Source organism: Levilactobacillus spicheri DSM 15429 (assembly GCF_001435095.1).
In the GTDB taxonomy this organism is placed as follows: Bacteria; Bacillota; Bacilli; order Lactobacillales; family Lactobacillaceae; genus Levilactobacillus; species Levilactobacillus spicheri.
The window spans coordinates 1-54,181 of the sequence record NZ_AZFC01000037.1; the positions used below are offsets into that span (position 1 = coordinate 1).

Consider the following 54,181-nt stretch of genomic DNA (forward strand, 5'->3'; position numbering starts at 1 on the left):
CGCCCTACACATATTTGGTTTGTCGAAACAATGTTCAGTTTTCAAAGGTCTACCAAATCGTCAGAAGTAATTGCTTCGTGACAACTTTTAAAGTATAGCATGTCGTCAATATCGTGTCAACAACTTTTTAAACATTATTTTGAATAAATATCGAATGTTTAACCAGAAGTTGAATAAATATCCGTGACAACGTTTATTACTATATCAATTATCGAAACAGCCGTCAAGCCTTTTTTCAAATTGTTAAATCGTGATAATCCACTGTTCGTTGATTGCGCTGTTCCGCAATTGACAACAAAAAATAGTTTACCAATATCTCAGCTATTGGTCAAGCGGAAAATGAATATTTACTGAAATAAATCACCCACGGCCTTCCTACACCCAGATCAAAGCCCCCCTCCTTCTCTAGTTTCCGCCCGCTGACGACCAGAACACGCATCACGTGATCATCCCTAGGAGCTAACGAACCTTACTCACCACTCGAATACAACTGTGCCTGACACAAACACCCTGGGTGTCTGCTGGCACTTCAAATAGCCACTGCCGAAACGTACATCTCCAGTGACCGATTCCGGCCCCCATCAATCGCCGACTTGCTTTGGGCACACACTCACCCGAATATCAAAAGCGGACCGTCATCTGCTGATAACGGCCCGCTACGATGAGACTATTTCAATTCTGGTGCATCGGTCTTGTATTCGGAAACGGTGCTCTTGCCATCGTTCTTAGCCAAGACACTGGTCTTTTCTTTCTTTTCCGCATCCGCCAGACGTTCCATCGCTGGCTTCAACTTATAGGTAAAGCTACTCTTATTGACCTTCTTGAAGCCCTTCGGCGTGTAGAACCGCAGCAAGTCCCCGTAAATGACCCGGTCGGACAACGACAGTTCCGTCGTCACGTGGTTCTGGAGCTGGTCTACGGTCTTCTTCTGCGCACTCGTCAATTTCAGGACCTTCCCCGTCTTCGTATCGTAGACGGTCCCCCCAATCTTGGTATAGGTCGGCGAGACAAAGTTCCCGTTCCGGAAAGCAACGGTCTGGTTCCGGTTCTTCGCCAACAAGTCCTGACCAAACTGAACCGTATTGGTGTTCTTGACCCCTAGCAGGTCCAGCAACGTCGGCAAGACATCGATTTCACCCCCGTAGGTGTGGTTGATGCCCCCCTTGAGACCGGTCGCGTGAATCATCAGCGGCACCTTCTGGAACTGAGCCAGATCAAAGCTGGTGACCGTCTTCTTCCCCAATAATTGGGCAATGGCGGGCCGGTGGTTGTTCGAGATCCCATAGTGGTCCCCGTAAGCCAAGATGACACTGTTCTTGTACAGGCCCACCTTCTTCAGGTACGTGATGAACTCCGCGAACGCCTGGTCCAGGTAATGGGCCGTCTGAACGTACGGATCCACCGTCTTATCGCCGGTCTTCGTGGCTGGGAAATCGACGTTCTTCTTATCCAGCTCATACGGGTAATGGTTGGTCAGCGTGATCAGCTTGGCGTAGAACGGCTGGGGCAGCTGCTCCAGGTACTTCGCCGAGTCGCGCAGGAAGATCTTATCCTTGAGTCCATACCCCACGCTATAGTTAGCCTTCTGCGTGTAGTAGCTGGAACTAAAGAAGTATTGGTACCCCCACGACTTGTAGGTGTTGTCCCGGTTCCAGAAACTTGGGACATCCCCGTGGAACGCGGCCGTCGTATAGCCACCCTCCTGGCTCAAGATGGCCGGGGCCGCCTGGAACGTGTTCTGGGTCCCATACGTGGTCATCGCTGACCCCTGAGGCAGCCCGAACAGCGAGTTTTCCAACATCATTTCCGCGTCCGAGGTCTTCCCTTGGGCGACCTGGTTATAGAAATTGTCGAAGGACAGGGTGTTCTTATTATGATAGAACTTGTTCAGCGTCGGGGTAACTTCCTTCCCATCCACCTTGTAGTCCAACAGGAATTGCTGGAAACTCTCCAGGTGAATGATGAAGACGTTCTTCCCCTTCTCCTTACCATAGTATGAAACGTTGGGTCCGACTCGGTTATTCTTCAGGTACTTCAGGACACTCTTCATGTCACTGGCGTTCGCACTGGCCCGCGTCGCACTTTCCTTCTGCGTCTGGTACGCGTTGAAGGCGGCGTATTCGTTCAGCCCCAGGTACTTCACGATGTAGTTATTGTCAAACGTCCGCGTCAACAGCCCCGACCGGTCGGCGTTGGCCATGCCGAATTCGGCAAACATCAAGCCGAACGACAAGACCGAGATGGTCAACGCATAACGCCGCTTGAAGGGCCGCGGATCGATGCGAATCACGTGGGTCAGGAGCAAGACGATCAGGATTACCAGATCAACGTAGACAAAAAAGTCGTACAGGTGAGTGATCTGCGCCAGACTCTTCCCCAGGTTGTTCTGAACGTCACTGGACCCCTTCATGATGCCAAACGACAGAAAATCCGAGAATTCCCGGTAATAGACGACGTTGGCAAAGATCCAAGTCGACTCTAAGAAGTCGATAATCAACATGAGCCAGTATGCTAACCGGCCCCGGAAATACAGCGCAATACCAAAGACCAGCAGAGCGGCCGGAAGCGGGTTGATCAGCAACAGAAATTGCTGCACGTTCCCCTTGGCCCCTAACGTAAATTCGGTCTGGTAGGCAATGTACGTTTTAATCCAAAATAAACCAACGATCAACAGGAAGAACCCCATACGGGTATTCACCCAGTTCATCCTTCGTTTAATAAAGTTTGCCATGAGACTGCCTCCACAAAATAGTTAACATTACTCCAGTATAGCCGATAGCCCTGGGTAATCAATTCTAATGGCCAACCTTTGGAAAAAGTTCAACTTTTCGCCTATAAAAAAACAAAACTATGGTAGCCATAGTTTTGTTAGTTGTCCGTCAATAAATCGAATAATTCGATAGCCACTAAATCAATGTTATCAAACTCGAATGTTGTTTCCGGATTATGCTCAGTTAACGTGTAAGTTTGGTTAGCCGCGTTGTATACGACCATTGCTTGCTCCACGCCGGCTTTTTCGAATCGACGGGGTTGTGGCTCGTCGACGGCATCCTCTTGCATCGCCTTCAAGCGATTGATGATGCCAATCAGTTGAGATTCTTCCATGATTGGTCCCCTTTCTAGCTTCACTATGATTTTACCAAACTTGAGGCCGCTTGGCACGCCCTAATGCAAAAAACTCACTCATTTATCGAATCAGGTTCCTCAACCACCTTGTCCGGCCGAATCACCATGGCGACTAACCCGGCCAACATGCCGAAGTAGTAGGTCAATAACCGCCAGAGGATCATGGCAAGCACGAGTTTACTGTTCGAGGCGATGTAACTCTTAAAAATCATTTCAAAGCTGTACTCGGCCCCGCCCGACCCACCAGGAATCGGGAACAGGGAGATCACCATGACGATCAGCACGTGGAGGCTGGTCACCATCACGATGTTGGCCGTGGTGTAGCCCAGGGCCAGCATGATGAAGTAGGGAATCAGGTAATAGAACAGCAGTTGGACAAAGGTAATGCCGAAGACCTTCAGCATCAGTTTGCCCTTGCCGCTGATTCGCACGCTTTCGGCGTAGAACGAATCGATCTTACTGTCGATATTGTGGGCCATGCGGTCAAAGCGTTCGCGCTTCATGAACCAGCGCATCGGGTACAGGACCACGGCGACCGCCCGCTTGGTGAAGGCGTGCCAGAACATGACCATCAGTAAGCCCACGATGACGGCCAAATGAATGGTGAACCCGAAGACCACCAGCCAGGCCAACGCGTGGAGTTTATCTTGAATATAGTTAAAACCAATGACCAGGGCCACCAGGAAGTTGATGACGATCATCGACTGAAAGACCACGAACTTCATGAGGAGGACCGAGCTGGCCTTCCCCGCGTCCACCCCCGTCTGCATCAGGGCAATCAACTGGGCGGGCTGGCCCCCCGACGAGAACGGCGTGATGCCGTTGAACAGTTGTTCCACCAGCGGAATCCGAATGGCGTCCTTAAAGGTGAATCCCTGGATCCGGTCCGAGATGAAGACCTTCACGATGACGGCCTCTAACCCCAAGTAGATGACCATACACAGCACGGCGACCCCGAACCACCAGAAATTGATGTGGACGAAGTCGTTGATCAGAACCGAAAACTTAATGTCGCGCAGTGAAAAGGCAAAGATCGCCACCCCTAGTAGGAGCATCAGTGCGAGAACCCATTTATTTCTTCGTGACATGCCTGCCTTACCCCTCTTTTGCTTGTTGCCGATAGAACTGCCGCCAGATCTGCGCCAAGTGTTCCTCCGAATAGCGGTCCGCAGCGGCGAGACTCTGCTGATGCCAGTGCGCCAGCGCCGCGGAATCGTGGGGCAGCGTCTGGAGCAACTGGTTCATCTCCGCGTAGTCCTTGGCCGGCGCGTAGTCCCCCGCAATGATCGCGTGGTAAAGGTCCAGGTCCCGTAACATGACGGGCGTCCCGGTGCTAAACGCCTCCAAAACGGACATCGGAAACAGTTCATTAAAAGATGGTAATAAGAATAGGTCGGCGAGGTTATAGTAGTCAACTAATTTGTCCCGGTCGACGATCCCCGGAAAGCTCAGGTTGGCCGGCGGATCATCGACGACCTTCTTCAGCTCGGCGTACCCATCGGTGATCCGGCCAAAGGAAAAGCCCCCCGCCCAGATAAACTGCAGGTCGGGATTGTTGCGGGCCAGCTTGATAAAGTCAAAGAGCCCCTTGCGCTCCTGAATCTGCCCGATCCCCAGAATCGTAAAGCGCTGCTCGGCGTAGTGGTACTGCCGCCGCAACGCCTGCTTTTTAGCGGCGTCGACCGGATAAAACTCCTGGCGACTCACGAAGTTCGGGATATAGGTCACCCGCTCCTCCGGGATGCCGTACGCGACCAGCTTCGGGATAAAGGTGGGGTTGACCACCACGATGTGATCCATGCGTTTGTAGAAGGCAATCACGTATTTATAAAAAATTCCCCGGAATGGCTGGGGAATCTTCAAACTACCCTCCAACGTTTCCGGCAAAAAGTGGACGTAGCCGATCTTGCGGCCCCGCCCGGGAAGAAACGTCGACAGATAATAAGGAAAGTTAATCGTGTGGTAATGGGAAATATCCGCCTTACCGTAGCGATTGACCGTCACCGTGAAGTCCTGGTTCAAGCGGGTCTTCATCAGGTTCATCAGTTCGTTATACGCACTGCCGACCCCCTGACCCTTGACCGAATCCGCGGCGGAAAACATGTTAATTTTTAGCATCCAATAACTCCTCTAATCACTAAAGTCCGGGGTATCTTCGTGCGCCTGCTCGTAGCTGACCTGGGCGTCGCGGTAAAAGGCGACGATCCGTTGGCCAAAGGTGTCGGCGGAAATCTCCGATAGCTTTGACGCCAAGAGCTCGGGATCCTGCTCGTCATCCCCGTGACGCAGGTAATCGATCACGTTGGCGACCATCTCATCGGTGGTCTTGAAGGTGACCCCCAGGGCCCGACTCGACAACAGCTCGTCGGTGTACGGACTGGTCATCACGACGATCTTGGTGCCCGCCGCCATGGCCTCGATGTAGGTCAGTCCCTGGGACTCCGAATCGGACGACGACAGGAACACGTTGGCCATGTGGTAGTACCGGAAAACGTCGTCGTTGTTGACCTCCCCGGTAAAGTGGACGTGGTCCTCCAACTGGCTGTCGCGGACCTGTTGTTCCAGGTCTTCACGCGCCGGCCCCTCCCCGACGATCAGCAGCTGCGCTTGCGGCACGGCCGCGAGAATCCGGGGCATGGCCGCGATGCTGGCCGTGATGTTCTTTTCATAGGCTAACCGGCTGAGTGACAAAATGACCGGCGTATCCGGGGCAAAGCCCAACTGCCGTCGCAGATCCGCCGTATCCGGCTGCTCGTACTGGTGCAGGTTGACCCCGGTCGGAATGACCCGGATCGGTGCCTTGACCCCGTAGTCGGTCAGCGTCGTCAGCACCCGATCACTCGGGGCGACCACGCCGGTCAGGTGGTAACAAAAGGCCAGGGTCCCCTGCTTCACGTGGACCGGCTTTAAGATCTTGCCGTTGGCCACGTAATGCAGATAATCCTCGTACATGGTGTGATAGGTGTGCAGACACGGAATCTCGAGGTTCCGGGCCACGAACTTGCCGATCCACCCCATGGAAAATTCGGTTTGCGTATGAATAATGTCTAAATTCAGTTCCTTGGCAATCTGGTACGCCTGGAACAGTCCCCGAACGGCGATTCGCCGGTCCGTAAACGACACGAACGGAATACTCGAGAACCGAAAGACGTTGCGCTCATACACGTTGCGCTCCACGTGCGGATCAGTGGTCGTAAAAATGTATACTTGATTTCCCTGTTTTTCGAGTTGGTCCCGCAACGTTTTGATCGACGTCGCGACCCCACTCACCTGAGGGAAATAGGTATCCGTAAATATGCCAATGTTCATTGCCAATCCCCCCTTGGATCTGTGCAAACTGACTTGATTTAAGACCGTTTCTTTTACAATCATCACAATTATATGGGTTTCCCTAGATGATTGCAAACCGCAACCAACACCCCCGTAAAAAATCGAAAGCGTGGTGCGCTGGTCCCACTGACTGATTAAGCGTCTCCGGCGATGGATGACCGTCACCGATTGCCTCCCCTGATTGCCTGTAGGTGGCGTTAAAAAAAGAGCCGGGACCCTTTACCGGTCCACGACTCTTTTCAAATCTTCTGGTTAATTTAAGATTCCGGGCACCGCCGCTTGGACCATGGTAATGACCTCCTGGCTGGTGCTGGCCGAATTCAGGGCCGTCTCCACCAACGACTGCAGGTCGTGGGCGTTCAACTTGCCGATCAGCTCGCGGGTCTTTAGGATCGACCCGGCCCCCATCGAGAACTCGTCGAGGCCCATCCCCAACAGCAACGGCACGGCAATCGGATCGCCGGCCATCTCGCCACACATCGCCACCGGAATCCCGGCATTGTGCCCGGCCGTGATGACCCGGTTCACCAACCGCAGAATCGCCGGATGGTACGGCTGATACAGGTACCCGACGTCCTGGTTCGTCCGGTCGGCCGCCATGGTGTACCCGATCAGGTCGTTGGTCCCGATGCTCATGAAGTCGACCTCCTGCGCGAAACGGTCCGCTAAGAGCGCCGCCGCGGGCACCTCGACCATCATGCCGACCTTGACGTCCCCCAACGGTACCTGGTTCACCGTCAGCTTGGACCGTTCATCGTCGTAGATGGCCTTGGCCTGCCGGAACTCGTCCAACGTGGCGATCATGGGAAACATGATCCGCAGTTGGCCGAACGCCGACGCCCGCAAGAGAGCGCGTAGTTGGCTCCGAAAGGCCTCCTGGTGCGTCAGGCTGCGCCGAATGGCCCGGGCCCCCATGAAGGGGTTGGCCTCCGGCTTTTGCTTCAGGTACGGCAGGGGCTTGTCCCCCCCGATATCCAGGGTCCGAATCACGACCGGATGTGGGGCCATCGCGGTCACTACTTCCTTGTAGGCCGCGAACTGCTGGTCCTCACTGGGGAGGTGATCCGTATCCATGTACAGAAACTCGGTACGCATCAACCCGACCGCCTCGGCACCGTTCCGTAAAATATTGGGCATGTCACTGGGTGTCCCGATGTTGGCCGCCAGCGTCACCCCCACGCCATCCTGACTCGTGGTCTCGTGGTGTTGCAGCTTGGCCAACCGTTCGAGGTTTTCCGTTCGGTCCTGCATCTCCTGTTGCGCCGTGGCCAGTTCTTCCTGGCTCGGCCCCACGATGACCTGACCCCGATCACCATTTAAGATGATGGTACTGCCCTCCGTCAACTCCTGTGTCGCGGTCTGGGTCCCGACCACCGCCGGGATGTTCAACGACCGCGCCAGAATGGACGAGTGCGACGTCCGACCCCCTAAATCGGTCACGAAGCCCAAGATGTAGCAGGGATTGACCGACACGGTGTCGCTGGGGATCAGGTCGTGGGTGACCACGATGACCGGATGATTGACCAACGCCAAATCCGGTAACGTGACGTTCAGGAGCTTCGCCGTGACCCGTTTGATCACGTCGTGCAGGTCGGTGATTCGTTCCTGCATGTAAGGATTGTCCTTCAAAGCTTTGAGAGATTGTTCATAGTCGTGGGCGACCTTGCTGACCGCCGCCTCGGCATTCACGTGCTGGGTCGTGATCTCGTGCTCCACGGCCATCTTCAATTCCGGGTCCTGGAGCATGGCAATGTGTGCACTAAAAACCTGGGCACTGTCAGCGCCCAGGTTTTTAGTTGCACGAGTTTTGATCGTCTCAATGTCGGAGACGGCTGCTTCAAGGGCCTGATGGAATCGATTTAATTCGTTATCCAGATGCGTAATTGTTCGCCGCTGAACGGTAAGGTCCGGCTCGACCAAGCGATAGACTTGACCACACACGGTCCCATCACTCGCGGCGATTCCCTTGAGCATCGCTCTCATTAGTCAGATAAACCCTCTTTTTTCAACGTTTCAGCAACGGCAGCCATTGCATCGGCTTCGTCGTCACCATCCGCCGTAATGGTAATTTCAGCGTTTTGGCCAACACCTAAAGACATCACGCCCATGATGGACTTCAAGTTAACGGACTTGTCTTGGTATTGTAAGCTCACTTCTGAGTTGAACTTGCTTGCAGATTGAACTAACAAGGTTGCTGGACGGGCATGGATCCCCGTTTCAGCCGTAATATGAAATTCGCGTTTTTCCATAAATGATCGATCTCCTTTAAGCTTAGGTTGAATTCTTATCGAGCGTGGCGCCTTGATCTTGCGCAATGATCAAACAACCATCCGACGTCATGCCTACTTACTAAGAATATCAATCTCACCGTAAAATTACAAGCGATACTGAACCGCTTTCATCAAAAACGGGTTATGCATCCTGGTTCGCCACGTCGTGATCGTAACGATAGATGATTTTCCCACCTTTATGGGCCTGGCCGATAATCCGCTTCCGGGTATCGAACGCCATGAAGGCTTGTTGAAAAGCTGGAAACTCCTCTGGGCCGATCTCAAACTGATCAATTTTCTGATCCTTGAGTTGGTTCATCAGCTCCGTGTAATCCTGTGCCATCTGTCTGCCCCCTTTTCCCAACGCTGGCGGGTTCCGTCGTTGTCTGGCCCCGCCAACGCTCACACTATCTTCCATATTCTACGGTGAAATTCCTAACAGGTCAAAGAAATTCCCCTTTTTTCCGGAAATTAGGAGATGGTTTTTAGCATTCTATAATTGAGAGTGCTAAAATAAAGGCGTTCGGAAGACGTGCCCCCTTAATCGTTGGTCGCCGGGGCAAGCAAATTACTTGCAAGCTTCGACGAACGCGGTATACTGTGGCTAATGGTCAAGAAAGGTCAAAGAAATTTTGACCGCACGACCGACGTGTTTTTTTGGCACGTTAACGCCATTATAGAAAGGAGACGAACAACACATGCTCTGTCAAAATTGCCACCGGAATCCCGCAACGATTCATCTATACATGAGCGTTAACGGACAACGGCAACAAGTTGACCTATGCCAAAATTGCTATCAACTACTCAAGCAGCAGCAGAACAACTCTGGAAATGGAGGTGGCCGTATGGCACAAGATCCATTCGGCTTTGGCAACCTGGATGATATTTTCCGGGCCATGCAAGGTGGCGGCAACGACGCCAACCAAGCGGACTACCGGCAAGCCGCTAGCAACCAAGGACGCCCAACGCAACCCGCTGGGAACCAAGGTAACGGCAACGGCTTACTGAGTCAGTATGGTCTGAACCTCACCCAACTTGCTAAAGACGGCAAAATTGACCCCGTGATCGGTCGGGACAAGGAAACGGCGCAAGTCATCGAAATCCTGAACCGGCGGACGAAGAACAACCCTGTCCTGATTGGTGAAGCCGGGGTTGGGAAGACGGCGGTCGTTGAAGGTTTAGCCGAGCGAATCGTCGAAGGCAACGTTCCGCAAAAACTGACGAATAAGCAGATTATTCGTCTCGACGTCGTTTCGTTGGTTCAAGGCACCGGTATCCGGGGCCAATTCGAACAACGAATGCAACAACTGATGAAGGAAGTCCAATCCAACCCTGACATCATTCTCTTTATCGACGAAATCCATGAAATTATGGGCGCCGGGAATGCCGAGGGCGGCATGGATGCGGGCAACGTTTTGAAGCCCGCACTGGCCCGGGGTGACTTCCAGCTGATTGGGGCCACGACGTTGAACGAATACCGGGACATCGAAAAGGACCAGGCGTTAGCGCGTCGGTTCCAACCCGTCACGGTCAACGAACCCAGTCCCGAGGAAGCTATCAAGATTCTCAAGGGCATTCAAAAGAAATATGAAGATTACCACCACGTTCACTACACGGACCAGGCCATTGAAGCCGCGGTGCGGTTATCCGACCGCTACATCCAAGACCGGTACCTGCCGGACAAGGCCATCGACTTACTCGATGAGGCCGGTTCGCGGAAGAACTTAACCATCAACGTCGCCGATCCGCACGCCATTGACGAAAAGATCGACGCCGCCGAGAAACAAAAGCAAGCGGCCCTCAAGCAGGAAGACTACGAAAAGGCCGCCTACTACCGGGACCAAGTTACCAAGCTGAACAAGTCCAAGGAAAGCGCCACGAACGCCGACCAGAACCAGTCCGCTGAGGTCACGGAAAAGGACATGCAGGCCATCGTCGAGGAACGGACCAACATCCCCGTCGGTGAACTGCAGGCCAAGGAACAGCACCAATTGAAGAGCTTGGGCAGTGATTTGGAGCAACACGTCATTGGTCAAAACCAGGCTGTCGACAAGGTCGCCCGGGCGATTCGGCGGAACCGGATCGGTCTGAACGGGACCGACCGGCCAATTGGCTCCTTCCTGTTCGTCGGTCCTACCGGGGTCGGTAAGACGGAATTAGCCAAGCAATTAGCCAACGAACTCTTCGGTTCCGAGGACGCGATGATCCGGTTCGACATGTCGGAGTACATGGAACCGCATTCCATCTCTAAGCTGATCGGGTCGCCACCTGGCTACGTCGGGTACGAAGAAGCCGGTCAGTTGACCGAACAGGTTCGTCGTCACCCGTACACCCTGGTGCTTTTGGACGAAATCGAAAAGGCCCACCCCGACGTCATGAACATGTTCTTACAGGTTCTGGACGACGGGCGGCTGACCGACTCTCAAGGTCGGACGGTTTCCTTCAAGGATACGCTAATCATCATGACCAGTAACGCCGGGACCGGTGACGTCGAAGCCAACGTTGGGTTCGGGGCCGAGGCCAGTGGGAAGACCCACTCCGTCTTGGACCGGCTGACCAACTACTTCCGTCCCGAATTCTTGAACCGGTTCGACGACATCATCGAGTTCAACTCCCTCTCGAAGGAGAACCTGATGAAGATCGTTGACCTGATGATCGGTGACGTCAACCAGATGCTGGCCGCTCAAGGTCTGCACGTGCACGTCACGGAACCGGTCGAAGAGAAGCTGGTCACCGAGGGCTACAATCCGGCCATGGGGGCCCGGCCGTTACGGCGGGTCATCCAGGAAGAGATTGAAGACCGCATCGCGGACTACTATCTCGACCACGCCCAAACCAAGAACCTGATTGCCAAGATTGAAGACGGCAAGATCGTTCTGGGTGCCGACGAGGCCACCACGAGTTCCCCGGAAGCTTAAAAATCGTTTGATGTAAAGGCGTTCGCCATTCCCGGCGGGCGCCTTTTTTGTTGCCCCGGTAAAGAGACGGTGACCACGGCCCAGCGGCACCAGTTGCCCGGTGCAACTTGGTACCACCCAGTAAACCGGATACATCCCCGGCCCCATCCGCTTCACCGGACGCGAAAATCACCTGCATCCCCCGCGGAGATGCGGTATACTGTATCGTATAAGGAAACTTCGAGGAGGTGAACGGGAGAGATGGCTTTATTTAACTGGTTGCGGCGGCTGATCACGCCCCCGCAACCGCGGCAGCGCCCGGAACGGCCATACCGGCCCCGACCGGCGGCACGACCAACCAAGCGGCACGACCCGTCAGTTGAACCCCCAGTGACGCCGCCCGTCGTCCCCACCGTTGAGACCCCGCCGGCACCTCAGCCGACGCCGATTCAGACCCACGCCCAACCGGACGCGACGTTGGTCGTGCGGTTAGTAGACGAAGCCAACCGCCCCCTGCAACCGGCACTGGTTCTGACCGGTCAGCTGAACGCCCCGGTCCACCTCAAGCTCCCCCAGATTACGGGGTACACGTTACTCCATATCAACGGCTTCACCCAGAACTTTCTGAGTGAATACGGCTTAACCACCCTGGTCTACCGGCGTCAATGGGGCCAGCCGGTCATCACCTACCTGGTCGACTACGACTCGGGGCAGCTATTGGCCCTCCCCCAGCTTTTCCGGGGCGAGCTCACGGCACGCTTCCAGATCACGCCCCCCACGGTACCGGGCTACCACATCTTTCAGGCCCAGGGGGATCAGCAGGGCCAGTACGACCGGACTAGCAAACGCATCGTCTTCTTCTACCGGCGCGACGCCTGGCAAACGGTGCAACGGGTGCGGCAATACGTGACGTTGACCGCGGACCACGCCGTCTACGACGAACCCGCCGGACAGGCTTACGGGTATCAATTCCCGGCGCAGTCCCTCTGGCGGCTCTTCGCCATCATCACGCTCACCGACGGTCAGGTCTGGTACAACCTGGGCGGTGAACAGTGGCTCGATGCCCGCGAGACCGACCGGCACGAACACTGGTCGCGGACCCTGCAGCTCCCGCCGAAGGTCACGACCTGGCGCACCAAGACGGCCACGCACCAAGTGGGGCGCGTCGACTACGTGCCTCAGGGTGCCCTGACCATCTTCCGGGAACCTTACGGCGAGGTCGCGGGGCAGGTCCAAAACGGCGACCTCTTAGAGATCCGCCAACGCCTCGTCGACGACCAGAACCTGGTCTGGTACCAGGTCGGGCCCGAGGCGTACATCAACGCCCGCTACGTGCGATTGATTCCACAACACACCCTTTAAACTAACAAAAACGAGTTCTCCGCGGAGAACTCGTTTTTTCATTATCTTAAGTTGAAAACAGTGGGCACGGTCTGGGCCCATCTGAGCTCCAGCAATCTTCACACTGGCAATTATCCCACTAGTGCGTCTTACCCACTTCTACTCCTGTCGTCGCGTGACTGCCGCCCACCGTTTCGCCCGTAATGGTCATTATCTCACGTAAGCGCAACAGAGGCGACTTGCTGGTCGTGGTGAAATTGATGTTAGTTGGCGTTTCTTCAGCCAGCTTACATCAAGGCCGAGTTCTGGAGATCCGCGTTTTTGGCGGAGCTTCAGAATCGTGCCCACCTCGACCGGCTTGCTCGCCGGCGTGGAGCGGACTGTCGTTACAGGTTCTTGTCCATGTTAAACGTCAGCTTCGACAGGGTCAGGCCCTTTTCGATCAAGTCGTTGGTGAACTGGGTCGTGACCTGCCGCATGTCGGCCGTGACTTGGTGGTTCTGTTCCGTCAAGTAGGCGGTCAGCGCCTCCCCGCTCAGGTTTTCCTGCGCGGCGTAGGCCAAGGCCTGGGCCACGTGGGTCCGCAGGTTTTGCTTTGCGGCCGTCACGTAGTCCACGTCCTGTTCGATGAAGTCGCGGTAGTGGGACTCCACAATCATCGACAGCTTTCGGTACATCCAGTAGGCACTCTGATCATCCAAGCGCCGGGGCGTCTGACTGTACGATGGGTCAGTATCCGTCACGTTCGCAAAGAACGGCACGTACGGGCTGAACGCCGGCACCCCGAAGCAGACCCACATGATGGCCGATTGCGCGGCCGGCACGTCGTTACGTACCTGCAACACGTGGGAGTTTTGCGTCCGATTCATGGAAATGGGCCGGAACTTGGTCCGCAGCTCTTCCGGACCGTGACCCAACGGATCGTACGGCGTCTCGTTGTAGTGTGAGCTCAAGATGTACTCCACGTCCTCGACGCTGATTTTGTGGCTGGTCCGGCAGATAAACGGCAAATCGCTCGACTGCGGGTCCTGCTCGATCTCGGGGTTTAGGTAACGTTGGCCGAACCAGACCCGCGGCGTGTTGTAGTGCCGGTCCTTTTCGGTGCTGGTCCCAAAGATGTGCCGGAAGTTCCAGCCATCCTGGTCCGGGTTCAGGTGGTGTTCCGCCACGAAGGCCTGGATGCCCGCGGAGAACATGAAGTTGTCCGGATCATCGAAGGTCACCTGTTGAATGGCGACCTGGTTGGCCGTGACCGCGTAGGCGTCGTCCGGAATCCGTTGGGCGACCCAGTGGTGGCCGGTCACGATTTCCATGTACCAGACCTCCTGGTTGTCGGAGAACAGCACCCCGTTACCCTCGGGTGACCCGTACTGCTTGATCAGGTTCCCCAGGTACCGGACCCCGTCCCGCGCAGAGGTGATGTACGGCAGGACCATGGTCTGCAGGGAATCCTCGGCGAGACCATCGGCGACCAAGGGGTCAAAGGCCAAGGCATCGGGATTGCCGTAGACACTCTCGGTGGCACTCATGGCCACGTTTTGCGCGTTGATGCCGCTCTCGGCGTACTCCCCGGTCTTTTCGATCTCGACGTTCGGGGTCGCCAGGTACCGGTACCCGTCCGTTGGAATCGGCGCCGTGAAGCCGTTTTGGTTCGACGTCCAGGTCTTGGGCTCGGTCAGGTGTTCGGCCGGGTGAACGTAGAACCGTTGCGGGGTCAACGGCAGAAACGTGTCATCGTTACGGGCGATCAACGTGGATCCGTCGACCGTCGCGTCCTTACCGACCAACACCGAGGTGCAGGCGGTCAAGTGTTTTCCAGTCATCAAAACTACCACTCCTTTAAGCTTATCATGTCATTTAGTGTACCGCTTTTCACGAAAGTTGACTAGTTGCCGGCGTTCGTCGGCAAGCGCGTCCGTTTTTTTGTAACACTTTCGCAAAAGTGTTGACATTGACGATAAGTTGTTTAAAATAGAGTTGTTATCAATTGAAAGCGTTTTTCTTTTTACACTTGTTTGTGAAGAAATACGCAATCAAACATACTTAGTTTTGGGAGGCTACATTGATGAAAGTGACAGTTATTGGGTGTACTCATGCGGGTACCTTTGCCATCAAACAAATCTTAGCGGACCATCCGGATGCCGACGTGACGGTCTACGAACGAAACGACAACATCTCCTTCCTCTCCTGTGGAATTGCGCTCTACCTGGGCGGCCAGGTGGCCGATCCCCAGGGGCTCTTCTACTCGAACCCCACCGAACTGCGCAAATTAGGCGCGGATGTTCAGATGAATCACAATGTCTTGGCCGTGGACGCGGCCGCCAAGACCGTGACGGTCGAGGACCTGACGACCCACGAACAGACCACGACGGCCTACGACAAGCTGGTCATGACGTCGGGCTCCTGGCCCATCGTGCCGAAGATTCCGGGCATCGACAGCAAAAAGGTTAAGCTGTGCAAGAACTGGTCGCACGCGCAGGCCCTCTTCGAAGAGGCCAAGGACGCCAAGCGCATCACGGTCATCGGGGCCGGCTACATCGGCGCCGAACTGGCGGAGGCCTACTCCACCACCGGCCACGACGTTACCCTGATCGACGCGCAAGACCGGGTCATGCCCAAGTACTTCGACGCCCAGTTCACCGACGTCATCGAACAGGACTACCGGGACCACGGCGTCCAACTGGCCCTCGGTGAAACGGTCGCCAGCTTCGAAGGCACCGCAGACGGCCTGACCATCACCACCGACAAGGGCCGTTACGACACCGACCTGGCAATCCTGTGCATCGGCTTCCGGCCCAACACCGGCCTGCTCAAGGGTCAGGTCGAGATGGCTCCCAACGGCGCGATCCTGACCGACGACTACATGCGCAGCTCCAACCCGGACATCTTTGCCGCTGGGGACAGTGCCGCCGTGCACTACAACCCCACGCACCAAAGTGCCTACATTCCCCTGGCGACCAACGCCGTGCGCCAAGGTATCCTGGTCGGCAAGAACCTGACCCAGCCGACCGTGAAGTACCTGGGGACTCAATCGTCTTCCGGCCTGGCCCTCTACGGTCGGACCATCGTCTCGACGGGACTGACCCTGGCCGCCGCCCACCAACAGGGCATCGCCGCCGACCAAGTCATCATCACCGATAACTACCGGCCCGAGTTTATGCCGACGACCGAGCCCGTCCTGATGTCACTGGTCTTCGATCCGACCAGCAAACGCATCCTGGGTGGCGCGTTGATGAGTCACTACGACGTCTCGCAATCGGCCAACACGCTGTCCGTCTGCATCCAAAACAACAACACGATCGATGACCTGGCCATGGTCGACATGCTCTTCCAGCCCAACTTCGACCGGCCCTTCAACTACCTGAACATCCTGGCCCAAGCGGCGCAAGCGAAGGTCGCCGACTAGGTCATTCTGACCAGTCGCTTACCGGGCTTCCCGCTAATAAGCAATTGACCCAACGCAAAATCCCCTACCGAGCAACCTCGGCAGGGGATTTTTTGCGCTTCTATTCTGTTGGTGCTTGTCGTGTTTTAAGAGGGGGTATCGCTCAAGGTCCAGGTGATGTCGGCACTGTAGTCCCCCTCGACCGCGTTACTGTTCACGTTCAGTTCTAAACCGGTCTTGTCGTCCCAGTTGTCCACCACGTCGGTCAGGTCGCCGTCGCCGGAAGCCTGACCGTTCGAGATGGTCACGGGACTGGTGTTGACCGGGGTGGTGGCACTGCCGTCCCGGTAGACCAGCGACCCGGCCAGTTGCTTGCCGTCGCTGGAGGTAAACGGTGTCGCCGCGACTTGGAGTTGCCACGTTGACCCCGCTTGCCGGGTATCCGAGATCTTGACCTGCCAGTTGTTCGTGCGTTTGATATCCTGCTGTTGTCCCGTCAGCGTTGTGGCCTGAAAGGAGCTGTTCGAGGCGACCGTCCCAAAGGTCAGCCCGCCGCGGACGTTGATGGTCACGGTGAAGGACGACGACTTGTTGCCGTAGATGTCCTGCACGTAGATGTCGACGGTGTTCTTTCCCGCCTTCAGATCGGCGGCCTTGGGCGTAAAGAGCACCTTCCCGCTGGCTTCGTCGTCCGGGTCCTCAATGGTGTACGCGTCCTGCTTCTGACCGTTCACCGTGGGATGCACGACCAGGTCCTTGTTGGTCAGCGTGATGCCTTCTGGCACCAAGACCTGTCCCTGGATCGTGGTGGTCTCCCCGGCGTCGATGGTGACTTCCTTGGACGAGATGCGGTACAGGCCGATGTCGAGTTTCGGGTTCAAGACGAAGTGCGACGTATCGGTCGTCGCCACCCCGTTGACCGCGGAGAACGTGCTGGCCACGGACGGAACCTGCGTGACGTCCTTTTCGTCGGCCGCCTGCCCCTTCAGGGAAATCGTGGCGGTCGGGTTGTCACTCGAGAGGGCCGTCTTCAACTGATGGGTCAGCTTCTGGTCGGCAATGTCGTCGCTGGTGATGTCTTCGGTCTGCCCGTTGGCGTAGGTCACGGTCCCACTCTTAAACGCCACCTTGTCCGGTAACGTCAGCTTCGCAACGACGTCCTTCCAGGATTGTTTGCCCCCGTGGTACTTGAGAACGTAATCCAGTTGGAGCTCGTCTTGACCCAGGATGGCATCCCCGTCATTAACGGTCTGGTTGGTGGTCAGGTCGGTCAGCTTGGTGGTCGCACTCACGTCGACCAGTCCCGGGACCCCTTCGAAAATGACCAGGTTGTTGGCGTAATCGTCCCCGGTCGCCCCGGTAAAGCCCCAGCGGACCTTGCCGGTGTTGTCGGGATCGATGATCTTCGGATCGACGCTCACCTGCTGCGAGGTACCGGTCTGGTCCTGTCCCGTGGCCGGGTCCTTGTCATCGAAGGTGTAGGTCATGGTCTCCTCCGTGGCATCCCAATTCAGCGTCACGTGGTGCCACGCGCCGTTGGCCAGCATGGTGTAGTCGCTTCCGCCCTCGATCAGGCCCCGGTGCCGCTGCGTCGCGTAATAAGCGGTAAATACTGCGGGCCAGATACCAGTGGTCGTCTTGACGAACTCATAGGTGTTCGCTTCTCCCGGGTAGTTCGACGCGATGTGCGGCCCGGTCCGGCCAGAGTCAAACGAATCGGCGTCCCCGGCGTTACTGTAGGTTTTTGACGTATTCAGATGGGTATCGAATTCCAGCGCCCAGCTATTTTGAATGGCCAGCTTCGCCAGTTCGTTGGTGTCGGTCTGCTTATTGTTGTTATCCACGCCCCAGACCCCCAGGGTCTCGCCGGCCACCTTCTTGCCGTAGGTCGGCGTCGCCGCGAGCCCCCGCGAGTCGTTTTGGAGGACGAAGGCCATCCCATCGGCGGCCTTTTTGCCCCGGTTCCCGAAGTAGATCCACATCGAGACCGTCTCATCCTTATCCAGTTCAAAGGCGTTGTCGTCGGTCGACCAGATCGTCCCGAATTGGTTCTTGGCGTTGGTGACCATCACGGCCTGCGTCCCCGTAATGTCGGGATTGGTGGTGTCCACCACTTTCGCTTGGTTGGCATCCGTTTCGCCCGGCGTGAAGATATCGTCCAGGGCGATTCCCTGGGGGGCGGTCTTCAGCGCGTTATCGTAGTCGGTATCGGCCCGGGCCGTTACGCCGCCCACACCGACCATTGCTAGCGCGAGTAATCCGACGAGCCACTTTTTGAACCGCATAATCGTTTCCTCCTCTCGTTTAAATATGGTTAGATGAATTAACCCTAAAATTCGTTTATAATATACCACATTTTCGCGAAAGCGTAACCATGCAAGTGGTCACCCGCTCAATATTCTAATGATTGCCTTCGAAAATTGAGTTAAGCGAACCCAAAAAGCCGTCATACCACGATTTCGGTATGACGGCGCACATTCATTCAGTTAAGTTGGCACATCTGCTAAGGTCCAGGTGATCTCCCCACGGTAAACGCCGCTTTCGGCGGCACCGTTCACGGCCAACTCGAGGCCCTGGTCCTGATTCCAGCCGGCAATCGCGTCGGTGACCGCGTCCTTGCCCGCGCTGCCCCGTTGGATCGTCAACGGCTGCTCCGTAATGGGCTGCGTCCGGTTGGCCTCCCGGAAGACCAGCTCGCCCGCTAACCGTTGGCCACCGGCCGTCTTAAAGGGCGTCGCACTGACCTGAAGGCTCCAGCGTTCCCCCAGCTTACGGGTATCCTGGACCCGCACCCGCCAGTCATTCTCCCGCCCAATGCGTTGCGACTTGCCGGTCAGGGTGGTCGTCTTAAACGAGCTCTGCGAGGCGACCGTCGCAAACGACAGCCCCCCCGTCACGTCGACCGTCACGGTGATTGGCTCGGACTGGTTCCCGAACCCGTCTTGAACCTGTAACGTCACCTGATTGCTCCCCGCTTTCAGGACCCGGTTGGCCAACGTGTAGCGCACCCGCCCATCGTCGCCGACAGGCGTGTCCCCGATGCGTTGCCCGTTGACCCGGGTCACCAGCGTCAATTTAACGTTCTTCAGGCTCCCCTTTCCGGCCCGGACCTGCCCTGTAATGTAGGGATCCTGGTAGCGGGTGGCATCCGTCGTCAGTTGGAGGTCGAGTCGTGGGTGCACCTTAAACGCGGGCGTCCGCGTCGTCGCCACCCCGTTGGCCGCCTTGAACACACTGTGTTGATTAATGGCGTCTGTCGCCGTAGTGACGTCCTGCGTGCGGCCCGCAAAGCGTAACGTCGCCTGATTCGGCGTCCCGTCCCGCAGGACCTTTTTCAAGTGGTAGGTCAACGTGCTGCCCGACAGCCCCGCCAGATCGATGGTCGTTGCCGGTGTCCCGTCGTTGTAGGTAATGTCCGCCTGCGTCCACTCCACCAGCTTGGGCAACGTCAGCTGGGCCTCGATGTCGCGCCACACCTGCTTGCCGCCCCGGTAATTCAGCTGATAGGTCAATTCGACCGGCGTTTGGCCGATCAGGTCGCCCCCATTTTCAACGGTCTGCCCCGTCTGGCGGTTCGTCAGCGTTGCCGCTGCATCCGCGGAGACCAGGCCGGGCACCCCTTCGAACACGACCAGGTTATTCCCTCCCTGATCCCCGGTCGCCCCGGTGAACCCCCAGCGAACCTTCCCGGTGTGGTGCGGATCGACCTTTTCCGGGTCCAGCGTGACACTGGCCGACCGCACCACGTTGGTATCGTTATGGCTCCCCGTATCGGGATCCTTATCGTCAAACCAATAGGTCACCTGGTGAGTCCGGGCGTTCCACTTCAGCGTCACGTGATGCCAGGCCCCGTCCGATAACAGGTCGTTCGTGTAGCGGTAGCCCTGGATGACGCCCGTATGCTTCATCACCGTGTAAAACCGGCCCGACAAGCCAAGATAGGGACTGCGGATGTAGTAGGTTCCCGGATCCCCGGGATAGTTGGCCCCGATGTGCGGCACGTTACGTGCTTGCGTCCCCAGGTCCCGGTCAAAACTATCGGCCATTCCGGGATTGCCCCCCGTATTACTGTGGGTATCGAACTCCAGCGCCCAACTGTTCTGAATGGCGCTCTTGGCAATGGCCACGGGCGAGTTCTGCCACTGGTTCCGGTCGACACCCCAGACGCCCAGCGTCTCCCCCGCGGTCTCCGCTGTAAAGGTCGGACTGGCCTGGATGCCGCGGTCATCGTTTTGCAGGACCAGGGCCATCCCATCGGCGGCTTTTTCACGATCCTGCCCGAAGTACATCCACATCGAGACCTGGGCGTCCTTGTTCAGGTCGAAGGCGTTCTCGTCGGTCGACCAGATGGCTCCGAACTGCCCCTTGTCGTTGGTGACCGTCACCACGTCCGTGTCCGGCGTCTCGGCGTTGGTCCCCCGGTGAACCGCCGCATGGTTGTTCGGGGTCGTCCCCTTCACAAAAATGTTCTCCAAGCGGACGCCCTGGGGCGCCTTCGCCATCGCGTTCTTCCAATCGTTGGCCGTGGCTTGGGCCGTCTGGGCCGGCCACCACAACCCTAAGATCACCAATAAAGTTCCAATCAATCGTCCGCGCATGGCGGCCCCTCCCTTCACTCGTGTCGTTAACACTGGTCTCACCACTTTACCACGATTGATTGGACACAATTGAACAGCGTCAGATTAATAAATAATTTTTTTGTTTTTTGCACCAAAAACCGATTTGGCCACCGCAGAAGGGGGGCCCTGACCGGCGAGCAGCACCCACCAAAAAAATTTAGGCGCAAAAAGACCGATTCACCCCATTGGCAAATCGGTCAAAGGTTGCATCTTTTCAATTAGAGCTTGGCGGTTAAGGTCACGTCAGGATACTTGTCCTTGAACCACCGTTCGGCGAACTGGTTCTCGAACAAGAAGAGCGGATTGCCCTGGCTGTCCTTGACCAGCAGGTTCCGTGAGGAGGACATCCGTTCGTCCAGTTGGTCGGGATCGATCCACCGGGCGGTCTTCTTGCCCATCGGTTCCATGACGACTTCGGAATTATATTCGTTTTGCATCCGGAATTGGAAGACTTCGAATTGCAGTTGCCCAACGGCTCCCAGGATGTAGTCCCCGGTCGAGTAGGACGTGTACAGTTGCACGGCCCCCTCTTGAACCAGTTGGTTGATGCCCTTGTGGAAGGACTTCTGCTTCATCACGTTCTTCGCGGAGACCCGCACGAACAGCTCCGGCGTAAATTGCGGCAGCTTTTCGAACTTGATGTCCCGCTTCCCGGTGTAGATGGCGTCACCAATCTGGAAGTTCCCGGTATCGTACAGCCCGATGATGTCGCCGGCCACGGCCGTTTCCACGTTTTCCCGCGTGTCGGCCATGAACTCGGTCACGTTCGAGAGCCGCAGCTTCTTGCCGGTCCGCTCCTGAATCACGTCCATCCCCCGGTCGAACTCACCCGAGCAGATTCGCACGAAGGCGATCCGGTCCCGGTGATGCGGGTTCATATTGGCTTGAATCTTGAAGACGAAGCCGGAGAATTCAGGGTCAGTCGGCGCCACGTCCTCGCCGCTTTCTGTGTGGTGGTCTGCCGGTTGGGGCGCGTACTCCAGGTACGTGTCCAGGAAGGTCTGGACCCCGAAGTTGGCCAACGCCGACCCGAAGAAGACCGGCGTCTGGTCCCCGCTGGCGATCTTCGCCGCGTCAAACGGGTTCCCGGCCTCTTCAATCATTTGCATGTTGTCGCGGGCCTCGGTATACCAGCTGTCGCTCTCCAGGTCGTTGGCCTCAGCCAAGTCCCCGTCGGCGTTCAGCGGCAGGTATTGCCGCCCCTGGTCGTCCTTGTGGAACAGGGCCACGCGTTGGTGGTAACGGTCGTACAGGCCCTTTAATTCCTTGCCCATCCCGATTGGCCAGTTCATTGGGTACCCCTCGATGCCCAGCACGTCTTCGAGTTCGGCAATCAGGTCCAGGGGATCCCGGCCATCCCGGTCGAGCTTGTTCATGAAGGTAAAGATGGGGATGCCCCGCATCTTACAGATCTGGAACAGCTTCTTGGTCTGCGGCTCGATCCCCTTGGCGGAGTCGATGACCATGACCGCGGAGTCCACGGCCATCAAGGTCCGGTAGGTATCTTCCGAGAAGTCTTCGTGTCCGGGGGTGTCCAGGATGTTGATGCGTTTGCCCTGGTAATCGAATTGCATTACGGAACTCGTGACGGAGATACCCCGCTTTTGTTCGATTTCCATCCAGTCGGACTTGGCAAAGTTCCCACTCTTGCGGGCCTTCACCGTTCCGGCTTCCCGTACCACGCCCCCGAACAGCAGGAGTTGTTCGGTGATGGTCGTTTTCCCGGCATCCGGGTGAGAGATGATGGCAAACGTCCGGCGTTTATCCACCGCGGTTGCTAAATTTTTTTCGCTCATATCGTGTCCTCACAAAGTTTAAGTTAGTTTTAGTCGTCCTCTACAGGGCGCTCCGATTTTTATACAGCACTGTGATTTTACCACACTTACCCCAACAATTCACGGTCCATCGCGGGTCACCTACTCGACAGCCGCCATTTAGTGGTATGATAGTAAGATGAATTCTGGTTTGCGGCCGCTGCCGGTGGTGGACAGGTGTCCCGTCCCTGTACGCTCCGAGGCCATCGTTTTACTTTTAGGCAGCAAACCCATTACTCTTAGAAAATAGGTGAATCACTATGTTGGCGAGTACCGAAGCCATTATCATTGAAGTCGTCTTTAGCCTGGGCGCCCTAATCGCCGTGGCGGGCCTGGGCGGCCTGATCTGGACCAAGCAGCATCACCGGGGATTCCGGCCCGCGATGACCGTCATCCTCTGTGGGGTCGGCATCGTCATCATCGCCAGTCTCCTGAACGTCCTGTTGTTCAAGACCTATGCCGGCGTGCGGGTCAAGAAGAATCAGTACTACGAGATCACCAGCCTGACCACCAATATGCGCGCCTCTCTGGCCAGCAGTCAGGCCCCGCAGCAGCCGGTCACCCCGGCCGCAAAGAAGGCCAGCCGTAACGTGACCTACCTGGTGACCCACACCGACCAGTCGCAGACGGCCCGGCACGCCGCCAAAGCCGCACAACGCCAGTTGACCCAGCATAAACAGCCCGATGTCGCGGTGGTCAAACACAATTACCGCATCATCCTGGACCATTACTTTGACGCGGTGACCAGCTCAACCAAGGCGCAGCAGCACCTAAGTGACCACGCCTACCAGCACGTCACCCAACGCCCCGCGCGGCGTTAATCAATCAATTCCACCGGTTCCCTCCAATCAACGAGGGAACCTTTTTTTGTTTAGGGGCGTACCGTAACGTAAGATGAAATCAGCCGCTCCACGCCGGCGAGCAAGCTGGTCACTGGTGATAGCTGGCGCGCCGTTCTGTCGGCTTCATTTTCCCGAGGTGGGCACGATTCCGAAACCTCGCCAAGAACGCGAGTTTCCGGAACTCGGCCTGATTGTAAGCCGGCTCAAGACGCCGACTAACAATCATGTCACCACGGGAAAAAACGCCGACGCCACTCTGCGGGATAGATGATGACCATGACGACGGTTGCGGGACGGCCGCGTTCAACAACGTTACAGCAGACTGGCCCGCTGACTTGAACGTCACTCACCAGAACGCCCCATGCTAGCGAAGCGGCTTCCATTAAAGCCACGCGGCGAGTTGCCAATTCGTCCCGTTGGTGGTCAATGCCCCACCGTGTCAGCGGAACAGAGGCGACTTGATGGTCGTGGTGAAATTGATGTTGGTCGGGGTTCTTTCCCGGCTTACATCAAGGCCGAGTTCTGGAGACCTGTGTGAATTTCACAGGGCTTCAGAATCGTGCCCACCTCGACCATCTTGCTCGCCGGCGTGAAGCGACTGCCTACACCCACACATGACAAAAAGCGCCCCCCGGAGTTGCATCCAGGGAGCGCTTTTGGTGGCAATTAGCCGTTCTTTTCAATTTGTTGAACCACGTAGTTGACGACCTTCAGGGAACTTAACCCGTCGTCGATCGCACAGAAACGGTGGTAGAAGTCCATGAACTTCTGGTTGGCGCTCATGTCCGGCGTTTGTAACTTCTCGCCGATCATGGTCAGCAGCTCCGTCTCGTTGTGGGCGATCTCACCCGGGAGATCCTTTTCGTAGTCGAGGTAGAAGCCCCGCAGTTCATCCTTGTAGACGTGGTAGTCGTACGGGTAGAACAGGATGGGCCGCTTCAGGTAGGCGTAGTCGAAGAAGACGGACGAGTAGTCGGTGATCAGCATGTCACTGATCAGGTACAGGTCCGAGATACTCGGGTGGTTGGACATGTCGTAGACGAAATCCTCGTACCCGCTGATGTCCAGGGCGTTGGAGATCAGGTAGTGCATCCGCAAGACCAGCACGGCATCGTCACCGTACTGCTGCTTGAAGTCGTCCAGGGAGAACGGCAGCTCGAAGGTGTACTTCCCCTTCTCGGCAAACTGATTGTCCCGGTACGTCGGCGCGTATAAGACGACCTTCTTATCCAGCGGGATACCCATCTGCTCCTTCAAGGCCACGATGTCGTCCGCCGAACTGTTGATCAGTTCGTCGTTCCGCGGGTACCCGACCTTTAAGATCTGGTTGTTGAACCCGAAGGCCGACCGGAAGATCTGGGTCGAATAGTCGTTGGGTGAGACCAACGCGTCCCAGCGGTTAGCTTCGCGCACGAAGTTGGCGTGGTACTTGGTGGTCGTGGTCCCCGGCATCGAAACGTTCTCGATGTCCAGTCCCAGCTTCTTCAACGGCGTCCCGTGCCAGGTCTGAATGTAGGTCACATAACTGGGCTTCTTGACCCAGGCCGGGAAGCGGGCGTTACTGATCCAGAAGCTGGCCTTTTCCAGCGTCCGGACCCACTTGGCCGTCCGCCGAATGATGAACGGAATCCCATTTTCCTTACAGAAACGCTTCTGGGACCGGTCAATCGACCAGATGAAGCGGAAGCCGGGATAGAGTTGGGTAAACAACTGGTAAATGGCGTACGGCGAGTCACTGACCTGCCGGCCCCCGAAGCTTTCGAAAATCAGCGTTGGCTGCTCGTAAGCCCGGTGGCCGCGCTTGAACAGCCGGCGCATGTAGACCAGGTTGACCTTGTCCATCAAGACACTCAGGAGCTTGGTGGCGCCCCCGACCTTGCTTGGCAGGTGACCCAACCGTTCGGCCACGGTCGGGGCGGGCATTTCCCGCACCCGAATCCCGTTATTGTACCGCTTCTCGAGGATGACCAAGCGGTGCGCCGGGGTGATGGCCTGGGTGACTTGCCCGGCCAGCGACTTGCCCAAAACGATCCGCTGTTCGAGGTCTTGGCCGTTGACCGTGGAGCGAATGTACAGCTCCTGGGCGGTGTTGGCCGCCAGCTCTTCCAACGGAATCGTGGCGCTGAACAGCCCGTGCAGCCCCATCTTACTGATGGGCCACTCGGCCGTGCTGTCGGCCGCCTGGTTCTTTAAGACCAGCCGCTGATTCTCGATCTTTTGGTTATTGAGCCGGTTCGGCCCGGTAATCTGCAGCTGGTTATCCTGCAAGTTGATTGCGTTGATGGCGAACTCGCTCTCCGGCTGTTGGGTGTGCAGGTTGAACAGCGCCATGCCGTTGGCGTCACTGTTGAGCTGATAAAAGCTGGTCAGCGTCAACTGGTGCCGGTTGCTCAGGTACTCACTTTCGACCTGAATCAACCCCCGCGTCGCGTTTTGCTGCAGGTTCAGGTACAGCTCCCAGCTGAACTCGCTCTGCTCGCTGTCCGGGATCTGCAGGTCGTTGGCGTCGATGCGCAACCGTACCACCCGGGAGCTGACGATGCGACTGATGGGCACCGTCAGCGTCGCCTGCGTCTGCTTCTCCAAGAAGGTCACCATCAGGTCATCGAAGGGTTCCGGAACGTCGATCAGTTCGAGTTCGAGCTCCTGTAAAGTCTTTTTATGATGTAATCCAGATAAAATCGCACGCACGATGGCATAACTCCTTAGTAATTAAAAATCAATTGGTGAGGCATCCGCGGAGACAGGACCGGGTTCACGGCCAGGTCGATGTACAGCTGCGTCTCGGGCGTCATCAGGTCGTCTAAGATGGCCTGGTAGAACGCAAAGACGTCGGGGTAACGTTGGTAGGTCGCGTAGACCAGGACCCCGTAGTAGGCCTCACTAGCCGTCACGACCTCGGTGTGGTCGACGCTGTTGGCTTCGGCCCGCGCCCGTTCGCGCTTGGTCATGTTGTTCGCCACGACCGCCTGCTTGGCACTGCTGAATTCCGTCTCCCCCATGGCGGAGCTTTCACCGATATTATAGATGTGCTCCAGGGTCCGTTCGTGCCGGACGAAGCGGAGGGCCGCCTCGCCCCGCCGGTTCAGCAGGTAGCTGGTCGTTGGCACCCCGTTATCGAGCTTGGTGATGCCGATGACCTGGCCGCTCAAGCCATAGGTGTCGATCTGCACGGCCTGGTCGGCTTGGTACTGCCGTAACGCCATCGGCATGTCATCGTTGACCTGCCGCAACTCGGCGACTAGGTGACCGGCGTCCAGATACCGCTTGATCTGTTCCTTTTGGTCCGCGAACAGGCGCTCCTCGTGGTCCCCGGTGGCAAAGGCCTGGCGTTCTTCGGCCGTGAGGGTCAGTCCCGGCTGGTCGGCCACGACGTCCGCTAAGGTGATGACCTCGACGCCCTTGACCCGGGCATCGTCTTGGGCCAGCCGGTTCAAGAATTGACGAACGGTCCAGCTCGCCTCAAAGTCCACCAGCGCGACCAGTAGCTTGATCGGCACGTTGCGCTGCAGCGCCTGCTTCAGCTGCTGCGTGAAGTTCGGCTTATGTAAGCCCTCAAGGGATGTCACTAAAAATATAATTTGCTGCACGGTGCTTGCCTCCATTTTCGTCGTCCTTATGAAAAAATCCCTAGTCGCTGACTAAGGATGTCTTCATAAAACTACTTTTCTTCCTTCCAGTCTTCGGAATCCGTCAGGCCCAGGTCATGCTTGATCTTGGTCGTGGAGATGCCTTCGGTCCGGGGAAGGTAGACGACTTCACAGTAGTCCTTCAAGAAGTCAAACTTACCCTTCCAGTCGTCACCCATGACGAACAAATCAATGTCGTTTTCTTGAACGTCGCGAATCTTTTGGTCCCAATTTTTTTCGGGAATCACGTGATCCACGTACCGGATGGCTTCGAGGATGTACTTTCGGTCTTCATAAGACGTGTAGGCCCGCTTGCCCTTTTCCGCGTTAAATTCATCGGTCGAAACACACACCGTCAAGTCGTCGCCCATTTCCCGAGCGCGCTTTAATAACCGAATGTGTCCCTTGTGGAGCAGGTCAAACGTTCCGTACGTAATTACTTTTTTCATGTAGAATCTCCTACTTGTCTGGTTAATTTCCCGGGCGATTCCCCGGGGAGCGCATAAATCCAATAACAGAATAAATAGTAGCATATTCAGCGGTCACGTCAACTTATAACCGCAAAGGTTAGTCATTTCTTGAGATTCTCCGGCAAGGCTTTCTCGGCCGGATGCTCCAACTGCCAGATACTGTACAGGTACTGGACCACCGTTTTGACCACGGCATACAGCGGAATCGCCAGGATCATCCCTAATAGCCCGGCAATGTTGCCCGCGGCTAATAAAATAATAATAATCGTCAACGGATGAATCTGCAAGGTCCGCCCAATAATGTTGGGATAGACCAGGTTGCCGTCGACCTGCTGGACCACGACCACCACGATGATCACGTAGATCACCATGTTGGTGCTGATGGTGAAGGCCACGATCAACGCCGGCAGGATGCCGATGTACGGGCCCACGTAGGGAATCAGGTTGCAGAACCCCGCAAAGACCCCCAACAACAACGCGTACTTCTCACCGATCAGCGAATAGCCCACGGCGGTAAAGGTCCCCACGAAGAGGCATTCGAGGATCTGACCGCCGATGTAACGGGCAATCGTGCCGTTCATCCGCGACAACAGCTCCATGGTCTGGTCCGTGTGCTTCGCCGGAATCCACTTGCGCAGGGCCGGCATCAGTTTTTCGCCGTCCTTGAGCATGTAGAACAACATCACCGGCACCGTGATGGCGGTGACCACCACCGAGGTGGCCGTTCCGATGATGCTGCCGATTCCGGTCGTGAGGCCGGTGACAAAGCTTTCGGCGTACTTGCCAAAGGCCTGCTGCAGTTGGGTCAGATACTTGCTAAAGTCGATTTGCTGCAGCCACGGGTGGTGCGCCGCCTGTTGCAGAACGGCCTCACTCGACTTAGCGAAGTCGGGGATGTTGCCGATCAGGTTAGTGACCTGATTGACCAGGCGTGGGACGACCCAGGCCGCCCCGTACCCGATCACCGCGATCAGCCCCACGAAGACGATGACCACCGCCAGCGTCCGGTTGATACGCATCCGTTTCCACCGGACCCGCTCTAGCAACCGCACGATGGGGTTCAGCAGGTAAAAGAGGACCCCGGATAACAATAACGGGGTAAAGATCGTCGACAGGAAGACGCCAATCGGCGAGAACAAGAAGCTGATCTGGGTACAGACCCAGATCAGGGTTGCCACAATCAACAATTCCAGCGACCAAAACACCAGTCGCGAATCCGTCAGCCATTTCACGGAATGGTCCCCTCCTTTAGAAAAAAAGGAGCCAGCCACGAATGGACTCGCTCCTGTGGTACGGAAGACAACTCTTACTGGTCCGTCACGCCTAATGCTCCCGGCGCAATAGCTCCTGATAACGTTGGTACCACAACTCAACGTAGGCCTGGGAGAACGGTCCCTTATGGTGATTGATCCAGTCGACCAACGTCAGAACGTTGGCCTTCAAGATGCGATCGGTCTCCGGTCCGTACTGCCACCGCTGGCTAAAGTCTTCATACTCGTCAACGTCGAGTAATCGTTTTTCGCCATCGGGAAAGACCTTGACGTCCAGGTCATAGTCGATGTACTTCAACGCCTCTTTGTCCAAGACATATGGGGATGCCAGATTACAATAATACGACACACCGTTGTCCCGAATCATCGCCACGATGTTGAACCAATAATGCTTGTGAAAATAAACGATAGCGGGCTCTCGGGTCACCCACCGCCGCCCATCGTCTTCAGTGACCAACGTGTGATCATTGACGCCGATCAGGGCGTTTTCGCTTGTTTTGAGTACCATGGTATCGCGCCAAGTTCGATGCAAACTTCCATCATGCTTGTAGCTTTTGATCGTAATGAAGTCGCCTTCCTTAGGTCCTCTAGCTTCGCGCGTCATGTCTAAACCCTACTTTCTAAGTAACGGGTAATTATAAAAAATTCACTCAATATTATACCAGATTCCCCTATATTAATGAATACCTTTCCCGGGATTATCGGGAAAGTCCTTGGGTTCTCCGCCGATTTAACGTAGACTGAAGTTGTGTCCAATCAATTTAGCCGATTCATCGCTTCCGGGCTCGTCAAAAATCGGGCTGGAACGGGGTGGGCACGGCTGCAAGCCCCCAGAGCAGGTCTTGCAGACCGGCCTTTGTCTAAGTCGGCTGAGAAACACCGACTAAGACAAATTTCACCCCTGAGCCCATTTTTGACGAGCCCTCCAGCTTAAATTGGCGGATCCAGTCAAATTGAACCGCTAACCATCACTATCGCCGTTAGCCATTCTCCTAGCGTCTTTGATTAGGCAGTGGTTGTGCTTCCAAGCCCCGTCACTTCTGCAGAGCTTGTACACCTTTCCACCCACTGCTACCTGGCCCACCGTGAAGTATCGCTGGTAACGACTCAGGCGGACACCTAGTGGTCACTAAAAATAAGAACGAGGTGAATCCTTCATGTCCCAAGCACCCTTAGCCAGTTTTGAACCCATGATTCCCCAGGTCGCCGCGCTTCTCGCTGACGACCCGACCCTTCAGGCCTTTTTTAACGACCTGACCCCCGGTTACCAGCGGGAGTGGGCCCGCTTCATCTTCGGCGTCAAGGCCGCCGCGACTCAGCAACGACACGTTGCCGTGATGAAGACCGTCTTTCAAGCCGGCTTCAAATCCAAGCGTGCCTACGATAGCCGCGACAAGGCCGCCGATTAACGGCCACCTAAAAGGACGGTCACCCTTCCCCAACATGGGGAGCGGTGACCGTCCTTTTGCCATTAACGATTATCCAGTTGTCCCGCCTCAAGCAGGTTCCAAATCTGCAAGGCTGGCGTCTGGGCCAATTGGTTCGGCCGGTAGTAGTTGGTCAAAACGATCACACCGTCCTTGCCATCCCGACTGACCAGTGCCGTCGCCTCATAGCCGTATGCGAGCCCGTGGACCCGAATGTAGCCAGGTTCCAGGTAATCACCCCCGCCATAGGTCGAAGCGCTCCCTGGCGTCAATAAGGTGTTCACATCGGCCTTGGGATACAGCTTTCCTCGCAACATGTTCCGTTCGCCCACATACAGGTCCCGCGCGGACATGTAGACCTGCCCGGTGCCGAACTGGTAGTTCATCGAGGTTTTGGATTCAAAGTACCGCGATGCGTAATTCGGCACCACACTGTTGATATCGGCGTTCCGGTACCCCCGGGTGTAGTCCGGCTGCCGGTTCATGTTGAACACGAACCCGCTGTGCTTCAGACCCCACGGTTGAATGATGTTCTCCGTGAAGTACTGCCGGTAACTCTGCCCGCTGACCTGCTGGATGATTCCCGCCAGCAACATGAAGTTCACCGGCGAGTAGTCCCATTGCCCGATTTTGGCCGGGTTGCTGATGACATTTTCCAGAATAAACTTGATCATGGCGTCCTCGGTCTTCAACTGGTTCGGAAAGGCCTCCAACCGCAAACCACTCTTCATGTCCAGCATGTCCCGTAACGTGATCTGCCGGGCCCCGCGAATCTGCGGGTAGTACTTGGCCAGGTTATCGGTCAGCGACAGTTTTCCCTCGGCGGCCAGCTTCATGATTAGCCCCGCCGTAAAGGACTTTTGGACCGAAGCCAGTTGATACACGCTGTTGGCGTTGTTCTTCCGCTGTAACACGGCATCGGCGTACCCGAAGCCCTTTTCATAAATCGGTTTGTTATTGCGGACCACGTAGGCCGTTCCCACGAACCGGTTGGCCCGGAGAATCGCGTCGATCTTGCGGGTCGCCGCCGTTGCCTTGATCTTCTTGGGTGCCCGCTTCTTGGCCGGCGCCTTGGGCTTGGGTTTGACCACCTTTTCGGCCGAACTGCTGCTCGTTGACGTCACCTTGATGGGCTCGCTATCTGCCTGATCCGTGAACCAGTACGTCAGCCCCGCGCCCAGCCCTAAAGCCAGGATCAAGGCGACTAAAAAAATCCCCATTTTTCGTTTCATTTCAGACTCCCCCGTCCTTACTCCTGAATCTTCTTATCTTGCTTAGTCGTCGCCGACCACGGTGGTTAACCAGTGGTCAATGTCGTCGAGCGCAAACCCCTTGCGGTACAACGCCTGTTTGGTCCGGTAACGCCGGTCGCTCATCGCACGGGTCCGGTACTTGTGCCACAGCTTTTCCCCTTGCTTGGCCAGTAGGTCGGCCTGCTGTTCCACATCGGGCGTCAGTGCCAAGTCGGCCACCATTTCTTTGGCCTCGTCGCTGGCAAACCCCCGGGTGATCAGTCCCTGGCGAATCTTCTGTTCTTGCGTGTGAAAGGCCTGCCGTTGATACCGCTTCGCCAACTTTTTCGCGACCGTCGTCCCCACGGCGAATCGTTCCTCGGCGGTATACAGTTGCAGCGCATCCTCAATTGGGTGTTCCGGAACCCCCTTTTGCCGGAGGTGCTGGTGGATCACCCGTGGGCCCTTGTCACCGGTGCGCATCATGGTCCGCACGTAGCTCGCGGCGTAATGCGCGTCATCGACCAGACTCAATTCACGGAGCCGGTCCAGCGTGGCGTCAATGGTCTCCGGCGGGATCTCCAGGCTCGCCAGCTTGGTGCGAACCTCCTTTTCCGTACGCAGTTGTTGCGACAGGTAGTCCAGGGCCCGGTTATAGGCCTTGGCGATGTCGTCGGCCGCGGTCAGTCGCTCCTCGAGTGCCTGATCGATCTCCATCCCCTTGAACAGTTGGAAGTCGATCAGCACGTTTTCACTCACGGGAAACGCGTAATGGCCGTCGACAAAGATGTTATAACGTCCCGCCCGTTTCTGGGCTTGAATCATGGTAATTACGGCCATCGTTCTCCTCCTTTTTCACTCGGTCATGTTTCTAAAATAGCTAAATACAGGTCTTCCGGGCCCGTCAAAAATCGGACTGGAACGGGGTGGACACGGCTGAAAGCCCCCAAAACAGGTCTTGCGGACCGTCCTTTGTCTAAGTCGGCTGAGAAACACCGACTAAGACAAATTTCACCCCTGAGCCCATTTTTGACGGGCCCTCCAGCTGGCACTGACGAAATCTATCACGTTAGCGTCCGCCTCGTTTCAAACCGCCATCCTTTAACAGGCTTTCAGAACACAGCCCCTTCAGAAGCGATTTTGAATCGTCTAAATACGCATCGTGTTAGCCAATCGAAAAGCGAAGATGTCATGGACTCATCCTGTCAGAACACACTCTTTGTGCCAAACACTGAGAAAAATACCGACACGACTTCACTACGGTAGCAGTTAAACCGAAATAGTGAAATGACCGCTACCATCAAGATTGCTGGAGCTCAGATGGGCCCAGACCGTGAAATTGTGGTTGGCCAGCGTTTCTTAGCTGGCTTACCACAAGGTCGAGCTTCGAGACCCGTGATTTTCGGGGCTCGAAGTCGTGCCCATGGTCGTCACGGCCCAGCTGAGCGGAAGCAATCGCCAGCTCCCACTGATTTTAACGAACAGGAAGCGTCTCTAAATAGGATTGACTGTCCATTTCTATCCAGTATCCTGAAACAGAGACACCCGAGATTCCATGCCCTATTTTAGCAGGTTCTGCGGTCAAAGGTCTGCTGGCGACCTAATATTAGTTAATCCATTACCTTTTCGCGCGACACAGCATTCCGTCCCGGAACCGTTCCTAGTCACGACTCCTCCAGGCTGGTATAATGAATGGCAATCATTACCATTCCAAGGAGGAACCGCCATGCTGACTGCTCACGTCGTTTTTGCCACCATCACCGGCAACAACGAAGACGTTGCCGATATCGTCACCGAAAAATTAGAGGACCTCGGGTGTCAGGTCACCGAGACCGAGATCTCCCAGACCGACGCCACCGAGTTCACCCACGCCGATATCTGCGTGGTCTGCCCGTACACCTACGATGAAGGGTCGTTGCCCGAAGAAGGCCTCGACTTCTACGAGGACTTGCAGGCCCTCGACCTCACGGGACACGTCAGCGGCGTTGCGGGGTCCGGCGACACTTTTTACGGCGAATATTATAACACCTCGGTGGACAAGTTTGCAGCCGCCTTTGCTCAGGCAAAAGCCACGCTGGGCGCGCCCAGCGTCAAGATCAACCTCGAACCTGACCAGGACGCGATTCAGGCGCTCGACGCCTTCGCCAGCCAGCTGGTAACGACCGCGCAAAACGCATAGGATTCCCCATCAAAATTGCCCCAGGGGCCACAAAACGAGTTCGGAAAGTCACCTTTCCGGACTCGTTTTTAGTTGTCAGGATTCTGGATCACTCACCGTCTTTAGGGCCAGATTCCTCTTTAGCAGCTGGCTTTTGCGCGGTCGCTTTACGCCGTCCCCGGTACCGTAAGATGCGGGGAATCCCCGACTGCTCCTCGGCCGGACCGTCGACCAATTCCTGAATCGCGGCGTTTAAAACCGCCCCGAACATCAAGATCATCCCGGTAAAGTCGAGCCAGAACATCAACACGATAAAGGTTCCGATGGTTTTATAACTGTCGATGTTGTGGGCAAAGTATTTCAGATACAGCGAGAAGGCTTGCGAGAGCAGTAACCAACCGATAGTCGACGTTAGCGCCCCCGGCCAGACGAACCGCCACCGCAGCCGCGCGTTGGGCACGAAGAAGAACAGGATCATCAGGATCAGGAAGGTCACCACGAACGTGACCGGCCATTTCAAAGTGTTGACGTAGGTCAGTAACTGCGTGGGCAGGTGCAGGATCGGCGTTAATTGCTCGATGATCACCTGACTAAAACTAAAGACCAACATCATCAGGAACATCACGATGATCAGGCCGACCATCCAGAAGAAGGCGGTGATCCGGTTGACCAGCGCGTTTTGATTCCGGGCGACCCCGTAGGCGCGATTCACCGTCCGTTGAAAGGCCGCCACGGCCCGGGAAGACGACCAGAGGGCCACGACGACCCCGATCGAGAGGATTCCGCCACTTTGCCCGTTGAGGAATGAATGGATGATGGGCTTGAGCATCTGATAGATACTGCTGGGCACGATGGGTTCCAGCCCGGTCAGGACCGTGTCGGTATCCACCTGCAGATACGGTAGGAGACTCCCCACCACCAGCAGTGCCGGGAACAAGGAGAGCAAGATATAGTAAGCCAGCACGACCGCGGAATCCGAGACGTTGGCCATTTTATAGTGCCGCATGATAGTCGTGACGATACGCTTCACCTGCTGGCCAAGTCGCCTTAATTGAGGGGTCACGGATGCTCCCAGCTCCTTTCGTTCAGTCTTAATCTCCGCAGAGTTGACGTAATTTTTTGATTTCTTTTAATGCGCTGTCCTTAAAACGAGCCGTAGTCCTCGGCGAACTTCAGGGTGCCAATCATCTTCTGCAGCGTCTGCCGGCTGAAGCGGACCCGCTTGGCCTGGCGGAAGGCCTCGATGAACGTCGCCAAGTCTTGATAGTTGGCGACGGCCGTGCAGTTGTAAGCGTCGTGCGGGTTCAACTTGGTCTTGTTCCCCACGACCAGCGAATTCTTGCGGTCGTAGCGGTCATAATAGTTGTAATAGACCAGCGGCTTCACGAAGTCGATGATTCGGTCGTTCTTGTTTTCCAGTTGCTTGTGCATCGTGATTTCACTGTTGATGTAACGCACCAGCAACTTAGAGGACAGCTCCGACTGGGTCGCCGGGTTGCTGATCCCCGTGTGCAGGGTCACCGACCGTTTATCTCGGCCCTCCTGCTCCAGACTCATGGTGTACCCCTGGGTCAGGGATTCGTTTTCTTCCGACAGGTTCGGCAAGAAGAACTTATCCAGTTGGTTGGTCAACGCCTTGACGGGTTCCTTGGCCTTGCCACTCGACAGGTTGACCGCCGAGAAGTCCGCCAGGCTGGACGAGAAAATCTCGTCCGACAGGTCATGGAAGATCATCCCCCGCCAGTACTTGCTTTCGACGTTGATGACCCCAAACGAGGTCACCAGCAGGTTATCGATCTGCATCACCCGCCAGGAGTCCCCGTCGTTCATTTCTTGGGTTACGGGATTCTTGACCTTGTTGGCAAAGTGCACGTTCCGTAAAATCTTATAGTCGAACCGCTCGTGTTTTTTCGCGGCAGCCTGGTGAATATCCCGCATGATTTCTGACAATTGTTCGGTCGTTTTAATCTCGGCCCGATCATATGCCGTTTCAGCCATTGAGATTGCCTCCATTGATTTTTTCTTGAATCGCTTGCAAAATACGGTCCGCGGCGTGGCCATCCCCGTACGGGTTCTTGGCGTCCGCCATTCGTTGGTAGGCCGCCTGGTCCGTCAGCAGCTCTTCGAGGGCCGCCGTGACACGCTTCGGATCCGTGCCGACCAGCTTCAGGGTCCCACTGGTGACCCCTTCCGGCCGTTCCGTGGTGTCCCGTAAGACCAGCACCGGCTTGTTCAGCGACGGGGCCTCTTCCTGAACGCCGCCGGAATCGGTCATGATCAGGTAGCTGCGGGCCGCCAGATTATGGAAATCGACCACGTCTAACGGGTCGATCAGGTGGATTCGGTCGTTGCCGTCGAGTTCCGCGTGGGCCACGCTTTGGACGGCCGGGCTCAGGTGGACCGGATAGATGACCTCCACGTCGGGATGGGCGTCCACTTCCTGCCGAATCGCGTGCAGGACCGCGTGCATCGGCGCACCCTGGTTCTCCCGCCGGTGCATCGTCAATAAGATCAGCCGGTGACCGGGTTGGACCTGGTCCAGAACCGCGTGGTGGTAGTTGGCATCGACCGTCTGCTTCAGCGCGTCGATGGCCGTGTTCCCGGTCACGTAGATGTCCTGGTCGGGATGGGCCTGCTTAAGTAGGTTCTGCCGGGACAGGTCGGTCGGCGCGAAGTACAGGTCACTCAAGATATCGGTCAGCTGCCGGTTCATCTCCTCGGGATACGGCGAGTACTTCTGCCAGGTCCGCAGCCCAGCCTCCACGTGGCCCAGCAGCGTCCGGTGATAAAAGGCGCTCACGCTGGCCGCAAAGGTGGTCGTGGTGTCCCCGTGAACCAGCACGATGTCGGGGTGAACTTCATCTAGGACCTGGTCTAAATGCTCCAGGACCCGGGTGGTGATGCCACTCAGCGTCTGGTTGGGCCGCATAATGTTCAGATCGTAGTCGGGCGTGATCTTGAAGATTTCGAGGACCTGGTCGAGCATCTCGCGGTGTTGAGCCGTGACCACGGTTACCGGCGTGAAGTCGGCGGGCCGCTGCTGCATCGCCAGAATAATCGGCGCCATCTTGATGGCCTCGGGCCGTGTGCCAAACACGGTCATTACTTTAATGGGTTTCGTCATGTTTTCCCTCCGTTACCATATTTGTTACCGTCAATTATAGCAGATGCGCTGACGCCGTGGGCCATTAACCCGACTTTCCGCGCAAAAGCTGTGACCGCTCTCACGGATCGGTGCCGCGCGCCAAAATTTTAAGCAAAGTAACGTTTGTTTAATCATCAATCGAAACCTATTGACAGTGGCCTCGGTGAATGATTATTCTAAAATGGCGTTGGGGACAAAACACAACCAGGGAAGCCCGTCACACCGGAAATCATCGGAGGCCGGCCGTGACCACTCGTTTCCCGCTAGTCGCCGTCAATTAGACGCACGACTGTAAGGGAACTGTTATGGTTATTCCCAAATATTTGCTGTAAACTTAACAGTGTTGTGTGAAAGGAATGTCTATACATGAAAAAGATTAGCTTAGTCGTTCCTTGTTATAACGAGGAGGAGTCAATTCCACTGTTTTTCCAAGCCGTTAGCAAGGTGATCGACTCAATGAACACGCCGACACCCACCGTCACGCCGGAGTATATTTTTGTGGACGATGGCTCATCGGATAACACCCTTGCGGAGATGAAGCAGCTGAACCAAGCGCATCCGACGACCGTGCACTACCGGTCGTTCTCCCGCAATTTTGGCAAGGAGTCCGGTCTAGCCGCCGGATTGGAGGCCGCTACCGGGGATTATGTAGCGGTGATGGACGTCGACTTGCAAGACCCACCGGAGTTACTGCCCAAGATGTTTCAACTGGTGGACAGTGGCGAGTACGACTGCGTGGGCACGATTCAGAAGGAACGCCGGGGCCAAAGCAAGCTGCGGGCCTTCCTCTCATCCAGTTTTTACCGGGTCATCAATAAGATTTCTGACGTTCAGATCAAGCCCAATGCCCGGGATTACCGGCTGATGAACCGGCAATTCGTGGACACCGTGCTGTCCCTGCCGGAGTTCAACCGGTTCTCCAAGGGTATCTTCAGCTGGGTCGGCTTCAAGACCACCTACCTGACCTACGAGAGTCAACCGCGGGCCGCGGGTACCACCCACTGGAGTCTGGGGCAGCTCTTTTCCTACTCCATCGAGGGCATCATCGACTTCTCGAACGTGCCTTTACGCATCGCGACCTGGGTCGGCAGCATCTCGTTTTTCCTGTCGCTGATCGGCCTGGTCTTCGTGATTGTCCGGGCCCTGACCGTGGGCGGGTCGTCGGTCGCCGGCTGGCCATCTCTGGTGGTCATCATGCTGTTGATCGGCGGTATCCAGCTGTTCTGCCTGGGCATTTTGGGGCAGTACATCAACAAGATCTACCTGGAAACCAAGCACCGGCCGAAGTACATTATTCGTGAAGAAAAATAACCATGGACTATCAAGAGCCTGGGACAAAAGTCTCAGGCTCTTTTAGTGTCTCCGAATAGTTGGTGGCGAAACGTGCGCCAAAAGACAGCTGGTTTCGCTCTCTTTTACGTCCCATACAAAAAAACGCAACCACCTCACGTGATTGCGTCTCGTTAATGCGTTGTTTAGTGGAAAATGGCGTTCATCAGCAGCACCATCAGCAGACCCACGATCGAGATGACCGTTTCCAACGTTGTCCACACCTTGAAGGTGTCCTTGACACTCAGGTCAAAGTATTCGGAGAACATCCAGAAACCGGCATCGTTCACGTGCGAAGCCGCAAGAGAACCGGCCCCAATGGCCAGCGCAATCATAACGGGATCGGCGCCTAAGGTGTGCATCAACGGCGTGATCAAACCGGCCGCCGTCATCCCGGAAACCGTGGCAGACCCCAGTGAGATCCGCAAGATGACCGTGATCAACCAAGCCAACAGAATCGGTGAGAACTTGGAGTGCATCATTAAGTCCTGCACGGCCTTACCGACCCCACCGTCGATCAGCACTTGCTTGAAGGCGGACCCACCGGCGATGACCATCAGTAACATGGCAATCGACTTGATGGCGTCTTCCAGCGTCCCGCTGATCTGCTTCATCGAACGGCCCCGGTGAATCCCCATGGACCAGATGGCAAACAGCAAGGCAATCACCATGGCGATAACGGGGTTCCCCACCATCGTGATTACGGCGTCTAACCCGTGCGGATTCTTCGGCGCGGTTCCCCCGTTCGCGACCATCTGATAAACGGTGGCCAGGGCCATGAAGACCACTGGGAACAGGGACGTCAAGACGGATAAGCCAAAGGTTGGCGTTTCATCCAGGTCAAACTCCTTGACCTCACCAAAGGCGGGTAAGGACTTCTTGACCACGAACAAGTCCGGGTTGAACCGGCGAATGACCCGCGTCCAGATTGGCCCCGCGACGATCACACACGGAATCGCTACGATGACCCCGATCAGGAGCATCTCCCCAACGTTGGCCCCTAAGGCCGTGGCAACGGCCGTCGGTGACGGTTGTGGGGGTAAGAACCCTTGCGTCGCGGACAGCGCGGCGGCCATGGAAATCCCCAGGTAGAGGAATGGCACGTCGGCCTCCAGCGCAACCGCGAAGACGATTGGCGTGACCAGGACCAGCCCCACTTCAAACAGCAGGGAAATCCCAATCAGGAAGGAGGCAATCACAATGGCGACCTGCAACCGCTTCTTCCCAAAGACGTTGATCAACGTCCGCGCAATCCGGTAAGACCCTCCGGCGTCAGAAACTAACCGCCCGATCATCGCACCGAATCCGAAGACGATAATCAGCTCGCCCATGGAACTACCGATCCCATTTTTAATGGAGTCGGCGATACTTGCGGGATTCATCCCGAGACCCAGCGCGACTAAAATGGATGTGGCGATTAAGGAAACAAAGGTGTTTAACTTCACTCGAATAATCAAGAAGAGCAGAAGTAAAATACCCAATAACAAAATCACGAACTGCATTATATCTCTCTCTTTTCTTATGCTCGATTCTGATAAATCCAACCTGCCGTAGTTGGATTCAATCACTTCGCATAAGAACCATTGTATGAAACTTTTTTTCGGGATTCAAGCGTTTACCTGAATATAATTTTCAAATAAATTATGAAAACCCCGTGAAAACGTTACCGTACAATCATTACCGAGATTGGAGAATATTTTGCCATATAGGCCGCCTGGCTCCCAAAATACTTCCGAACCCCCGTCTTCGACAGCGAACCAACGACCAGTAAATCTGGTTTGATAGCCGGGATAACCGACTTAACGATGGTCTCACCCGGGTCCCCTTCCGCGATGGCGACCCGTACGTTGGCCACACCTACTCGTTCCGCCAACTTCTTGTACTGTTGCAGGTGATTGTACAGGTCGTCCCGTTGACCGTGCACGAAATCCTTACTCAAGGCTTCGTAGATGTTCATCTGTTCGGACTCCAAGACCGAGCAGATCACCAATTCGGCCCCATCTGATTTGGCCCGGTTCATGGCATACCGGAAGGCCAATTGGGCGTCGGGGGAATCGTCCACCCCGACTAAGATACGCTTGAACTTTTTCGGATCCATTGATGCTTCTTGTTCCATATCATCCAACCTCCTCGAGATGTTTTAAGTAACCGTCTTCATTATACAGGATTTTGGCCAAAAATCGCGGTTAACCACGAATTATTTGGTCGTTTAAACTTTAAAGTATGGTTCCCCTTAATTAAGTTGCTGTGCTATACTGGTTCCTCGTTCACCAAAGGAGGGAGTCTCATGTTCTTAGCACCCTTGTTCGAATGCGACGTACCAGCCAACCGCTAATCAGCGGAGGCTTATTCCGCTGAATCGTTGATTCTTAATCACTTTAGCGGAGGATTCTATAAACTATGCAAAAGAAACAGAAGTTACTCGGTGCGTTCCTGTTAAGTCTGGCTGCCAGCATCTGGGGCGGCATGTTCGTTGTCGTCAAGAGCGTCGTGACCACCTTGCCACCCGTCCAGCTGGTCTGGTGTCGGTACCTGGTTGCCGTCATCGTCCTGTTCGGTTATACCCGCATCCACCCGATCACCTGGCACTGGGACCGGCGTAACCTGGGGCTAATTGTGTTGATTGGCCTGATTGGCGACACCCTGTCCATCGTGACCCAAGAGACGGGGACCTGGCTGGCCTCGGCTCAACTGGGGTCGGTCATCACCACGGCCACGCCCGCCTTCATGGTGCTCTTTAGTTGGCCCCTGCTCCACGAACGGCCCCAGGGAGGCGACCTCATCAGCCTACTCCTCGCGACCGGCGGGGTGGTCCTCATCGTCGGCACCCAATTCTCGGGGCGCCACGTCTTATTGGGCGCACTCCTGCTCTTCGTGGCGGGACTGACCTGGGCGCTGATGTCGGTTCTGGTACGGTTAGTCGCCCCGCAATACGACGTCATCCAGGTCACCTGGTTGGCGGCCGTGGTCGCCGTGGTCGCCCTGACCCCCATCGTGATCGGTCAGGGACGGCTTCTCACGGCCATTCACTGGGCCACCCCCTCACTAGGCCTAAGCATCTTTTATCTAGGGGCCATCTCGACCGCCCTGGCCTTCGTTCTCTGGAACCAGGGGCTGCGCCTGCTCAATAGCTCGTTGGCCGGCCTGTTTTTCCTGTGCCAACCCGTCGTGGGGGCGCTCCTGGGGTGGTTCTTCCTGGGCGTTCGGCGGCGGGACCCTCCTGATTTTTCTGGGGATGGGCGCCGCAATTCGCTGGCATCACGACTAGGCCTTGCACCTAACTTCACTTAGAAAAAAACACCTGACCACTTTTCCTTTAGCACCTCGGGAAGCTGGTCAGGTATTTTTTGTTTCCTATTTAATGAAGGGTCTGAACCACGTCCCGTCCCAGCCGGTTCATGGCGGGGTACTGCCGCTGGGAACGACCACCTTGGCTCAAGACCACCACGGTCAGCCACCGCCCCGTTGCCGTCCGAAAAAGGGCCGCATCGTTCTGTACACCTAAATCCGGGTACTCGCCGGTCTTATTGTAGACTGTGACGTTCTTCACCAGTAATGGCAGCTTCGAATGATTGCGGCAGTGCCGCATCAGCGTCAACATCTGCCGGTCGGCCGACCCGCCCAATAACCGGTGCTGGGCCAATAACGTTAAGAAACGGGTCAGGTCCCGGACGGACGTCCAATTGTCATGGCCGTTTTTGAGCGCCCGAACGTCCATCAGATGACGTCCCAGGGTCGTTTGGGTGAAGCCGTGTTGCCGGATGACCCGGTTAACGGCCTTCAGCCCGCCCGCCGTCGCAATCAGCTGGTTAGCCGCTTCGTTATCGGAGTTGCCGATCATTCGCCGGAGCTGGTCGTGGGTTGCGGACGTCAGTCGCAGCTGATGGCGCTGGGCCCGTTGGAAGATGGTCAGCATGATGTAGAGTTTGATGGTGCTGGCCGCTCGTTGCCGGCGTACGGGGTGGTTGCCGGTCGTGATTTGGACCGGTTGCGCCCCGTTCCGGGTCACCCGCACGGACCACCGGCCCCCGACGCCCTGCAGGTCACGTTGAATCAGGCGCCGCAGTTTTCGCTGGCTTTTGGCGGTCGCCGCGGCGGCCTGCTTTGGCTGGGGGTTCTGGGACGGAGATTTCGTCGAGGTGGCCGACGTTGGCCGGGTCGCGTGGGTCGCCTGCGCCGTCGGGGTGCACCCCACTAAGCTCCCCAGAAGTACCAGGCCCCCCAGGACCCCGCCGAGCCACCGTTGTCCTTTTCTCATCACCCGCACCTACTTGGTGTGACCGGAGAGCTTTTCGTGGGTAATGGCCTCCACGTAGCCCTTCGCCAGCTTGGCCCGGTCCTTCTTGAAGTGGCGAAAATCGCGCCGGTTGGTAATAAAGCCACTCTCAACGAGGCTGTAGTCGATGCCCCGCCGGCGTAAGACGTTGCAGTTTCGTAAATTGGTCCGGTAGCTGTAGCCCCGGTACGCGGGGTTCAGGCCGATGTAGGTCTTGATCACCTTCGCCAGCCGCTGGTCGCGCTTCGTGGGATGCTTGCGATGGATGATGACGTGGCCCCCGTGGCCGCCCGCCGCATCCAGGTGAAACATGATGACGGTCGTGTGCCGATTGATCTTGTAGGAGCCCTGGTGCCGTTGCAGCGTATCGGCGACCAGGTTACGCTTCGGGTTGTAGAAGGTGATGTCACTATTCTTGACCTGTTTGGCGTACTTCTTCAGCTCGGGTAACAGGTATTTCCGGAGCGCCTTGGCCTCCGTGGTCCCGTTTCCCCGGGCCCCGCCGTCGCCAGCCCCGTGCCCCATAACGAACAGATAGTGTTGCTTCGTCACCTTTACTTGCTTAGCCGTTTTAGCCGTCGTGCTGGCCGCCTGTGCGGACTCACTGGTCAGCAGCCCCCCACCAATGGGTAACACCAAGGCCATGACCAGTAACCATCGTTGCCACTTCTTCATCTGTTAAGCACTTCCTTCATGAAATGAATGGGCCAGCGTCTGATTGATGTGGCCTCTTCATCAGAATACCGCTGAACAGTGGGAAAAGCAAAGGCACGGGGACCAAAGAAGTGGTTAACTGGTGTCCATTACGACAACACCGAAAGTTTAAGGACATTACTCGAAATTCTAAAAAAACAGCAAGGAAATTCTTAGAAGATTGAGAATTTCCCTGCTGCTTTTCCGATGGTTCCTTGATATCTTCACACATGAACGGCGCTAAACCGTACGTCCACGGTCCTTCAATTTGACGACCATCCACCCCAAAACGTTGACGACTGGTCATCACTAACGCATTCAGAATAACCGGTGAGTCCCCGCCATCATCAAGATTGCTGGAGCGAAGCTGGGCCGGTGACCGTGAAATGGTGGTTGGCCAGCGTTTCTCAGCTGGCTTACCACAAGGCCGAGCTTGAAGACACGTTTTCTTTGCGCGGCTTCAAGTCGTGCCCACGGTCGTCACGGCCCAGCTGAGCGGAAGCAATCGACAGCTTCCGCTCATTAAAATCGATTAACAGAATACATGCCTCTTTAGATTTTTGCCGGATGAGGTGCTCGTTGATCACACGCCACGGCCAACCGCTCCGCATCGATGAAGCGCAGGTGGTCAATCGTGACCCGCCCCCAGAGCAGGTCGGTAATCACCCGCACGGGGACGCCGGTCGTCCGAGCCAGAATGTAGGGATCCTTCCCCAAATGGTCGATGGTCCACTGAATCTTTTGCCGTGTTTGCATGAACGCGTTCCCCCTATTACGAGATAACTTGACCATAGCATAGATGACCCGCTCAGGCATAGCCCTTTTCGACAAAAAGTTAACGTTTAATCGTTTTACCTCGAAAAAATATCGTGATTTAGTCATTATCTTTCTTATTTTGGGTTGTTTCCCACCGTTTACCCGTCATCCCCGCAACAATTAGCCGAACGGTGCTGGGGTCCTGGACGTGGCGGCTCCAGCTGATTTTCGAACCATCTAAAAAATCGCCCACCCCCAACGGTTAACCGCTGACGATGGACGATGCCAAGTTCTCATGATGACCCCACCCGGACTCGAACCGGGATCATCCGCTTAGGAGGCGGGTGCCCTATCCAGTTGTGCTATGGGGCCAAGAAAAACAATCCGGACTTAATTTTGACACGGATTGTTTCAATTGTAAAGGGGCTTACGCGTTGTGGGCGTCGTGATCCCGCCACTTCTTCCGCATCCCCTTGTTCTTGGTATGCCGATTCTTGTGCTTTTTCTTCTTCGTCGGTGCGGGTTGGGCCGGCGCGGCGGACCGCCGCCGGGGCTTCCGTTCCGGCGTCGCCGCTGGAGCCGCGCTCGGGGTAGTCGCACCGTCACCGGTGGTCGCCGCTGGTGTGGTCGGCTGTTCCGTCACCGGCGTCGCCTTGGCCGCGACCGGACGTTCCGTAGTCAGTTGCTTCCCCTGGAAGTAGACCGGCACCAGCTGGTAGTCGGTGTCCCGTAACAGCTTCTTCAGGTCTCGCAGGTCGTGGTCGTCCCCCAGGCTGATCACCTGGCCCGGTTCGCCCATCCGGCCGGTCCGACCCGCCCGGTGAACGTACTCGTTCACTTCGGACGGCAGGTCGTAGTTGATGACCGCGGGCAGCTTCGGGATATCCAAGCCCCGGGCCGCCACGTCGGTCGTCAGCAGCAACCGAATCCGGCCCTGCCGGAAGTCCGCCAACGCCTTTTCCCGTTGAACCTGCCGCAGGTCACTGGTCAGGCTCGCCGCCGACACGTGGTCGTGGTAGAACTTGGTGGCCGTGTGCCGCAGGGTGTTGGACTGCTTGAAGAAGACCAACGCCCGGAAATTCGGCATGGCCAGTAGCCGCTTGAGCATCTGGTCCCGCTTGCCCATACCGACCTCTAGCAAACCGTGGCGCACGGTTCCCTGGGTCTGATCCTGGTCCCGCACGTCGATGCGCATGACCTCTTGGCCGAACCACTGCTTCAGGTCGTGCAGGATCGGCGTATCGGTCGCCGAGAAGAAGCCCAACTGGACGTCGGCCGGCGCGGCCTGGGCCACGGCCCGGACCGTTTCCAGCGTGTCTCCCGTCAACAGGTCGTCGGCTTCGTCCACGATGATCAGTGACACCAGGTGCACCTTGAGCTTGCGGTCCTGAATCAGGTTCAGCAACCGGCCCGGCGTCCCGACGACAATCTCGGGACGCTTCTTGAGCCGCTCGGTCTGGCGCTTCACGTTAGCGCCCCCCGTCAGGGCCGCTACCTTGAGATCCAACAGCTTGGCCCAGTCGCGCATCACCCGGCTGGTCTGAATGGCCAGCTCCTGAGACGGTTCCAAGACCAGCAGCTGAATCCCGTCGCCGGGCAACAGGTTCGCCAAGGCGGGCAGCGTGAAGGCCACGGTCTTACCGGACCCGGTCGGGGCTAAGCCCAACACGTTTTGATCCCCGGCTAACGGCCCGTAGACCGCCTCCTGGATTGCCGTGGGTTGGGTGTAGCCCAACGCATTAAAATGTTTTTGATACTGTTCTAGCATAATTTTCCTCTTTTTCAGTCGTTTTCGTCCGCTGGGAAGCGCAAGTTCGCCGTGACCCGTAAGGCATACAGGACCTGGTTAACTTGTTGGCTCCAGCGTAACCACCGGCGGTAATCGCCCATGTTTTGCGGATCTTCGGGATTCAACAGGACGCGGGCAAAGTCTTGGACCTCGGGCAGCATCGGGTTTTCCAGCGCCGGTTGCGTCAGGTCGGTCTCCTGCCCATCATCGGCGTACCGCCGGACCTGGGTCAACTCACCGGCACTGTCCAGGCTCAACGTCTCCTTCAGGCCGTAGATTTCCGACCAGCTGTACGAGTTGCTGGTCTTGCCGAAGTTGACGGTCACGTCGAAGTCCCCGTAGCGCAGGACGGCCAAGCCCTTGCCGTCGGCACCGGTCGCAATCAGCGTCGGGAAGTAGCTCACGTTGGCCGGTTGACCGAACAAGGCCACAGCCAGGTAGATGGGGTAGACCCCGAGGTCCTGAAGCGCGCCCCCGGAGAACTCCTTGGTGAACACGTTGGGCCGCTGACCGGCCAACACCTGGTCGTAGCGTGACGAGTACTTCATGTAGGTCAGGCTCGCCCCCTGCAGCGTCGGCAGTTCGGCGACCGCCTGTTGCAACGTCAGGAAGTTCGGCGTGTGGACGTTCCGGGCCGCCTCGAAGAAGCGCACGTTCGGGTGTTTGGCTAAAGCCGCCATCACCGCCGCCATTTCGTTCGAGTTGCTAACGGCGGGTTTCTCGACGATCACCGAAATATCCTGTTGAATCGCCGCTAAGGCCTGTTCAACGTGCAAGCTGTTGGGCGACGCGATGTACACCACGTCCAAGTTGGCCGTCTGTAACATCTCTTGGTAGTCCGTGTAGCTGGTCTCCGCGTGGTTCTTCGTGGCGAAGGCCTGTGCCGTCTCCGAATGCCGGGAGTACACCGCCGCTAACGTGTACTGGTGCGACAACGCTAATGCTTCTACTAACTGTTGGGTAATCCAATTGGTCCCTACCGTTCCGATCCGAATCATGGCAATTCCTCCAATTTTTCTGGTTGCCTTTATTTTAACAGTCCCGTGAGGTTAGGCATAGCACAGACCTTGCGATTTCTTAAAAAAGCTAATCCTTTGCTGTGGTATCTGCCGGTAAAAATGTTATATTGAAACTAGCAATTCATTTAAGGGAGGGATACCGGTGAAAGGTCGAGAATTTGCATTATTTGGTATTTCACTGCTTGCCGGACTGACCGGGGGCTTTTCACTTCGCAAAAAACAACACGCCCAACCCGCCAGTCCGTCGCCGCTCTTCTACGCGGGGACCTGGCAGTTCGTGGATCCGCATAATCAGCGGCACCACCGGTTAGCCATCAGTCCCAACCTCGACATTGAAATCGACGGCCGCCCCATCGAGGTCAGCGTGCAACACCTCGATGACCACCAATTGACCTTTCAGGACAAGTTTGGTTATCATCTCGTGATTCACGCCAACGAAAAACGGCCCATTTCCTTTTTTGACGAGGCCGACGACTGTACCTACACCGTGCACGCACTCGAAACGCCCCATCACGACTAGTGTTTCATTGACTTATATAAAAAGCTGTTCGACCAGTTCATTGGCCGAACAGCTTTTTGTTTCTTCTATTAATTATCATGGCTAAACGTGGTCCACTGCTGGCGGGTGCCGTTAAAGACCGACAGCCCCACCGCCTGCGACTGCCCGCTCTGGGTCAGCCGACCGGTCGCGTCGTACTCGATCAGTTTGACCGGTGACGCGTAGTGCTGGAGTTTGCCGTCGACGACCCACTCGGCCTGGTGTGGCAGGACCGGCCGCACGAACTGGGTCAGGACCGTCTCCTTCGCCTGGATGATCACGCCCTGCTGGTAGGTGTCCTGAAGCTTGGTCACCAGTTGCTTGAGCTTCTGCCCCTGGGTGGCCATGGTCCGGTTATCGCCGTTGTACTGGCCGTAATAGGCCACGTTGATCATGATGGGCAGCGTCCCGGTCTCACTGCCCACGATGGCCACAAAGTGCGCGTACTGCTGTTCGGCCGAGCTGGTGAAGCTAAACGTGTGGCAGACGCCGACCTTCATGCTGGCCCCCTGTGAGCGCGAGTAGTTGTTGCTGAAGTCGTCATCGGAATAGGTCGCCCCGGACGTCGCCTGCAGGTAGACGAACTGGTGGTGCTTGGACAGCTGTTGAAAGTCCAGGTAGCCACTGTCCTGATTGATGCTGACCCCGCGGACCGGAAATTGGGCGAGCTGTTGCTGGTGGTAGTGCTGCCACTGTTGCCAGCCCCAAACGCCCAGCCAGCCCACCAGCAGGACGATAACCAGCACCCCAAGGCGGTGCCAGCGCCGATGCCGGCGAAACGTATTCTCATATATCGGTTGATAATCCCGTCGTTTCACCCTGGTCACCATTCCCCGCAAAGTTTCTTTGCGTTTCATTATACCATGCTGACCCTTAAGGTTCCTCCCGAGTTCGTTCGATGACGTCGCGCACGTGCATCAGGATCGGTTGGGTCCGCGACGAACTCCGCAGGACCGTCATCATGAACAGGCTGTCGAGGATCGCCAACTGCGACATCAGCGAGTACATCCCCTCGGAACGGTACTTGATCTCGTCGGTCAAAGACAGGAAGGTCACCGTGGCCGCCCGGGACAGCGGGGAGCCGCTGTAACTGGTGATCCCGATGATCGGCACGTTGTTGGCGGTCAGTTCCCGGACGATGTGCATGGTCTCCTGGTTCTTCCCCGAATGGGAGATGACCACAGCACAGTCCTTATCGGTCATCTTGGAGGCCTGCATCAGTTGAATGTCGTAGTCCGGATGGTAGGTCACGTTCAGCGACGTCCGGACGAACTTATGGTACCCGTCCAGTGCGGCGATCGACGACCCGCCGAGGCCGAAGAAGGTCACCGTCTTGGCGTTGATCAGCCGAATGACGGCCCGCGCCATGTCGTTTTCGTTCAAGGCGTCGTTGGTCGCCGTCAGCGAAGCCATCGACGAATGGAAGACCTTGTTGGCAATGGTCTCCAGCGAGTCCCCTTCGGCCAGTTCCTTGAAGAGCTTGCCACCGGTCTGGGCGTCGGTCACCACCACGTGGCCCAGTTCCATGCTGAATTCCCGGTAATTGGTGTACCCCAACCGTTTAACGAACCGGGAGATGGAGGCCGTCGACGTCCCCGCCGCGCTGGCCAGCTCCCGAATCGTCATCTCGCTGACCGTCGACGGACTGTTCAAAGCCAGCTGCGCAATCTTTTTTTCTGTAGTTGATAAACTGTCATACTTTCCCCGAAGCTTTCCCAGTGCTGAGCGTGCGATGACCAACATCACCTTTCTAATTATAAAATCTTCTGTAAATATTTTACAGCAACCCCCTTGAAATGTGAAACTTTTTTACATATAATAGTACCCGTCGCTATTAAGGGGCCTCTTTATCACGAGGTTTTACGCATGAGACGACCGAGGGGTCTTGCTTGATTTCAAGTAGCCGAGTAGGTAATATCATGATAGCGTTTACCTAATAGGCTGGTTAGGTCACCTAACCACCCATTGCACAGTTACTTAATTCGCCAATGGCTCTTCGGGTCATCGGCACCAACGCGTTACGCTGAAAGGATGAAATTGAATGGACTACATGATTGGAGTCGACATTGGGACGACCAGTGTCAAGACCGTATTGTACGACACCCAGGGGAAGATGCAGGGCTACTCGAACAACCTGTACCCGCTCTACCAAGACGTGCCTGACATGGCCGAAGAAGATCCAGAAGAGATCTTCTCCGCCATCATCGATGGGTTGACCACCGTTTTACGGAAGGCCGACTTAAAGGACGGCCAATTGCACGGGGTTTCCTTCTCCGCCGCTATGCACAGCTTGATTCTCTTGGACGAGAACCACAAGCCATTGACGCGGGCCATCACCTGGGCTGATAACCGGGCGGTCAAGTACGCGGATGAATTACGGGAGAACGGTGTCGGCAAGCAACTTTACGAAAAGACCGGGACCCCCATTCACCCCATGACGCCACTGAGCAAGTTGATCTGGTTGCGTAACGACCAGCCCGACCTCTTCAAGCAGGCTCGCTGGTTCGTCGGCATCAAGGAATACGTCATCTACAAGCTCTTCGGGGTCATGCAAGAAGACTACTCCATCGCCAACGCGACTGGGTTATTCAACATCTTTAACATGGACTGGGACGACCAAGCCTTAGAGGTTGCCGGCATCACCCGGGACCAACTGCCGAAGCTGGTCGACACCACTGACCAAATCAGCGGGATGAAGGCCGACTACGCCGGCGTCATCGGCATCGACCCGAACACGCCATTCATCATGGGCGCTTCCGACGGTCCCCTGGCCAACCTGGGGGTCGACGCCATCGATCCCGGTGTCGTCGCCGTCACGATTGGAACGTCCGGTGCCGTGCGGGTCGTTACGGACAAGCCGAAGATTGACCCTAAGGGCCGGGTCTTCTGCTACTACTTGTCGAAGGACCACTGGGTCGTCGGCGGTCCCGTCAACAACGGGGGGATCGTCTTCCGTTGGGTCCGCGACCAACTTTTCGCGCCTGAAAAGATCACGGCGGAACAAATGAAGGTCGACTCCTACGATCTGTTGACCGAAATCGCCTCCAAGGTTCCTGCCGGTTCCGATGGCCTGATCTTCCACCCATTCTTAGGTGGCGAACGGGCCCCAATCTGGGACGCTAACGCCCGCGGATCGTTCTTCGGTCTCACGCGGACCCACTCACGGGCTCACATGGTTCGGGCGGCTCTCGAAGGGATCGTCTACAACCTGTACACCGTCATGTTGGCCTTAGAAGAAGTCGTTGGCAAGCCTAAGAGCATCCAAGCAACCGGTGGGTTCGCCCGCTCTGCGCTCTGGCGTCAAATGTTGGCAGACATCTTCGAACAGGACGTGACGATTCCAGAAAGTCCTGAAGGAACCGCGCTGGGTGCCGCCACTTTGGGCATGTACGCGTTGGGCCTGATCGATGACTTGGCCACGGTCAAGAACTTCATCGGGGTCGCTAACGTCCACCACCCGAACCCCGATACGTTTGAAGCCTACCGGACGTTGGTTCCGATCTACATCCGGTTGAGTCGGCAATTGCAATCTGAATACAAGAACATTGCCGAGTTCCAACGGAAGCACCCACAGCAGGACAACACTGCTTCCAAAGAGGAATAAGCTTTAGAGGTTAATCTTTTCAGAAAACCAACTAATATTTTTAAGTTTTTTGAAAATTTTCTCTATACAAAACCGTTTTCATCGGGTATACTGTAGTCACTTATTGAGAGGCCAGTGTTTTCACGCTGGCTTTTCAAAATTCATTTCATGAAAGGGCTTACTTAACATGGAACTTATTGCACTTGTTATCGGGGTCATCTTCCTCTTGGTGCTGATCATCAAATTCAAGATGAACACCTTCGTTTCCTTAATTTTGACCTCCGTCCTGACGGCGATGCTGCTCGGGATGAACCTCACGAAAATCATGGCCACGATCGAAGCCGGGATTGGGAGCCAACTTGGTGAACTTTCCCTGGTCTTCGGTTTCGGGGCGATGCTGGGTCGGTTAGTTGCCGACGCCGGTGGGGCTTACGTCATTGCCACGACCTTAATCGACAAATTCGGGAAGAAGCGGCTGCAAATTGCCATTATGCTCGCTTCATTCATTATCGGGATTGCCCTCTTCTTCGAAGTCGGAATGGTCTTGCTGATTCCTATCGTCTTCGCCATTGCGGTGGAAGCCGATGTGCCAATCCTTTACTTAGGGATTTCCATGGCCGCTGCCCTGTCAGTGACCCACGGATTCCTGCCACCTCACCCGGCACCCGTTGCCATTTCCGCCGTCTTGAACGCTAACGACGGGAAGGTCCTGTTGTTTGGGTTAGTCGTTGCCATTCCTTGTGCGATCATCGCCGGGCCAGTCTTCACCAAGCTGGCACAGAAGTTCGCACCGTCCGCCTTTGCTCAAAAAGGGAACTTATCTTCCCTGGGTGAAGTCAAGACGTTCAAGCCTTCCGAAGCACCTAGCTTTGGACTGTCCGTTCTGACCTCCCTCTTCCCAGTTATCCTGATGGCCATCACGACCATCTACAAGATGACCGTTGACGGTGGGGCCACTCCTACCAAGAACGCCACGATGCTGGATCAGATCATCGCCTTGATTGGTGACCCAGCCATGGCCATGTTGATTTCACTGATTGTTGCCATGTTCACCATGGGCTGGGGTCGGAAACGTAAGACGTCCGCTATCATGGAAACGTTGGAAAACGCCATCAAGTCCATCGCGATGCTGCTGTTAGTTATCGGTGGTGGTGGGGCCTTCAAGCAAGTCCTCATCGATGGGGGTGTTGGTAAGGAAGTTGCCAAGATCTTCATCAACTCCAGCATGTCCCCATTAGTTCTGGGCTGGTTGGTCGCCGTCGTCCTGCGGGTGGCCCTGGGTTCCGCCACGGTCTCTGCTTTGACCGCTGCCGGGATCGTTGCCCCACTGATGGCCCAAGCCGGTGTTGACCCGGCCCTGATGGTGCTGGCCATCGGTGCTGGTTCCTTAGCCGCTTCTCACGTGAACGATGCCGGGTTCTGGATGTTCCGGGAATACTTCGACCTGACGGTTAAGCAAACGTTGGGAATCTGGACCGTACTGGAATCGATCATCGCCGTCGTTGGGTTGGCCATCGTTATGTTATTGAACGTGGCCTTCCACTAATCTTTTAATTCATGCTTACTTGAACCGGGTCCGTGACGTCTGTCGCGGGCTCGGTTTTTACGTGCTCCCGCTGGTTCGTTTCAATGGCGCTTGCTTCCGCTCAGCTGAACCGTGGGCACCTGGCCGCGACTCGTCGTCCCCCTCCCGCTGAGCAGCGCCCCGTCATTCTTAACAACTGGTCCAGACCACTTATGATTTATGATGAACCCCACCCGGATTCCGTGCTATAATAATCAAATCAGCATTTTTTAGAGAGAAAAGAGGATTCTGATTTTGGCAAAGGAGTTACGCCGAGAAATCGGCACATTTACCGCCCTGGCCACGGTCATGGGCACCGTCATCGGGGGTGGGGTCTTCTTCAAGACCGCCAGCGTGGTGGCCGCCAACCACTCCGCGAACATGACCCTGGTGGCCTGGGTCTTAGGGGGCCTGTTGACCATCTGCGCCGGCCTGACCAGTGCGGAGCTGGCCGCGGCCATCCCCAAGACCGGGGGCGCCATGCGTTACCTGGAGTACGCCTACGGGAAACCCGTGGGCTTTTTAATGGGGTGGGCCCAGATTCTGGTGTACTACCCCGCGAACATCGCCGCGCTGTCGATCATCTTCGGGGTCCAATTCGTGGCCCTGTTCCACCTGACGACCGCCTGGCAGCTGCCCATCGCCATCCTGTGTGGTCTCAGCATCACCGGGCTCAACTTCCTGGGAGCTAAGGTCGGTGGCCGGGTCCAATCGGTCGCCCTCATCTTCAAGTTAATTCCCATCGCGGTCATCGTGGTGCTCGGGCTGTTCGCCCCCGCCCACACGACCATCCAGTTCTGGCCCATCAGCACCGGCGACCACATCGGCTGGGGCGGCGCCTTTTGTTCCAGCCTGCTGGCGACCATGTTCGCCTACGACGGCTGGATCAGCATCGGGAACATCGCCGGGGAAATGAAGCACCCCGAACGCGACCTGCCCCGGGCCATCGTGATTGGCTTGGCCGCCATCACCCTGGTCTACACGCTGATCAACCTGGTCTTTCTGCGGACCCTGCCCATCGAGGCCATCGCCGGCAACCAAAACGCCGCGGCCGACGCCGCCATGCGCCTGTTCGGACAATTTGGCGGGAAGCTGGTCACCATCGGGATCCTAATCTCGGTCTACGGGGCCATCAACGGGTACACGCTGACCGGGATGCGGGTGCCGTTCGCCATGGCCGAAGAGGACAGCCTGCCGTTTTCCAAGTACTTCCGACGATTGTCGCGGCGGACCTACGTGCCCTACTTCGCCGGGAGCGTCCAGTTTGGCATCGCCCTCATCATGATGCTGCTGGGGAGCTTCGACCTGTTGACCGACATGCTGGTCTTCGTGATGTGGGTCTTTAACTGCCTGATCTTCATTGCCGTCTTCAAGCTCCGCAAGAACGAGCCGGCCCTGGTACGGCCGTACCGGGTTCCGGGTTACCCGGTCATCCCGCTGATTGCCCTGATTGGGGGGCTGTTCATCCTGGTGACCACCCTGGTGACCGAGACCGGTCTGGCCGTGGTGGGCCTGTTACTGACCCTGCTGGGGTTGCCGGTCTACTACTGGCACCAGGTGCACCGCCCGAAAACCACTGATTAATATCGCTATCAAAAAAGCCGACTGCCTTGAAATCATTCTAAAGTGAACCCCCTGAGTTGGAGTAAATCCAAACTCAGGGGGTTTTACTATGTTT

Annotated in this window: 43 protein-coding genes and 1 tRNA gene; 12 read left to right on the top strand and 32 right to left on the bottom strand. The window is 56.3% G+C overall.

The genetic code is table 11. The features are described from left to right. Positions 1-667 precede the first annotated feature (667 nt). The 8 genes from FD37_RS12290 to FD37_RS12325 all read right to left on the bottom strand — a co-directional run bounded on the left by FD37_RS12290 (position 668) and on the right by FD37_RS12325 (position 9,069). Positions 668-2,731, bottom strand: a complete 2,064-nt coding sequence (locus FD37_RS12290) for an LTA synthase family protein (protein WP_056965463.1) — start codon at positions 2,729-2,731, stop codon at positions 668-670. 137 nt (positions 2,732-2,868) lie between these two features. Further along, positions 2,869-3,105 carry a YkuJ family protein gene (locus FD37_RS12295; RefSeq protein WP_024748111.1) on the bottom strand — a complete coding sequence of 79 codons (237 nt, stop codon included), beginning with the start codon at positions 3,103-3,105 and terminating at the stop codon, positions 2,869-2,871. A gap of 74 nt (positions 3,106-3,179) precedes the next feature. Continuing rightward, on the bottom strand, positions 3,180-4,214 hold the full coding sequence (locus FD37_RS12300) for a lysylphosphatidylglycerol synthase transmembrane domain-containing protein (protein ID WP_056965464.1): 1,035 nt from the start codon (positions 4,212-4,214) through the stop codon (positions 3,180-3,182). 7 nt (positions 4,215-4,221) lie between these two features. After that, the gene (locus FD37_RS12305; protein ID WP_056965465.1) at positions 4,222-5,244 is read right to left on the bottom strand and encodes a glycosyltransferase family 4 protein; all 1,023 of its coding nucleotides are present in this window, start codon (positions 5,242-5,244) and stop codon (positions 4,222-4,224) included. A gap of 12 nt (positions 5,245-5,256) precedes the next feature. Next, on the bottom strand, positions 5,257-6,435 hold the full coding sequence (locus FD37_RS12310; protein ID WP_045808504.1) for a glycosyltransferase family 4 protein: 1,179 nt from the start codon (positions 6,433-6,435) through the stop codon (positions 5,257-5,259). 273 nt (positions 6,436-6,708) lie between these two features. Further along, positions 6,709-8,439, bottom strand: a complete 1,731-nt coding sequence (ptsP, locus tag FD37_RS12315; RefSeq protein WP_045808503.1) for a phosphoenolpyruvate--protein phosphotransferase — start codon at positions 8,437-8,439, stop codon at positions 6,709-6,711. After that, positions 8,439-8,705, bottom strand: a complete 267-nt coding sequence (locus FD37_RS12320) for a phosphocarrier protein HPr (RefSeq protein WP_024748106.1) — start codon at positions 8,703-8,705, stop codon at positions 8,439-8,441. Before FD37_RS12320 ends, ptsP begins: the two co-directional genes overlap by 1 nt. 163 nt (positions 8,706-8,868) lie before the next feature. Beyond that, positions 8,869-9,069 (bottom strand): hypothetical protein, encoded by a 201-nt coding sequence (locus FD37_RS12325; protein ID WP_045808502.1) that lies wholly within the window; start codon positions 9,067-9,069, stop codon positions 8,869-8,871. 355 nt (positions 9,070-9,424) lie between these two features. On the opposite strand from FD37_RS12325, the gene FD37_RS12330 reads away from it, so the two are divergent. Continuing rightward, complete coding sequence (locus FD37_RS12330) at positions 9,425-11,644, top strand: ATP-dependent Clp protease ATP-binding subunit (protein ID WP_045808501.1); 2,220 nt, start codon at positions 9,425-9,427, stop codon at positions 11,642-11,644. Between the two features lie 240 nt (positions 11,645-11,884). Continuing rightward, positions 11,885-12,985, top strand: coding sequence for a MucBP domain-containing protein (locus FD37_RS12335; RefSeq protein ID WP_056965466.1), 1,101 nt, complete (start codon positions 11,885-11,887; stop codon positions 12,983-12,985). Positions 12,986-13,350: 365 nt separating this feature from the next. Here the strand turns inward: FD37_RS12335 and FD37_RS12340 are convergent, their stop codons facing one another. Continuing rightward, positions 13,351-14,787 carry a C69 family dipeptidase gene (locus tag FD37_RS12340; RefSeq protein ID WP_056965467.1) on the bottom strand — a complete coding sequence of 479 codons (1,437 nt, stop codon included), beginning with the start codon at positions 14,785-14,787 and terminating at the stop codon, positions 13,351-13,353. Between the two features lie 242 nt (positions 14,788-15,029). Here FD37_RS12340 and FD37_RS12345 point away from each other — a divergent pair, with 242 nt between their 5' ends. Beyond that, positions 15,030-16,370: an FAD-dependent oxidoreductase gene (locus tag FD37_RS12345; RefSeq protein ID WP_056965468.1), complete on the top strand. Its 1,341-nt coding sequence runs from the start codon at positions 15,030-15,032 to the stop codon at positions 16,368-16,370. Positions 16,371-16,495: 125 nt separating this feature from the next. Here the strand turns inward: FD37_RS12345 and FD37_RS12350 are convergent, their stop codons facing one another. The 3 genes from FD37_RS12350 to FD37_RS12360 all read right to left on the bottom strand — a co-directional run bounded on the left by FD37_RS12350 (position 16,496) and on the right by FD37_RS12360 (position 22,764). Then, entirely contained in the window at positions 16,496-18,634 is a 2,139-nt protein-coding gene (locus FD37_RS12350; protein ID WP_056965469.1) for a lectin-like domain-containing protein, read from the bottom strand. Between the two features lie 201 nt (positions 18,635-18,835). After that, on the bottom strand, positions 18,836-20,947 hold the full coding sequence (locus FD37_RS12355) for a WxL domain-containing protein (protein ID WP_056965470.1): 2,112 nt from the start codon (positions 20,945-20,947) through the stop codon (positions 18,836-18,838). Between the two features lie 239 nt (positions 20,948-21,186). Then, positions 21,187-22,764: a peptide chain release factor 3 gene (locus FD37_RS12360; protein WP_045808495.1), complete on the bottom strand. Its 1,578-nt coding sequence runs from the start codon at positions 22,762-22,764 to the stop codon at positions 21,187-21,189. A 278-nt stretch (positions 22,765-23,042) separates the two neighbouring features. Between FD37_RS12360 and FD37_RS12365 the strand changes: the two genes are divergently transcribed. Then, positions 23,043-23,603 (top strand): hypothetical protein, encoded by a 561-nt coding sequence (locus tag FD37_RS12365; protein WP_056965471.1) that lies wholly within the window; start codon positions 23,043-23,045, stop codon positions 23,601-23,603. Positions 23,604-24,290: 687 nt separating this feature from the next. Here the strand turns inward: FD37_RS12365 and FD37_RS12370 are convergent. The 5 genes from FD37_RS12370 to ntdP all read right to left on the bottom strand — a co-directional run bounded on the left by FD37_RS12370 (position 24,291) and on the right by ntdP (position 29,598). Further along, a complete protein-coding gene (locus tag FD37_RS12370; RefSeq protein ID WP_056965472.1) occupies positions 24,291-26,315 on the bottom strand; it encodes a CDP-glycerol glycerophosphotransferase family protein in 2,025 nt (674 codons plus the stop codon). Between the two features lie 14 nt (positions 26,316-26,329). Beyond that, positions 26,330-27,214: a hypothetical protein gene (locus FD37_RS12375; protein ID WP_056965473.1), complete on the bottom strand. Its 885-nt coding sequence runs from the start codon at positions 27,212-27,214 to the stop codon at positions 26,330-26,332. Positions 27,215-27,285: 71 nt separating this feature from the next. Continuing rightward, a complete protein-coding gene (gene tagD / locus FD37_RS12380) occupies positions 27,286-27,702 on the bottom strand; it encodes a glycerol-3-phosphate cytidylyltransferase (RefSeq protein ID WP_045808491.1) in 417 nt (138 codons plus the stop codon). A gap of 122 nt (positions 27,703-27,824) precedes the next feature. Next, positions 27,825-28,955: an AI-2E family transporter gene (locus tag FD37_RS12385; protein ID WP_056965474.1), complete on the bottom strand. Its 1,131-nt coding sequence runs from the start codon at positions 28,953-28,955 to the stop codon at positions 27,825-27,827. Positions 28,956-29,046: 91 nt separating this feature from the next. Next, positions 29,047-29,598: a nucleoside tri-diphosphate phosphatase gene (gene ntdP / locus FD37_RS12390; RefSeq protein ID WP_045808489.1), complete on the bottom strand. Its 552-nt coding sequence runs from the start codon at positions 29,596-29,598 to the stop codon at positions 29,047-29,049. A 553-nt stretch (positions 29,599-30,151) separates the two neighbouring features. Between ntdP and FD37_RS12395 the strand changes: the two genes are divergently transcribed. Then, positions 30,152-30,403 (top strand): YdeI/OmpD-associated family protein, encoded by a 252-nt coding sequence (locus FD37_RS12395; RefSeq protein WP_045808488.1) that lies wholly within the window; start codon positions 30,152-30,154, stop codon positions 30,401-30,403. Between the two features lie 62 nt (positions 30,404-30,465). Here the strand turns inward: FD37_RS12395 and FD37_RS12400 are convergent, their stop codons facing one another. Both FD37_RS12400 and recX read right to left on the bottom strand, forming a co-directional pair. After that, positions 30,466-31,653 carry a serine hydrolase domain-containing protein gene (locus FD37_RS12400; RefSeq protein WP_056965475.1) on the bottom strand — a complete coding sequence of 396 codons (1,188 nt, stop codon included), beginning with the start codon at positions 31,651-31,653 and terminating at the stop codon, positions 30,466-30,468. 42 nt (positions 31,654-31,695) lie between these two features. Then, positions 31,696-32,493: a recombination regulator RecX gene (recX, locus tag FD37_RS12405; RefSeq protein WP_056965476.1), complete on the bottom strand. Its 798-nt coding sequence runs from the start codon at positions 32,491-32,493 to the stop codon at positions 31,696-31,698. 886 nt (positions 32,494-33,379) lie between these two features. On the opposite strand from recX, the gene FD37_RS12410 reads away from it, so the two are divergent. After that, positions 33,380-33,832 (top strand): flavodoxin, encoded by a 453-nt coding sequence (locus tag FD37_RS12410; protein WP_056965477.1) that lies wholly within the window; start codon positions 33,380-33,382, stop codon positions 33,830-33,832. 88 nt (positions 33,833-33,920) lie between these two features. Here FD37_RS12410 and FD37_RS12415 read toward each other — a convergent pair whose 3' ends face one another. From FD37_RS12415 to wecB, 3 genes are all read right to left on the bottom strand, one after another. Next, positions 33,921-34,874, bottom strand: a complete 954-nt coding sequence (locus FD37_RS12415) for a YihY/virulence factor BrkB family protein (RefSeq protein ID WP_052957266.1) — start codon at positions 34,872-34,874, stop codon at positions 33,921-33,923. 80 nt (positions 34,875-34,954) lie between these two features. After that, positions 34,955-35,809, bottom strand: a complete 855-nt coding sequence (locus FD37_RS12420) for a nuclease-related domain-containing protein (protein ID WP_056965478.1) — start codon at positions 35,807-35,809, stop codon at positions 34,955-34,957. Continuing rightward, on the bottom strand, positions 35,802-36,935 hold the full coding sequence (wecB, locus tag FD37_RS12425) for a non-hydrolyzing UDP-N-acetylglucosamine 2-epimerase (RefSeq protein WP_056965479.1): 1,134 nt from the start codon (positions 36,933-36,935) through the stop codon (positions 35,802-35,804). The genes FD37_RS12420 and wecB overlap by 8 nt, the downstream gene beginning before the upstream one ends. Before the next feature lie 387 nt (positions 36,936-37,322). Here wecB and FD37_RS12430 point away from each other — a divergent pair, with 387 nt between their 5' ends. Then, a complete protein-coding gene (locus FD37_RS12430; protein WP_045808481.1) occupies positions 37,323-38,267 on the top strand; it encodes a glycosyltransferase family 2 protein in 945 nt (314 codons plus the stop codon). Positions 38,268-38,431: 164 nt separating this feature from the next. Here the strand turns inward: FD37_RS12430 and FD37_RS12435 are convergent, their stop codons facing one another. Further along, a complete protein-coding gene (locus tag FD37_RS12435) occupies positions 38,432-39,787 on the bottom strand; it encodes a gluconate:H+ symporter (protein ID WP_082078129.1) in 1,356 nt (451 codons plus the stop codon). Between the two features lie 161 nt (positions 39,788-39,948). Then, positions 39,949-40,401 (bottom strand): universal stress protein, encoded by a 453-nt coding sequence (locus tag FD37_RS12440; RefSeq protein WP_045808480.1) that lies wholly within the window; start codon positions 40,399-40,401, stop codon positions 39,949-39,951. A gap of 284 nt (positions 40,402-40,685) precedes the next feature. Here FD37_RS12440 and FD37_RS12445 point away from each other — a divergent pair, with 284 nt between their 5' ends. Next, positions 40,686-41,576 (top strand): DMT family transporter, encoded by an 891-nt coding sequence (locus FD37_RS12445; protein ID WP_082605203.1) that lies wholly within the window; start codon positions 40,686-40,688, stop codon positions 41,574-41,576. 67 nt (positions 41,577-41,643) lie between these two features. Here the strand turns inward: FD37_RS12445 and FD37_RS12450 are convergent, their stop codons facing one another. From FD37_RS12450 to FD37_RS12475, 6 genes are all read right to left on the bottom strand, one after another. After that, positions 41,644-42,543 (bottom strand): serine hydrolase, encoded by a 900-nt coding sequence (locus tag FD37_RS12450; RefSeq protein WP_056965480.1) that lies wholly within the window; start codon positions 42,541-42,543, stop codon positions 41,644-41,646. Between the two features lie 9 nt (positions 42,544-42,552). Next, positions 42,553-43,236, bottom strand: coding sequence for an N-acetylmuramoyl-L-alanine amidase (locus FD37_RS12455; RefSeq protein WP_056965481.1), 684 nt, complete (start codon positions 43,234-43,236; stop codon positions 42,553-42,555). A 570-nt stretch (positions 43,237-43,806) separates the two neighbouring features. After that, positions 43,807-44,010: a hypothetical protein gene (locus tag FD37_RS12460; protein ID WP_045808476.1), complete on the bottom strand. Its 204-nt coding sequence runs from the start codon at positions 44,008-44,010 to the stop codon at positions 43,807-43,809. Between the two features lie 299 nt (positions 44,011-44,309). Beyond that, positions 44,310-44,382, bottom strand: a tRNA-Arg gene (locus FD37_RS12465). 55 nt (positions 44,383-44,437) lie between these two features. Beyond that, a complete protein-coding gene (locus FD37_RS12470) occupies positions 44,438-45,778 on the bottom strand; it encodes a DEAD/DEAH box helicase (protein ID WP_056965482.1) in 1,341 nt (446 codons plus the stop codon). Positions 45,779-45,792: 14 nt separating this feature from the next. Further along, entirely contained in the window at positions 45,793-46,797 is a 1,005-nt protein-coding gene (locus FD37_RS12475) for a Gfo/Idh/MocA family protein (RefSeq protein ID WP_056965483.1), read from the bottom strand. A gap of 163 nt (positions 46,798-46,960) precedes the next feature. Between FD37_RS12475 and FD37_RS12480 the strand changes: the two genes are divergently transcribed. Further along, positions 46,961-47,338, top strand: a complete 378-nt coding sequence (locus FD37_RS12480) for a DUF4828 domain-containing protein (protein ID WP_045808473.1) — start codon at positions 46,961-46,963, stop codon at positions 47,336-47,338. 68 nt (positions 47,339-47,406) lie between these two features. On the opposite strand, the gene FD37_RS12485 is transcribed toward FD37_RS12480, so the two are convergent. Continuing rightward, positions 47,407-48,174 (bottom strand): GH25 family lysozyme, encoded by a 768-nt coding sequence (locus FD37_RS12485; protein WP_225436320.1) that lies wholly within the window; start codon positions 48,172-48,174, stop codon positions 47,407-47,409. 55 nt (positions 48,175-48,229) lie between these two features. Next, positions 48,230-49,099, bottom strand: a complete 870-nt coding sequence (locus FD37_RS12490) for a MurR/RpiR family transcriptional regulator (RefSeq protein WP_045808471.1) — start codon at positions 49,097-49,099, stop codon at positions 48,230-48,232. Between the two features lie 298 nt (positions 49,100-49,397). On the opposite strand from FD37_RS12490, the gene gntK reads away from it, so the two are divergent. From gntK to FD37_RS12505, 3 genes are all read left to right on the top strand, one after another. Beyond that, complete coding sequence (gene gntK / locus FD37_RS12495) at positions 49,398-50,960, top strand: gluconokinase (protein WP_045808470.1); 1,563 nt, start codon at positions 49,398-49,400, stop codon at positions 50,958-50,960. A gap of 166 nt (positions 50,961-51,126) precedes the next feature. Continuing rightward, a complete protein-coding gene (locus tag FD37_RS12500) occupies positions 51,127-52,485 on the top strand; it encodes a gluconate:H+ symporter (RefSeq protein ID WP_045808469.1) in 1,359 nt (452 codons plus the stop codon). A 270-nt stretch (positions 52,486-52,755) separates the two neighbouring features. Beyond that, positions 52,756-54,087: an APC family permease gene (locus tag FD37_RS12505; protein ID WP_170206979.1), complete on the top strand. Its 1,332-nt coding sequence runs from the start codon at positions 52,756-52,758 to the stop codon at positions 54,085-54,087. Positions 54,088-54,181: the final 94 nt, after the last annotated feature.

What these genes read in the sequence shown, in the direction of transcription:
- FD37_RS12290 (WP_056965463.1), bottom strand. Translation starts at nt 2,731, where the DNA reads ATGGCAAACTTTATTAAACGAAGGATGAACTGGGTGAATACCCGTATG.
- FD37_RS12295 (WP_024748111.1), bottom strand. Translation starts at nt 3,105, where the DNA reads ATGGAAGAATCTCAACTGATTGGCATCATCAATCGCTTGAAGGCGATG.
- FD37_RS12300 (WP_056965464.1), bottom strand. Translation starts at nt 4,214, where the DNA reads ATGTCACGAAGAAATAAATGGGTTCTCGCACTGATGCTCCTACTAGGG.
- FD37_RS12305 (WP_056965465.1), bottom strand. Translation starts at nt 5,244, where the DNA reads ATGCTAAAAATTAACATGTTTTCCGCCGCGGATTCGGTCAAGGGTCAG.
- FD37_RS12310 (WP_045808504.1), bottom strand. Translation starts at nt 6,435, where the DNA reads ATGAACATTGGCATATTTACGGATACCTATTTCCCTCAGGTGAGTGGG.
- ptsP (WP_045808503.1), bottom strand. Translation starts at nt 8,439, where the DNA reads ATGAGAGCGATGCTCAAGGGAATCGCCGCGAGTGATGGGACCGTGTGT.
- FD37_RS12320 (WP_024748106.1), bottom strand. Translation starts at nt 8,705, where the DNA reads ATGGAAAAACGCGAATTTCATATTACGGCTGAAACGGGGATCCATGCC.
- FD37_RS12325 (WP_045808502.1), bottom strand. Translation starts at nt 9,069, where the DNA reads ATGGCACAGGATTACACGGAGCTGATGAACCAACTCAAGGATCAGAAA.
- FD37_RS12330 (WP_045808501.1), top strand. Translation starts at nt 9,425, where the DNA reads ATGCTCTGTCAAAATTGCCACCGGAATCCCGCAACGATTCATCTATAC.
- FD37_RS12335 (WP_056965466.1), top strand. Translation starts at nt 11,885, where the DNA reads ATGGCTTTATTTAACTGGTTGCGGCGGCTGATCACGCCCCCGCAACCG.
- FD37_RS12340 (WP_056965467.1), bottom strand. Translation starts at nt 14,787, where the DNA reads ATGACTGGAAAACACTTGACCGCCTGCACCTCGGTGTTGGTCGGTAAG.
- FD37_RS12345 (WP_056965468.1), top strand. Translation starts at nt 15,030, where the DNA reads ATGAAAGTGACAGTTATTGGGTGTACTCATGCGGGTACCTTTGCCATC.
- FD37_RS12350 (WP_056965469.1), bottom strand. Translation starts at nt 18,634, where the DNA reads ATGCGGTTCAAAAAGTGGCTCGTCGGATTACTCGCGCTAGCAATGGTC.
- FD37_RS12355 (WP_056965470.1), bottom strand. Translation starts at nt 20,947, where the DNA reads ATGCGCGGACGATTGATTGGAACTTTATTGGTGATCTTAGGGTTGTGG.
- FD37_RS12360 (WP_045808495.1), bottom strand. Translation starts at nt 22,764, where the DNA reads ATGAGCGAAAAAAATTTAGCAACCGCGGTGGATAAACGCCGGACGTTT.
- FD37_RS12365 (WP_056965471.1), top strand. Translation starts at nt 23,043, where the DNA reads ATGTTGGCGAGTACCGAAGCCATTATCATTGAAGTCGTCTTTAGCCTG.
- tagD (WP_045808491.1), bottom strand. Translation starts at nt 27,702, where the DNA reads ATGAAAAAAGTAATTACGTACGGAACGTTTGACCTGCTCCACAAGGGA.
- ntdP (WP_045808489.1), bottom strand. Translation starts at nt 29,598, where the DNA reads ATGACGCGCGAAGCTAGAGGACCTAAGGAAGGCGACTTCATTACGATC.
- FD37_RS12395 (WP_045808488.1), top strand. Translation starts at nt 30,152, where the DNA reads ATGTCCCAAGCACCCTTAGCCAGTTTTGAACCCATGATTCCCCAGGTC.
- FD37_RS12400 (WP_056965475.1), bottom strand. Translation starts at nt 31,653, where the DNA reads ATGAAACGAAAAATGGGGATTTTTTTAGTCGCCTTGATCCTGGCTTTA.
- recX (WP_056965476.1), bottom strand. Translation starts at nt 32,493, where the DNA reads ATGGCCGTAATTACCATGATTCAAGCCCAGAAACGGGCGGGACGTTAT.
- FD37_RS12410 (WP_056965477.1), top strand. Translation starts at nt 33,380, where the DNA reads ATGCTGACTGCTCACGTCGTTTTTGCCACCATCACCGGCAACAACGAA.
- FD37_RS12420 (WP_056965478.1), bottom strand. Translation starts at nt 35,809, where the DNA reads ATGGCTGAAACGGCATATGATCGGGCCGAGATTAAAACGACCGAACAA.
- wecB (WP_056965479.1), bottom strand. Translation starts at nt 36,935, where the DNA reads ATGACGAAACCCATTAAAGTAATGACCGTGTTTGGCACACGGCCCGAG.
- FD37_RS12430 (WP_045808481.1), top strand. Translation starts at nt 37,323, where the DNA reads ATGAAAAAGATTAGCTTAGTCGTTCCTTGTTATAACGAGGAGGAGTCA.
- FD37_RS12435 (WP_082078129.1), bottom strand. Translation starts at nt 39,787, where the DNA reads ATGCAGTTCGTGATTTTGTTATTGGGTATTTTACTTCTGCTCTTCTTG.
- FD37_RS12440 (WP_045808480.1), bottom strand. Translation starts at nt 40,401, where the DNA reads ATGGAACAAGAAGCATCAATGGATCCGAAAAAGTTCAAGCGTATCTTA.
- FD37_RS12445 (WP_082605203.1), top strand. Translation starts at nt 40,686, where the DNA reads ATGCAAAAGAAACAGAAGTTACTCGGTGCGTTCCTGTTAAGTCTGGCT.
- FD37_RS12450 (WP_056965480.1), bottom strand. Translation starts at nt 42,543, where the DNA reads ATGAGAAAAGGACAACGGTGGCTCGGCGGGGTCCTGGGGGGCCTGGTA.
- FD37_RS12455 (WP_056965481.1), bottom strand. Translation starts at nt 43,236, where the DNA reads ATGAAGAAGTGGCAACGATGGTTACTGGTCATGGCCTTGGTGTTACCC.
- FD37_RS12460 (WP_045808476.1), bottom strand. Translation starts at nt 44,010, where the DNA reads ATGCAAACACGGCAAAAGATTCAGTGGACCATCGACCATTTGGGGAAG.
- FD37_RS12470 (WP_056965482.1), bottom strand. Translation starts at nt 45,778, where the DNA reads ATGCTAGAACAGTATCAAAAACATTTTAATGCGTTGGGCTACACCCAA.
- FD37_RS12475 (WP_056965483.1), bottom strand. Translation starts at nt 46,797, where the DNA reads ATGATTCGGATCGGAACGGTAGGGACCAATTGGATTACCCAACAGTTA.
- FD37_RS12490 (WP_045808471.1), bottom strand. Translation starts at nt 49,099, where the DNA reads ATGTTGGTCATCGCACGCTCAGCACTGGGAAAGCTTCGGGGAAAGTAT.
- gntK (WP_045808470.1), top strand. Translation starts at nt 49,398, where the DNA reads ATGGACTACATGATTGGAGTCGACATTGGGACGACCAGTGTCAAGACC.
- FD37_RS12500 (WP_045808469.1), top strand. Translation starts at nt 51,127, where the DNA reads ATGGAACTTATTGCACTTGTTATCGGGGTCATCTTCCTCTTGGTGCTG.